Annotated in this window: 55 protein-coding genes and 1 tRNA gene (1 of these 56 only partly in view); 37 read left to right on the plus strand and 19 right to left on the minus strand. The window is 65.3% G+C overall.

Annotation, left to right across the window (positions count from 1 at the left end):
- Both MJ601_RS10785 and MJ601_RS10790 read left to right on the plus strand, forming a co-directional pair.
- Positions 1 to 376 (plus strand): hypothetical protein (locus MJ601_RS10785; protein ID WP_242126203.1); only part of this gene is annotated, 376 nt, incomplete at its 5' end.
- 92 nt (positions 377 to 468) lie between these two features.
- Complete coding sequence (locus tag MJ601_RS10790; RefSeq protein ID WP_242126206.1) at positions 469 to 729, plus strand: hypothetical protein; 261 nt, start codon at positions 469 to 471, stop codon at positions 727 to 729.
- Positions 730 to 960: 231 nt separating this feature from the next.
- On the opposite strand, the gene aroB is transcribed toward MJ601_RS10790, so the two are convergent.
- Positions 961 to 2,091 (minus strand): 3-dehydroquinate synthase, encoded by a 1,131-nt coding sequence (gene aroB / locus MJ601_RS10795; protein ID WP_242126208.1) that lies wholly within the window; start codon positions 2,089 to 2,091, stop codon positions 961 to 963.
- Entirely contained in the window at positions 2,082 to 2,630 is a 549-nt protein-coding gene (locus tag MJ601_RS10800) for a shikimate kinase (protein WP_242126479.1), read from the minus strand. The genes aroB and MJ601_RS10800 overlap by 10 nt, the downstream gene beginning before the upstream one ends.
- 81 nt (positions 2,631 to 2,711) lie before the next feature.
- Between MJ601_RS10800 and MJ601_RS10805 the strand changes: the two genes are divergently transcribed.
- The 5 genes from MJ601_RS10805 to MJ601_RS10825 all read left to right on the plus strand — a co-directional run bounded on the left by MJ601_RS10805 (position 2,712) and on the right by MJ601_RS10825 (position 8,178).
- A complete protein-coding gene (locus tag MJ601_RS10805) occupies positions 2,712 to 2,903 on the plus strand; it encodes a hypothetical protein (protein ID WP_242126210.1) in 192 nt (63 codons plus the stop codon).
- Between the two features lie 3 nt (positions 2,904 to 2,906).
- On the plus strand, positions 2,907 to 4,739 hold the full coding sequence (locus MJ601_RS10810) for a hypothetical protein (RefSeq protein ID WP_242126212.1): 1,833 nt from the start codon (positions 2,907 to 2,909) through the stop codon (positions 4,737 to 4,739).
- Positions 4,739 to 5,656: a tyrosine recombinase gene (locus MJ601_RS10815; RefSeq protein ID WP_242126214.1), complete on the plus strand. Its 918-nt coding sequence runs from the start codon at positions 4,739 to 4,741 to the stop codon at positions 5,654 to 5,656. The genes MJ601_RS10810 and MJ601_RS10815 overlap by 1 nt, the downstream gene beginning before the upstream one ends.
- Positions 5,657 to 5,667: 11 nt before the next feature.
- On the plus strand, positions 5,668 to 6,612 hold the full coding sequence (locus MJ601_RS10820; RefSeq protein WP_242126216.1) for an acetyl-CoA carboxylase carboxyltransferase subunit alpha: 945 nt from the start codon (positions 5,668 to 5,670) through the stop codon (positions 6,610 to 6,612).
- A gap of 81 nt (positions 6,613 to 6,693) precedes the next feature.
- Positions 6,694 to 8,178 carry a M48 family metalloprotease gene (locus tag MJ601_RS10825; protein ID WP_242126218.1) on the plus strand — a complete coding sequence of 495 codons (1,485 nt, stop codon included), beginning with the start codon at positions 6,694 to 6,696 and terminating at the stop codon, positions 8,176 to 8,178.
- Positions 8,179 to 8,295: 117 nt separating this feature from the next.
- Here MJ601_RS10825 and MJ601_RS10830 read toward each other — a convergent pair whose 3' ends face one another.
- Both MJ601_RS10830 and MJ601_RS21930 read right to left on the minus strand, forming a co-directional pair.
- The gene (locus MJ601_RS10830; RefSeq protein ID WP_242126220.1) at positions 8,296 to 8,457 is read right to left on the minus strand and encodes a Flp family type IVb pilin; all 162 of its coding nucleotides are present in this window, start codon (positions 8,455 to 8,457) and stop codon (positions 8,296 to 8,298) included.
- Positions 8,458 to 8,588: 131 nt separating this feature from the next.
- The gene (locus tag MJ601_RS21930) at positions 8,589 to 8,786 is read right to left on the minus strand and encodes a Flp family type IVb pilin (protein WP_348635573.1); all 198 of its coding nucleotides are present in this window, start codon (positions 8,784 to 8,786) and stop codon (positions 8,589 to 8,591) included.
- A 66-nt stretch (positions 8,787 to 8,852) separates the two neighbouring features.
- Between MJ601_RS21930 and MJ601_RS10840 the strand changes: the two genes are divergently transcribed.
- Entirely contained in the window at positions 8,853 to 9,260 is a 408-nt protein-coding gene (locus MJ601_RS10840) for a (deoxy)nucleoside triphosphate pyrophosphohydrolase (RefSeq protein ID WP_242126222.1), read from the plus strand.
- 48 nt (positions 9,261 to 9,308) lie between these two features.
- Here the strand turns inward: MJ601_RS10840 and bfr are convergent, their stop codons facing one another.
- The 3 genes from bfr to MJ601_RS10855 form a co-directional block, all read right to left on the minus strand.
- On the minus strand, positions 9,309 to 9,788 hold the full coding sequence (bfr, locus tag MJ601_RS10845; RefSeq protein ID WP_242126224.1) for a bacterioferritin: 480 nt from the start codon (positions 9,786 to 9,788) through the stop codon (positions 9,309 to 9,311).
- Positions 9,789 to 9,938: 150 nt separating this feature from the next.
- Positions 9,939 to 10,109, minus strand: coding sequence for a (2Fe-2S)-binding protein (locus MJ601_RS10850; RefSeq protein WP_025547882.1), 171 nt, complete (start codon positions 10,107 to 10,109; stop codon positions 9,939 to 9,941).
- A 54-nt stretch (positions 10,110 to 10,163) separates the two neighbouring features.
- Positions 10,164 to 11,405 (minus strand): DUF418 domain-containing protein, encoded by a 1,242-nt coding sequence (locus MJ601_RS10855; protein WP_242126226.1) that lies wholly within the window; start codon positions 11,403 to 11,405, stop codon positions 10,164 to 10,166.
- Positions 11,406 to 11,466: 61 nt separating this feature from the next.
- Between MJ601_RS10855 and MJ601_RS10860 the strand changes: the two genes are divergently transcribed.
- The gene (locus MJ601_RS10860; RefSeq protein WP_242126228.1) at positions 11,467 to 12,234 is read left to right on the plus strand and encodes a methyltransferase domain-containing protein; all 768 of its coding nucleotides are present in this window, start codon (positions 11,467 to 11,469) and stop codon (positions 12,232 to 12,234) included.
- Positions 12,235 to 12,411: 177 nt separating this feature from the next.
- Here the strand turns inward: MJ601_RS10860 and purL are convergent, their stop codons facing one another.
- Positions 12,412 to 14,586: a phosphoribosylformylglycinamidine synthase subunit PurL gene (gene purL, locus MJ601_RS10865; RefSeq protein WP_242126230.1), complete on the minus strand. Its 2,175-nt coding sequence runs from the start codon at positions 14,584 to 14,586 to the stop codon at positions 12,412 to 12,414.
- A gap of 107 nt (positions 14,587 to 14,693) precedes the next feature.
- Between purL and MJ601_RS10870 the strand changes: the two genes are divergently transcribed.
- A complete protein-coding gene (locus tag MJ601_RS10870; RefSeq protein ID WP_242126232.1) occupies positions 14,694 to 15,125 on the plus strand; it encodes a DUF805 domain-containing protein in 432 nt (143 codons plus the stop codon).
- A gap of 62 nt (positions 15,126 to 15,187) precedes the next feature.
- On the opposite strand, the gene MJ601_RS10875 is transcribed toward MJ601_RS10870, so the two are convergent.
- On the minus strand, positions 15,188 to 15,568 hold the full coding sequence (locus MJ601_RS10875) for a hypothetical protein (RefSeq protein ID WP_242126234.1): 381 nt from the start codon (positions 15,566 to 15,568) through the stop codon (positions 15,188 to 15,190).
- Between the two features lie 168 nt (positions 15,569 to 15,736).
- On the opposite strand from MJ601_RS10875, the gene MJ601_RS10880 reads away from it, so the two are divergent.
- From MJ601_RS10880 to queA, 5 genes are all read left to right on the plus strand, one after another.
- On the plus strand, positions 15,737 to 15,997 hold the full coding sequence (locus tag MJ601_RS10880; RefSeq protein ID WP_242126236.1) for an exodeoxyribonuclease VII small subunit: 261 nt from the start codon (positions 15,737 to 15,739) through the stop codon (positions 15,995 to 15,997).
- 5 nt (positions 15,998 to 16,002) lie between these two features.
- Positions 16,003 to 16,917, plus strand: coding sequence for a polyprenyl synthetase family protein (locus tag MJ601_RS10885; protein ID WP_242126238.1), 915 nt, complete (start codon positions 16,003 to 16,005; stop codon positions 16,915 to 16,917).
- Positions 16,918 to 16,921: 4 nt separating this feature from the next.
- Positions 16,922 to 17,434, plus strand: a complete 513-nt coding sequence (gene coaD, locus MJ601_RS10890; RefSeq protein ID WP_242126240.1) for a pantetheine-phosphate adenylyltransferase — start codon at positions 16,922 to 16,924, stop codon at positions 17,432 to 17,434.
- Between the two features lie 95 nt (positions 17,435 to 17,529).
- Positions 17,530 to 18,303 (plus strand): peptidylprolyl isomerase, encoded by a 774-nt coding sequence (locus MJ601_RS10895; RefSeq protein ID WP_242126242.1) that lies wholly within the window; start codon positions 17,530 to 17,532, stop codon positions 18,301 to 18,303.
- 27 nt (positions 18,304 to 18,330) lie between these two features.
- Entirely contained in the window at positions 18,331 to 19,359 is a 1,029-nt protein-coding gene (gene queA / locus MJ601_RS10900; protein ID WP_242126244.1) for a tRNA preQ1(34) S-adenosylmethionine ribosyltransferase-isomerase QueA, read from the plus strand.
- A 71-nt stretch (positions 19,360 to 19,430) separates the two neighbouring features.
- Here the strand turns inward: queA and MJ601_RS10905 are convergent, their stop codons facing one another.
- Entirely contained in the window at positions 19,431 to 20,291 is an 861-nt protein-coding gene (locus MJ601_RS10905; RefSeq protein ID WP_242126246.1) for a LysR family transcriptional regulator, read from the minus strand.
- 87 nt (positions 20,292 to 20,378) lie between these two features.
- Between MJ601_RS10905 and MJ601_RS10910 the strand changes: the two genes are divergently transcribed.
- On the plus strand, positions 20,379 to 21,524 hold the full coding sequence (locus MJ601_RS10910; RefSeq protein WP_242126249.1) for an isovaleryl-CoA dehydrogenase: 1,146 nt from the start codon (positions 20,379 to 20,381) through the stop codon (positions 21,522 to 21,524).
- Between the two features lies 1 nt (position 21,525).
- Here MJ601_RS10910 and MJ601_RS10915 read toward each other — a convergent pair whose 3' ends face one another.
- Positions 21,526 to 21,864, minus strand: coding sequence for a DMT family protein (locus MJ601_RS10915; protein WP_242126250.1), 339 nt, complete (start codon positions 21,862 to 21,864; stop codon positions 21,526 to 21,528).
- 45 nt (positions 21,865 to 21,909) lie between these two features.
- Between MJ601_RS10915 and MJ601_RS10920 the strand changes: the two genes are divergently transcribed.
- Genes MJ601_RS10920 through MJ601_RS10935 form a run of 4 tightly spaced genes read left to right on the plus strand, consistent with a single transcriptional unit; the run spans position 21,910 to position 26,691 of the window.
- Entirely contained in the window at positions 21,910 to 23,511 is a 1,602-nt protein-coding gene (locus MJ601_RS10920; protein ID WP_242126252.1) for a carboxyl transferase domain-containing protein, read from the plus strand.
- Positions 23,508 to 25,406 carry an acetyl/propionyl/methylcrotonyl-CoA carboxylase subunit alpha gene (locus MJ601_RS10925; protein WP_242126254.1) on the plus strand — a complete coding sequence of 633 codons (1,899 nt, stop codon included), beginning with the start codon at positions 23,508 to 23,510 and terminating at the stop codon, positions 25,404 to 25,406. Before MJ601_RS10920 ends, MJ601_RS10925 begins: the two co-directional genes overlap by 4 nt.
- On the plus strand, positions 25,406 to 25,858 hold the full coding sequence (locus MJ601_RS10930; RefSeq protein ID WP_242126256.1) for a MaoC family dehydratase: 453 nt from the start codon (positions 25,406 to 25,408) through the stop codon (positions 25,856 to 25,858). Before MJ601_RS10925 ends, MJ601_RS10930 begins: the two co-directional genes overlap by 1 nt.
- Positions 25,855 to 26,691, plus strand: a complete 837-nt coding sequence (locus tag MJ601_RS10935; protein ID WP_242126258.1) for an HpcH/HpaI aldolase/citrate lyase family protein — start codon at positions 25,855 to 25,857, stop codon at positions 26,689 to 26,691. The genes MJ601_RS10930 and MJ601_RS10935 overlap by 4 nt, the downstream gene beginning before the upstream one ends.
- A 43-nt stretch (positions 26,692 to 26,734) precedes the next feature.
- On the opposite strand, the gene MJ601_RS10940 is transcribed toward MJ601_RS10935, so the two are convergent.
- Positions 26,735 to 27,658: a DUF2171 domain-containing protein gene (locus tag MJ601_RS10940; protein WP_242126260.1), complete on the minus strand. Its 924-nt coding sequence runs from the start codon at positions 27,656 to 27,658 to the stop codon at positions 26,735 to 26,737.
- Positions 27,659 to 27,864: 206 nt separating this feature from the next.
- Here MJ601_RS10940 and MJ601_RS10945 point away from each other — a divergent pair.
- Positions 27,865 to 27,940: transfer RNA gene (locus MJ601_RS10945), tRNA-Ala, on the plus strand.
- A gap of 267 nt (positions 27,941 to 28,207) precedes the next feature.
- Entirely contained in the window at positions 28,208 to 28,867 is a 660-nt protein-coding gene (locus MJ601_RS10950; RefSeq protein ID WP_242126262.1) for an FABP family protein, read from the plus strand.
- A gap of 59 nt (positions 28,868 to 28,926) precedes the next feature.
- Here the strand turns inward: MJ601_RS10950 and MJ601_RS10955 are convergent, their stop codons facing one another.
- The gene (locus tag MJ601_RS10955) at positions 28,927 to 29,826 is read right to left on the minus strand and encodes a LysR substrate-binding domain-containing protein (RefSeq protein ID WP_242126264.1); all 900 of its coding nucleotides are present in this window, start codon (positions 29,824 to 29,826) and stop codon (positions 28,927 to 28,929) included.
- 116 nt (positions 29,827 to 29,942) lie between these two features.
- On the opposite strand from MJ601_RS10955, the gene MJ601_RS10960 reads away from it, so the two are divergent.
- On the plus strand, positions 29,943 to 30,698 hold the full coding sequence (locus MJ601_RS10960) for an SDR family NAD(P)-dependent oxidoreductase (RefSeq protein WP_242126266.1): 756 nt from the start codon (positions 29,943 to 29,945) through the stop codon (positions 30,696 to 30,698).
- Positions 30,699 to 30,810: 112 nt separating this feature from the next.
- Entirely contained in the window at positions 30,811 to 31,737 is a 927-nt protein-coding gene (locus MJ601_RS10965) for a bifunctional helix-turn-helix transcriptional regulator/GNAT family N-acetyltransferase (protein WP_242126268.1), read from the plus strand.
- An 83-nt stretch (positions 31,738 to 31,820) separates the two neighbouring features.
- Here MJ601_RS10965 and MJ601_RS10970 read toward each other — a convergent pair whose 3' ends face one another.
- Positions 31,821 to 32,645 (minus strand): acyl-CoA thioesterase, encoded by an 825-nt coding sequence (locus tag MJ601_RS10970; RefSeq protein ID WP_242126270.1) that lies wholly within the window; start codon positions 32,643 to 32,645, stop codon positions 31,821 to 31,823.
- 329 nt (positions 32,646 to 32,974) lie between these two features.
- Between MJ601_RS10970 and MJ601_RS10975 the strand changes: the two genes are divergently transcribed.
- Together MJ601_RS10975 and MJ601_RS10980 are read left to right on the plus strand one after the other, a co-directional pair.
- Positions 32,975 to 34,717, plus strand: coding sequence for an ABC transporter permease (locus tag MJ601_RS10975; protein ID WP_242126272.1), 1,743 nt, complete (start codon positions 32,975 to 32,977; stop codon positions 34,715 to 34,717).
- A 59-nt stretch (positions 34,718 to 34,776) separates the two neighbouring features.
- Positions 34,777 to 36,081 (plus strand): ABC transporter ATP-binding protein, encoded by a 1,305-nt coding sequence (locus tag MJ601_RS10980; protein WP_242126273.1) that lies wholly within the window; start codon positions 34,777 to 34,779, stop codon positions 36,079 to 36,081.
- Positions 36,082 to 36,174: 93 nt separating this feature from the next.
- On the opposite strand, the gene MJ601_RS10985 is transcribed toward MJ601_RS10980, so the two are convergent.
- From MJ601_RS10985 to MJ601_RS11000, 4 genes are all read right to left on the minus strand, one after another.
- The gene (locus MJ601_RS10985) at positions 36,175 to 38,181 is read right to left on the minus strand and encodes a TonB-dependent receptor (protein ID WP_242126274.1); all 2,007 of its coding nucleotides are present in this window, start codon (positions 38,179 to 38,181) and stop codon (positions 36,175 to 36,177) included.
- Between the two features lie 66 nt (positions 38,182 to 38,247).
- Positions 38,248 to 38,631 carry a hypothetical protein gene (locus tag MJ601_RS10990; protein WP_242126275.1) on the minus strand — a complete coding sequence of 128 codons (384 nt, stop codon included), beginning with the start codon at positions 38,629 to 38,631 and terminating at the stop codon, positions 38,248 to 38,250.
- A gap of 208 nt (positions 38,632 to 38,839) precedes the next feature.
- Entirely contained in the window at positions 38,840 to 40,960 is a 2,121-nt protein-coding gene (locus MJ601_RS10995) for a glycosyltransferase (protein ID WP_242126277.1), read from the minus strand.
- Positions 40,961 to 40,966: 6 nt separating this feature from the next.
- The gene (locus tag MJ601_RS11000) at positions 40,967 to 42,148 is read right to left on the minus strand and encodes an HlyD family secretion protein (RefSeq protein ID WP_242126279.1); all 1,182 of its coding nucleotides are present in this window, start codon (positions 42,146 to 42,148) and stop codon (positions 40,967 to 40,969) included.
- Positions 42,149 to 42,381: 233 nt separating this feature from the next.
- On the opposite strand from MJ601_RS11000, the gene MJ601_RS21935 reads away from it, so the two are divergent.
- From MJ601_RS21935 to MJ601_RS11015, 4 genes are read left to right on the plus strand one after another with little or no spacing between them, the layout of a single operon-like run.
- Complete coding sequence (locus MJ601_RS21935; protein WP_281061261.1) at positions 42,382 to 42,516, plus strand: hypothetical protein; 135 nt, start codon at positions 42,382 to 42,384, stop codon at positions 42,514 to 42,516.
- Positions 42,506 to 43,495: an ABC transporter substrate-binding protein gene (locus MJ601_RS11005; protein WP_242126280.1), complete on the plus strand. Its 990-nt coding sequence runs from the start codon at positions 42,506 to 42,508 to the stop codon at positions 43,493 to 43,495. Before MJ601_RS21935 ends, MJ601_RS11005 begins: the two co-directional genes overlap by 11 nt.
- Positions 43,496 to 43,501: 6 nt before the next feature.
- Positions 43,502 to 44,686, plus strand: coding sequence for an acyl-CoA dehydrogenase family protein (locus tag MJ601_RS11010; protein WP_242126282.1), 1,185 nt, complete (start codon positions 43,502 to 43,504; stop codon positions 44,684 to 44,686).
- Between the two features lie 15 nt (positions 44,687 to 44,701).
- Positions 44,702 to 45,646 carry a D-isomer specific 2-hydroxyacid dehydrogenase family protein gene (locus tag MJ601_RS11015; protein WP_242126284.1) on the plus strand — a complete coding sequence of 315 codons (945 nt, stop codon included), beginning with the start codon at positions 44,702 to 44,704 and terminating at the stop codon, positions 45,644 to 45,646.
- A gap of 4 nt (positions 45,647 to 45,650) precedes the next feature.
- Here the strand turns inward: MJ601_RS11015 and MJ601_RS11020 are convergent, their stop codons facing one another.
- Positions 45,651 to 46,487 carry a LysR substrate-binding domain-containing protein gene (locus MJ601_RS11020; protein WP_242126286.1) on the minus strand — a complete coding sequence of 279 codons (837 nt, stop codon included), beginning with the start codon at positions 46,485 to 46,487 and terminating at the stop codon, positions 45,651 to 45,653.
- Between the two features lie 288 nt (positions 46,488 to 46,775).
- Between MJ601_RS11020 and MJ601_RS11025 the strand changes: the two genes are divergently transcribed.
- From MJ601_RS11025 to MJ601_RS11055, 7 genes are all read left to right on the plus strand, one after another.
- Entirely contained in the window at positions 46,776 to 47,594 is an 819-nt protein-coding gene (locus MJ601_RS11025) for an ABC transporter permease (RefSeq protein WP_242126287.1), read from the plus strand.
- Between the two features lie 2 nt (positions 47,595 to 47,596).
- Positions 47,597 to 48,406, plus strand: a complete 810-nt coding sequence (locus MJ601_RS11030) for an ABC transporter ATP-binding protein (RefSeq protein WP_242126289.1) — start codon at positions 47,597 to 47,599, stop codon at positions 48,404 to 48,406.
- A complete protein-coding gene (locus tag MJ601_RS11035; protein ID WP_242126291.1) occupies positions 48,403 to 49,017 on the plus strand; it encodes a cysteine dioxygenase family protein in 615 nt (204 codons plus the stop codon). The genes MJ601_RS11030 and MJ601_RS11035 overlap by 4 nt, the downstream gene beginning before the upstream one ends.
- Positions 49,014 to 50,276, plus strand: coding sequence for a rhodanese-like domain-containing protein (locus tag MJ601_RS11040; protein ID WP_242126293.1), 1,263 nt, complete (start codon positions 49,014 to 49,016; stop codon positions 50,274 to 50,276). The genes MJ601_RS11035 and MJ601_RS11040 overlap by 4 nt, the downstream gene beginning before the upstream one ends.
- Positions 50,277 to 50,293: 17 nt before the next feature.
- Positions 50,294 to 51,382 carry an LLM class flavin-dependent oxidoreductase gene (locus MJ601_RS11045; RefSeq protein ID WP_242126295.1) on the plus strand — a complete coding sequence of 363 codons (1,089 nt, stop codon included), beginning with the start codon at positions 50,294 to 50,296 and terminating at the stop codon, positions 51,380 to 51,382.
- 3 nt (positions 51,383 to 51,385) lie between these two features.
- Entirely contained in the window at positions 51,386 to 52,345 is a 960-nt protein-coding gene (locus MJ601_RS11050; RefSeq protein ID WP_242126296.1) for an aliphatic sulfonate ABC transporter substrate-binding protein, read from the plus strand.
- Positions 52,346 to 52,501: 156 nt separating this feature from the next.
- Positions 52,502 to 55,053: the 5' portion of a TonB-dependent receptor plug domain-containing protein gene (locus MJ601_RS11055; protein WP_242126298.1), read on the plus strand. The gene runs 34 nt beyond the window's last position; the window shows 2,552 of its 2,586 coding nt (coding positions 1-2,552); its start codon is at positions 52,502 to 52,504; its stop codon lies off the right edge, out of view.

A 55,053-nucleotide genomic window follows, 5' to 3' on the forward strand; every position in this document is an offset into this window, starting at 1 on the left:
AAACCCACCCTTACTGTACGTTGTCGATTACCTGGCCCTCGATAACGTCCTTGCTGGTTCTGGTAAGGCGGCAATGACCGGCATGGATAGATGCACCATCACTGCTCGCATTCAATTTGGTTTCGGCATCTCGGTATTCGCTAACGGTGATGCTGCACTTTTCGGTGATCTCTTCGTCAATGGTCGGATTTTTCAAGCACGCGCTGAGGATGAGCGTGAAGCTAAGAATGAGCATCGCTGGATTTTTCATTGTACAAGAATGCAATGCAGGGACGAGCCATACAACGTCCGGTTTCGTTTCGCGATTCCCGGAAGCCGCAAGTCTGCAACCCCACCCTTGGCAGGCATCAGGCAGGCGAAAAGTCCACTGCTGTAAGCCGCCTAGCCACAGACGACCAATGGCAGTCATTTAACTCATCATTCAGGTGCCTCAGCTACGGACGTTCTTAGCAATGCAGCGAGGGGCGTATGTTAAGAATTGTTGTTGCAATCATCAGCATCTTGCTCGCAGTGCCAATCACTTTTATTGCAGCATTTGCAGCGCAGGGCAACGATCAAGGTTTCGAACACAATATCGCGCTAATCGTCCAAATTGAGGGAGCTTCGTTAATAGCAACTTCCGCTGCTCTTATTTTTCTGCCGAAAATTCAATGGCTACATTTTGCCATTATGGCAATCATGGTGCTGTCGATCGTTGCCATATTGATGTATTATCGTCTTACCGGATGATGAATGAGGTTTCGCTGTTGCATGGCAGACTTGCACCCAAAGGCGCAATTAGCGGTCGGCCTCGAATCCACCCATCCCTGTCATCCCCACGAAGGCGGGAGGCACAGTTCGGCGCGGCCAATCTATTCGTTGCCGTTACCCCAGGCGCGGCGCTGGGGAGATGGATCCCCGCCTTCGCGGAGATGACGAGGGGCTGACGTCCGTCTTCCCCACCTCAAGCCAGCCGCGGTTTCAGCTTGTCCGGGCCGCCGCCCGGTCCTCGTCCAGGAACGCGGCGACATCGTCGAGCAGGACATCCTTCGACAGGAAGGTCCGCCCGATTCCCCGCGCCAGCAGGAAGGGCAGGGTGCCCGCCGCCATCTTCTTGTCGTGGAGCATGCGCGCGACCAGGGCGGCGCCGTCCGCCTTCACATGGGCGCTGGCAAGATCGTAGGGCAGGCCCACGGCCTTGAGGTGCGCGGTCACGCGTTCGGCGTCTTCGGGGGAACACAGCCCCAGCCGGGCCGAATAGCGGAAGGCCAGCGCCATGCCCGCCGCCACGCCCTCGCCATGGAGCAAAATGTCGGAAAAGCCGGTATCGGCCTCCAGCGCATGGCCGAAAGTATGGCCCAGGTTGAGCAATGCGCGGCGGCCAGAGGTTTCGCGCTCGTCCTCGCCCACGATCTTCGCCTTGGCGGCTACGCTGCGTTCGATCGCATATTCGCGTGCCTGCGCGTCGCCCGCGAGCAGGCGATGCCCCTCCGCCTCGCACCAGGCGAAGAAATCGGGATCGTCGATCAGGCCATATTTGACGACCTCGGCATAGCCCGCCCGCGTTTCCCGCACCGGCAGCGTGTCCAGCGTCGAGGGGTCGATCAGGACCAGCGCGGGCTGGTAGAAGCTGCCGATCAGATTCTTGCCTGCCCTGGCGTTGATCGCGGTCTTGCCGCCGACCGAACTGTCCACCTGCGCCAGCAGCGTGGTCGGTATCTGGATGAAATGGCAGCCGCGTTTCAGGATGGAGGCGGCAAAGCCCACCAGATCCCCGATCACCCCGCCGCCCAGCGCCACCACATGATCGCCCCGTTCGATCTCCAGCGCCAGCAGCGCGTCGAGCAACTGCTCCAGATGGCGCCAGCTCTTGGTCTGCTCGCCCGGCGGCAGGATGATCGGCTCGACCGCGATGCCGGCGCTGCGCAGGCTCGCCTCCAGCCGGGGAAGCTGCGCGCTGGCGACATGCGCGTCGGTCACGACGACCAGCCGCCGCCCGTCTGCCCTGCGGCGGGCATAGTCCGCCAGATGGTCGCCTGCCCGGTCCAGCGCGCCTTCCTCGATCAGGATATCATAGCTGCGCGCACCCAGCGCGACGCGGACTAATGCCATTGGGACAAATGCTCCATGATGCTGTCCACCGCCACATCATGCGGCGCGGCGGCGCTTTTCACATGAATGGGGCAGAGCGCGTAGACCGGATTGCGGATCGCGGCCAGTTCGGTCAGCACGGCGCGCGGGTCCTTGCCCTTCAGCAGCGGGCGCCCCTCGCGCCGCGATACTCGGTCGACCAGCGTGTCGATATCGGCGTTCAGCCAGATGGCGAGGGCATGTTCCAGGATCAGCTTGCGCGTCTCCTCCTGCATGAAGGCGCCGCCGCCGGTCGCTATCACCTTGGGCGCGCCATCCATCAGCCGGGCGATGACGCGCCGTTCGCCATCGCGGAAATAGGCCTCGCCATAGCGTTCGAACATTTCCGTGATCGTCATGCCCGCCGCCTTTTCGATCTCCTCATCGGCATCGACGAAATGCAGGCCCAGCCGCGCCGCCAGCCGCCGCCCGACGGTCGATTTGCCGACGCCCATCATCCCCACCAGGACGATGGGACCGCGCTTCACGGGCGCCTGTGCGGATTTGCTGTTTCGCTGCATGGCGAGCGGGGCTATACAACCCCGCGTCAACAAGGCAAATCGCAACTTTCCTCAGCTCTGGCCCAGCCGAAAACAGGATCCATGAAGCGCAATCGTTCCTACAGCAGTTTTGAAGGCAGCTCGCGGCGCCGTCGCGGCCTGTCCCTGCCGATCATTCCCATCGTCGCGGTCGTCCTGCTGGTCGCGATCATCGCGCTGCTCTGGTCGCGTGGCGGTGAAAAGCCGCAGAGCCATGTGGAAAAGGTCATTCCCGCCGAAAAGCTGGGCCATTAAGGCATGGCGCAGCGGCGGGTGAATGCGAAATGGGCACTGGGAACGCTCGCGCTCGCGCTGGCGCTGCCGGTGGTGGCGCAGGAAACGCCCGAATCCCTGCTGCCGCCGGGCTTTGGTGACGCGCCGCAGGCGCCCCAGCCCCGGCAGCCCGCCGGTCCCGCCCCCGGCGCCCCGGCGCCGGGCGCGCCTGCGCCCGGAACGCCGTCAGCCCCGTCGTCCACTCCATCGGTCGTGCCGCCCAGCTTCGCCGTGACCGAAGAGGCCGGGGACAATGCGGCCGAAGCGATGAGCGAGGAGGATATCGCCGCGGAGAAGGCGAAATATGACCTCCCCGAAAATGCGCACCGCTCGCTCGACCGGATCGGGCCGCTGACCCCCGAACGGCGGGGCATGGCGCCCAATGCCTTCGGTTCGCAGTCGGGCCAGTTCCTGGCGACGCTGATGAAGCAGACGCGGGCGCCGATCACCTCGCGCTGGGCGTCGATCCTGCTGCGGCGGGCGCTGCTGTCCGCGACCGATACGCCGCGCGACATCAACGGCGCGGACTGGGTGGCGGAGCGCGCCTGGCTGCTGCTGCGCATGGGCGAGGCGGACAGCGCCCGCCTGCTGGTGCAGAGCGTCGATTCGGACCAGTTCACCCCGCGCCTCTATGCCATCGCCATGCAGACCTATCTGGCGACCGCCGATCCGGCTGGCATGTGCCCGCTCTCGGCCGGGGCGCTGCGTTTCAGCAAGGAGCCCGCCTGGGAGATGACCCGGGCGATCTGTCCCGCGCTGTCGGGCGACCAGGGTTCGGCCAGCGGCGCGCTCAACCAGGCGCAGCGGCGCGGGCAGGTGCGCGGCATCGATTACAAGCTGGCGGAAAAGGTCGTCGGCACCGGATTCAACGCCCGCCGTTCGGTGAAGATCGAATGGGACGCGGTGGATGGGCTGACCGCCTGGCGCTTCGGCCTGGCGACCGCGCTCAACGTTCCCATTCCCGACGATCTTTACGGCACGGTGGGACCGCATGTCCGCGCCTGGGAAGCGCGGGCTCCGGCGCTGTCGGCCGCGCGCCGCCTGCCCGGTGCGGAAGTGGCGGCGCGGCTGGGCGTCTTCTCCAGCCAGGCGCTGGTGGGTTTCTACAGCCAGCTGGGCGCGGACGGCGACGCGCCGGACAAGGCCGCCGACCGGATCGAGGCGCTGCGCAACGCCTATGCCGGATCGAGCGCCGATGACCGGCTGCAGGCGATGCGGACCGTGTGGCAGGATGAGGCGCGGCCCGATTTCGTCGGTCTGATCGCGACGGCGCGGGCGGCGGCGGCGCTGCCCGTTTCGGACCTGCCCGCCCGCGATGCCTCCAATCTGGTCGCGGCGATGTTCACCGCGGGCTATGACCGCAGCGCGGCGCAATGGGCGCGGCTTGCCGGGCAGGTGGACGGCGACGGGGCGGGCGATCTCTGGGCCTTGCTGGCCGTCGGCGCGCCGAGTCCGGTGGTGGAGATCAGTTCGGGCCGTGTCTCTGCCTTTGCCAAGAATGCGGAAGCGCACAAGGCGCAGATGCTGATCGCGGCGCTGGCCGGGCTGTCCCGCCTCGATCCGCAGAACAGCGCTTCGCTGGCGCAGGATAACGGCTTCAGCCTGGGTACCGCCAGCCGCTGGTCGCGCGCGATCGATGCCGCGGCCGGGCGGGGCGAGAAGGCCAGCGTCGCGCTGCTGGCGGCGGTGGGCATGCAGACGGCCGACTGGAACCGGCTGCCCGCCTTCCATCTCTATCATATCGTCGCCGCCCTGCATCGCGTCGGGCTCGATCCCGAAGCGCGGATGATCGCGGCGGAGGCGATGACGCGGGTCTGATGGGCGATGATGCCGCGCTGATCGACCGCTTTCTGGAGATGATGGCGGCCGAAAGGGGGGCGTCGCGCAACACGCTGCTGGCCTATCGGACGGATCTGCAGGGCGCGGCGGAGATAGTCGGCGGCCTTTCCGGCGCGAGCAGGGACGGCCTTGCCGCGCTGGCGCCCGCCTGGGCCGAACTGGCGGCATCGTCGGTCGCGCGCAAATCCTCTGCCTTGCGGGCCTTTTACGCCTTTCTGGAGGAGGAAGGGCTGCGGCCCGACAATCCCTCGGACATCTTGCCGCGCCCGGTCACGCGCCGCCCGCTGCCCCGGATTCTTTCGACGCAGGAAGTCGATTCGCTCTTCGCCCTGATCGCAGCGAAGCTGGAGGGGGATCATCCGGCGCCGCTGGACCTGCGGCTGTCGGCGCTGATCGAGCTGCTCTACGGTTCGGGTCTGCGCGCGACCGAGCTGGTGTCGCTGCCGCGCCGGGCGCTCGCGGCGGACCAGCCGTTCCTGATCCTGAAGGGCAAGGGTGGGCGCGAGCGGCTGGTTCCCATTTCCGACCGCGCCCGTGCCGCCGTGGCGGTCTGGCTGCCGCATGTCCCGGTCGACAGCCTGTGGCTTTTCCCGTCGGGCAAGAGCCATGTCAGCCGGATTCGGCTCTATCAGATGGTGAAGGCGCTGGCGGCGGCGGCCGGAATCGCGCCCGAACGCGTCAGTCCCCATGTGCTGCGCCATGCCTTCGCCACCCATTTGCTGGAGGGCGGCGCGGACCTGCGCGCCTTGCAGTCCATGCTGGGCCATGCGGATATCGCCACCACGCAAATCTATACCCATGTCGACAGCCGCCGGCTGGTCGAACTGGTCAACCGCCGCCATCCTCTGGCGACGATGCATCATCGGCGCGTTGACGGCGAAGCGTCAGCGCCCTAACGCCATGCGCCATGGTTAGCTTTCTGGAATTTGAAAAGCCCATCGCCGAGCTGGAAGCGCGCATCATCGAATTGCGCGCGACGGCCAATGTGGGCGATATCGACATCAGCGGCGAGATCGACAAGCTCGAGCAGCGCGCGGCGAAGATGCTGCTGGACAGCTATTCCAGGCTGTCGCCCTGGCAGAAGACGCAGGTCGCCCGCCATCCCGACCGCCCGCATTTCAAGGATTATGTCGCGGGCATGTTCGACAATTTCATGCCGCTGGCCGGGGATCGCGCCTTTGCCGACGATCAGGCGATCATCGGGGGCTTCGCGACGCTGGGCGACCGGCGCATCATGGTGATCGGCCATGAAAAGGGCGACGATACGGCCAGCCGCGTGCGGCATAATTTCGGCATGGCCAAGCCGGAGGGTTATCGCAAGGCGATCCGCCTGATGCAGCTCGCCGACCGGTTCGGCCTGCCGGTGGTCACGCTGGTGGACACGTCGGGCGCTTTCCCCGGCGTACAGGCGGAAGAACGCGGGCAGGCGGAGGCGATTGCCCGTTCGACCGAACAGTGCCTGGCGCTGGGCGTGCCGATGGTGGCGGCCGTGGTGGGCGAAGGCGGATCGGGCGGGGCGGTGGCGCTGGCGGCGGCCAACCGCGTGCTGATGTTCGAACATGCGGTCTATTCGGTGATCTCGCCCGAAGGTTGCGCCTCGATTCTCTGGCGCACGGCGGACAAGGCGAGCGACGCGGCGACCGCCATGCAGGTGACGGCGCAGCATCTGAAGGCGCTGGGCGTCATCGACCGCATCGTCGCCGAACCGATCGGTGGCGCGCATCGCGAGCCGGTGCAGGCGATCGCCAATCTGGGCGTGGCCATCGGCGAGGAACTGGATGCTCTGTCGGGCATGAGTGCGCAGGATCTGCGCACGGACCGGGCCGACAAGTTCCTCGCCATCGGCGCCTGATCGCGGTCCCCTCTGTCGGCGGGAACATGTGCCTGCTATCGCTCGTTACGTCATGGTAACAGGAGAGGACAGGGAGGCGGCGTGAGGCGAGCGACATCATCGGCATTTCTGGCAAGTGCAGGATTGGGGCTGGCCGTTCTGGCGGCGGCACCTTCGGTTTCCGGCCAGCAGCGGGCGATCCGGACGGTGTCGTCGATCAGTCCGCAGGACAAGGCGGCCGGGGCCAAGCAGCATCCGCAACTGCTCAACGAATTTGGCGGGGCCTATGCCGGGCCTCAGGCCAAATATGTCGAGGGGGTGGGCCGTCGCATTGCGGTGCAGTCGGGCCTGTCCAACGCGCAGGGCGACTTTACCGTCACCCTGCTCAACTCGCCGGTGAACAACGCCTTCGCGATTCCGGGCGGCTATGTCTATGTCACGCGCCAGTTGATGGCGCTGATGAATGACGAGGCGGAACTGGCGGGCGTGCTGGGGCATGAAATCGGCCATGTCGCGGCCCGGCATGGCCAGCGGCGGCAGCAGGCGGCGCAGCGCAACGCGATTGGCGGCACGCTGCTTCAGGTGCTCACAGGGGCCGTGCTGGGCGATTCGGCCCTGGGTGGGTTGTTGCAAAGGGGCATCGGCACCGGCAGCCAGTTGCTGACACTCAAATTCTCCCGCACGCAGGAATATGAGGCCGACGATCTGGGTATCCGCTATCTGGCGTCGGGCGGCTATGATCCGCGCGCGCTGTCGACCATGCTGGCTTCGCTGGCGGCGCAGAGCAGCCTGGACGCCAGAGTGGCCGGCAGTTCGCGTTCCGTGCCGGAATGGGCCAGCACCCATCCCGATCCGGCCTCCCGCGTCGGTCGTGCCGCCCGCAACGCGGCCAGCAGCGGCTCGACCAGCACGGTGCGCAACCGGGATGCTTTCCTGAATGCGCTGGACGGTGTGTTATACGGTGACGATCCCAAGCAGGGCGTGATCGAGGGCAATCGGTTCCGCCATCCCGATCTGCGGCTGAGCTTCGTCGCGCCAACCGGCTTCGGCATGGAAAATGGCGCCGATGCGGTGACCGTGGCGGGATCGGGCGGGCAGGCGCAGTTCGGGGCCACATCCTTCAGCGGCGATCTTTCCGCCTACATCGATTCGGTGTTCTCCAAGCTGGGAGGGGGCGGCAATGTCCCGCCCGGCGAGATCAGCCGCACAACGGTCAACGGGATTCCCGCAGCATGGCGCACCATAAGGGCCAGCACCCAATCGAGCCAGGTCGACGCGACCGTGTTCGCCTATGATTTCGGTGGCGGCAAGGCCTATCATTTCCTGCTGCTGACGGCGGCGGGACAGGGGATCGGTCCCTTTTCGACCATGGTGCAGTCGGTGCAGCGCCTTTCCGCCCAGGAAGCCGCAGCGATCAAGCCGCGCCGCGTGGACGTCGTCACCGTCAAGGCGGGCGACACGGTTCAGTCGCTCGCCCGGCGAATGGCCTATCCGGACTATCAGCTCGACCGCTTCCTGACGATCAACGCGCTGACCGCCCAAAGCGTGCTTCGCCCGGGTCAGCGGGTGAAGGTCGTGATCTGGTAAGGCCGGTGGAGCCGGGCCTTGGCCCAGCTTGCCCCGCATGGGCGCGAAGGCAGACGGACAGCAAAAAGGGCGGCGGAAATGGCTTCCGTCGCCCTTTTTCTTCCAATCGGATCGAGCTTACTTCAGGTTGCCCGAAACGTTGTTGAAGGTGTTCTTCAGACCACCACCAATGCTGGTCATGGCACCGATGGCAGCAACGGCGATCAGAGCGGCGATCAGACCGTATTCGATCGCGGTCGCGCCCTTTTCGTTCTTCAGCATCTTACGGATGAACTGCATTGAATGTCTCCTTGAATGAGTTCCTACTTAATTACCCGGCCGCCCCGCTAGAATAAGGTCAGCAGAGACACCTCTAGAGGGGATCAGTTGATAAAGATTTAATGGGAGATCGGGTTGTCAGATATTGATGGTTAATGATTGCTAACTTCTGCGGCGATATTGTTTAACTGATTTACCGTCTTGATGCCGAGATTCGACACGCCTACGACCATCGCCAGGAAGATAAGCCCTAGAATGAGCCCATATTCTACTACGGTGGCGCCACGCTGACAGCGAGCCAGCGCCCTCATGCGGCAGGTTTTCATCAACGCCCGCATAGCACACCCCATTTACACCCAGCCCCGAATGGCCTTGTAAGAGAGGCAGAGTTAACAAATCTTTCCAGCCGGACCCTTATGACGACAATTTCTCCCTTGATGGTGGTGGCGGCCGCGCTGGTGGATGCGGATGGCCGTGTTCTGTTGCAGCAGCGTCCGCCCGGAAAGCCGATGGCGGACCTGTGGGAATTTCCGGGCGGGAAGGTGGAGCCGGGCGAGGCACCTGAAGCGGCGCTGATTCGCGAACTGGAGGAGGAGTTGGGAATCCGCACCCACGCAAGCTGCCTGGCGCCCGCCACCTTCGCGAGCGAGCCGCTGGGCGACCGGCACCTGCTGCTGCTGCTTTATGTCTGCCGGAAATGGCAGGGCCTGCCCGAAGCGCGGCATGCCACCGCGCTGCAATGGGTCAGGCCCGCGCAAATGTACGCGCTGGAGATGCCGCCCGCGGACTTGCCGCTGATCGGCCTGCTCGATTCGCTGATCTGAGGGAATGGCCGGGGCGGCGCGCCGGAAGGGCCGCCCCACGCCCGAGCCTTATTCTTCGGCTGCCTTGCTTTGGAGCTGGATGTAATTCTGGATTCCCATGCGGTCGATCATCTCGAACTGGGTTTCCAGCGTGTCGATATGCTCTTCCTCGCTTTCGAGGATGTGCTGGAACAGGTCGCGGCTGACGAAGTCGCGGATCGATTCGCAATAGGCGATGGCGTCCTTCAGCACCGGCAGCGCCTCATATTCCAGCTCCAGGTCGGCCTTCAATATCTCTTCCACCGTTTCGCCGATCTTCAGGCGGCCAAGCAGCTGGAAATTGGGCAGGCCGTCGAGGAAGAGAATGCGCTCCGCCAGCTTGTCGGCATGCTTCATCTCGTCGATAGATTCCTCATATTCGAACTTGGCCAGCTTCTCGACGCCCCAATGGCCCAGCATCCGGTAATGGAGGAAATATTGGTTGATCGCGGTCAGCTCATTCTTGAGGACCTCGTTCAGATATTCGATGACCTTGGCGTCGCCCTTCATGGCGCTATACTCCGGCTGAATGGGAAAGTGCCGGAATGATAGTCGTTTCTCTTCCGTTTGTTAATCCGGAAAGCCTTGGAAATCCGCCATTTTTCCCCACGCTATTGCGTCGAGTTCGCGCCTTTCGGCTGCGGCTGATTTGCAGTGGCGTCAGATGGAGGCGCGTTCCGCCGCGATGATCGTCCGGGCGAAGGGCACGCATTGCCCGCATTTCGGGCGGCGGCCCAGACGCGCATAGGCACTGCAGGGGGTGGCACAGCCTTCACGCGCGACCTCTTTCAGATCCTTTTCGCGAATGGCATTGCAGACACAGACAACCATGCAAATCTCCTGTCAGCGGAGATAGTGCAGATGATAATAGATCGCAATAGTGATTCAATCGCTGTTGCGAATCTTTTGCGTCTGGCCGTGGCTGAGGCTGCGCCAGAGCCATTCCGCCGGTCCCAGCGCGAATCGTCTTTGCCAGAGGGGCGACCAGATCAGCATCACGGCCCAGGCGGCGATCACGAACAGCGGAAGCGATTTATGCGGCACATGGCCGAACAGGCCAAGCCCCCAGCCATAGAAGATCGCGCACATGACGAGGCTGGTTCCCAGATAATTGCTGAGGGCCATCCGTCCCACCGCGGCGATTCGGGCCATGAAGGCGCTGCCGGAGAAGCGGGTGAACGGCCAGAGGATGAGAGCGGCCCAGCCCACCGCCAGCGGTATGCGGAAGGGGAATGACCAGGCCAGCACCGTGCCGAGCGTGGCAAGCGCGGCAAAGCCGCTCGCGATCACCCACCAGGCCAGGGCCGCCATCGGAATGAGGCCAATGAGGAAGCAGTGGCGGGCCGTCCGCCTATATTGGTCGCTCGGCCAGCGGCCGGTCAGAAAGCCGCCCTTCAGCATCGCCATGCCCAGCAGCATGAAGCCGAGCGTGTCGAACGTGGCGAAGGGAAGGGTGGTCGGCCATTGACCGCCGAACAAGGCGATGTGGTGGACCAGGATCGCCCCATAGCCGCCGCGATAGGTTGTGATCTCGCTGCGGACGGCGGGGTGGGCGGGACCGGAGAGCGAGGCGATGAAATCGGCGAAGCCCGCGCTGACATGGGGTGCTGCGCCGTTCCCCGCCGCATGGCCCCAGGCGCACAACATGCCGATGAACGAAGCGCAGATCAGGAAATGCAGCAGGAAAAAGAGGAACGCCCATTTGACCAGGGAGAGAGGTTCCCTCCGGATGAACAGCAGGGCGGCAAGGCCGACCAGCGCATAGATCATCAATATGTCGCCCCACCAGAGCAGCAGATAATGGGCCAGCCCGAAGATGAAGAGCCAGGCGGCGCGGATCATCTGTGTCCGGCGCCCGTCACGCCCGGCCATCTCCTCCTTGTCGATCAGCAGCAGCATCGACGCGCCGAACAGCATGGAGAAGAGCGCCCGCATCTTGCCGTCCGCGAACAGGAAGCCGACCGTCCAGAAGGCGACATCGCCCTCCGACAGCGGACCCACGGCCGCCGGGCTGAAATAGGCCTGCTCCGGCAGGGCGAAGGCCGCGATGTTCATCCAGAGGATTCCCATGACCGCGCAACCGCGCAGCACATCCATGGCGGGAATCCTGGAAGAAAAGGCGGTCATGGGTGGAACTGTCCTTGAAGAAGCTGGAAAAGCGGCTGTGGCTCTGCCAATGCGACTAGCCATGAACGGGCACCGCAAGCAACGAATAAGCGACGCTTTCGGCGCGGCGGCGGGGCATTATGACGATCATGCCGGACCGCAGCGGATCGCCGCCGCGCTGGTTGCGGATTTGGCCCAGCGGCAGAAGCCCGATGGGGTGGAGCGCGTTCTGGAGATTGGCTGCGGCACCGGCTTTCTGACGCGGGACATTCAGGCGCGCTGGCCGGGCGCGGAACTGGTGGTGACGGATCTGTCCCCCGACATGCTGGCGCGGGCGGCAAAGGGCGGGCTGGTCGCGGGCACTTTCCTCACCATGGATGGCGAGGCGCCGATCTTCGAGGGAGAATGGTTCGACCTCATCCTTTCCAGCCTGGCCTTTCAGTGGTTCGACGATCTGGAGGCGGCCATCGCCCGGCTGACGGCGTTGCTGCGGCCGGGGGGAAGCCTCATTTTCTCGACCATGGGGCAGGGGAGCTTCGCCCGTTGGCGGACGGCGCATGAGGCCTGCGCCCTGAGCGCGGGCATTCCCGCCTATCCCTCGCTCGCAACCTTGCGCGCGATGCTGGCGCGGTTCGAGGATGCCTTCGCCTTCGACGAGGATTATGCCCTCGGCTGCGGCGGCGCCAAGGGGCTGATCGCCCATCTCAAGGGCATTGGCGCGGTGGTGCCGAGCGAGGGGCGCAAGCCGCTGGCGCCCAGGGATCTGCGCCGGGTCATGGCCGCCTTCGAGGAGAATGGCGGCGATGATGTCTACCAGATTCTGTTCGGCCGCGTGACGCGGGCGGTCTGATGAGCGCTTGTCGCTGATCCGTACCTTCTTCGCGGCGCCGTGTGCGAAGGCTCGCGCGTCATGCGCGTTTTCGGCCGGGCCGAGGAGAAGAATCTTCGTCTCGCTGCCGTCCTCAAGACAACGGGATCCCGGCTCAAGACAGGGGGAGCCCGGCTCAAGGCCGGGATGACGGTGGAATTAAAGTTCAGCGTCCATCAGTGCCGGGAAGAAGCCCTCATGCGCGCCGCGCAGGTCAGTGAGCGCCACGCCGGCAACCTTGTCGCCGCCCGTGGTGCCGATCTTCACGGCGCCCGGAATTTCCACGCCCTGCGGTGCCGCGACGATGTAGCGGCCCTGATCCTCGCCAAAGGCGCTGGCGGTCGTCAGCGCGATGCCGAGGTCTGCGCCGATGCCGCCTGCGAGAGCCATTTCGGTGATCGCCACCAACAGCCCGCCGTCGGAAATATCATGCACCGCATTGACCTTGCCCTCCGCGATCAGCGCGCGGACGGCTTCAGCATTGGCGCGCTCTGCGGCAAGGTCGACCCTGGGCGGGTCGCCCGCTTCGCGCCCTGCAATTTCGCGCAGCCAGATCGACTGGCCCAGATGCGTGCCTTCCCCGCCGATCAGCCAGATCGCGTCGCCTTCCTTCTTGAAGGCGACGGTCGCCATCACGTCGATATCCTTGAGCAGGCCGATGCCGCCGATCGCCGGGGTAGGCAGGATCGCCGAGCCGCCGCCGGTCGCCTTGGACTCATTGTAGAGGCTGACATTGCCCGACACGATCGGGAAGTCGAGCGCCCGGCAGGCGTCGCCCATCCCTTCGAGGCAGCCGGTGAACTGCGCCATGATTTCCGGCCGCTGCGGATTGGCGAAGTTGAGGCAGTTGGTGACGGCGAGCGGCGTCGCGCCGACCGCCGAGATGTTGCGATAGCATTCCGCGATCGCCTGCTTGCCTCCCTCATAGGGGTCCGCATAGCAATAGCGCGGCGTGCAGTCGGTGCTGATCGCAATGCCCTTCTGCGAGCCGTGGACGCGCACGACGGCCGCGTCGCCGCCGGGACGCTGCACCGTGTCGGCGCCGACCATATGGTCATATTGCTCCCAGATCCAGCGGCGGCTGGCGATGTCGGGCGAGCCCATCAGCCTGACCAGATCCGCGCCGATGTCCGAAGCCGGAATGTCGCCCAGCGGCTGGACGCCCGACCATGCCCTATATTCGTCCTTCGGCATCGACGGACGGTCGTAGAGCGGCGCATCGTCGGCCAGCGGGGCGAGCGGAATGTCGCACACCGTCTCGCCCTTGTGGACCAGCACCATGCGGCCCGTATCGGTCACATGGCCGATCACCGCGAAGTCCAGTTCCCATTTGCGGAAAATGGCTTCGGCAAAATCTTCCTTGCCCGGCTGGAGGACCATCAGCATGCGCTCCTGGCTTTCCGACAGCATCATTTCATAGGCCGTCATGCCGGTTTCGCGCTGCGGCACCTTGTCCATGTCGAGCTGGATGCCGACGCCGCCCTTGGACGCCATTTCCACCGAGGAGGAGGTGAGGCCCGCCGCGCCCATGTCCTGGATGGCGACGATCGCGTCCGACGCCATCAGCTCCAGGCAGGCTTCGATCAGCAGCTTTTCGGTGAACGGATCGCCGACCTGCACGGTCGGGCGCTTCTCTTCCGAATCCTCGCCGAAATCGGCCGAGGCCATGGTGGCGCCATGGATGCCGTCGCGGCCGGTCTTCGAACCCACATAGACGATCGGATTGCCGACGCCGGACGCGGCCGAATAGAAGATCTTGTCGGTCTCCGCCACGCCCACGGTCATCGCATTGACCAGGATATTGCCGTCATAGGCCGGGTGGAAATTCACCTCGCCCCCCACGGTCGGCACGCCCACGCAATTGCCGTAGCCGCCAATGCCATGCACCACGCCGCTGATGAGATGCTTCATCTTGGGGTGGTCGGGACGGCCGAAGCGCAGCGCGTTCATGTTCGCCACCGGTCGCGCGCCCATGGTGAACACGTCGCGCAGGATGCCGCCCACACCCGTCGCCGCGCCCTGATAGGGTTCGATATAGGATGGGTGGTTGTGGCTCTCCATCTTGAAGATCGCGGCCTGGCCGTCGCCGATGTCGACCACGCCCGCATTCTCGCCGGGGCCGCAAATGACCTGCGGCCCTTCGGTCGGCAGTTTCTTCAGGTGGATGCGCGAGCTTTTATAGGAGCAATGCTCCGACCACATCACCGAGAAGATGCCGAGTTCGGTCAGATTCGGCTCCCGGCCGAGCGCGTGCAGGACGCGATCATATTCTTCCGGGGAAAGCCCATGTTCGGCGACGAGCTGGGGCGTGATCTGGGATGCGGTGCTGGACATGAGCGCGCCTTTAGCGGCGGCGGGCAGGATAGACAATGCCGAGGCTCACCCGCGCCATGAAAACATGATAGCTTTCGTGCGTTCACGATGGGAAAGGGGTTTTGCCCATGGACTGGATGCTGTTGCCGCTTCGCCGCTATGCCCGCTTTTACGGCCGGGCGCGGCCGAAGGAATATTGGATGTTCGTCCTGTTCCTGCTGCTTTGCTTCATCGGCATCGGCATCGTGGAAGGCGCGCTGGGCCTCGGCACGACCGAGCACTGGTTTCATCGCGGGCCGTGGTGGGCGAGCGCGGGATATGGCACGCGCGGCGGGCCGCTGACCGGCCTTTTCGCGCTGGCCGTGCTGATCCCCCATCTCGCGGTGTCGGTGCGAAGGCTGCATGATACGGATCGCAGCGGCTGGTGGCTGCTGATCGTCTTCTTCCCGATCATCGGCAGCATCGTGCTGCTGATCTTCCTGATCATGAGCGGCACGCGCGGACCGAACCGTTTTGGGCCGGACCCGGTGGAGGTGGGAGAGCCGGAGCTTCGCCGGTAAGGAAAGGGCCGGCCTCCACGAAGGAGGACCGGCCCGAATGTGCAGGAAAAATTGGAAAGCGGTCAGGCCTTGCAGGACAGCGCGCCCTTGCCCGGCAGGGTGGCGGTGATCTGCTTGCCCGAGCCTTCGACCTTGTAGCCCTCGGCTTCGAACGGCTTGCCCGCTTCGGCGGCGGTCAGCTTGGTCGGCGAACCGGTCTTCTCGGTGCGCAGCTGCACGGTCTTGCCGTCGCTCATGAAGTCGACGAACAGCAGGCTGTTGTCCTTGCAGCGATATTGACGGCTGGCCTGCACCGAAGGCGGCAGCTCGACCGGCGCGGCGTTGGCCAGCTTTTCAGCCATCGGATCGGCGGGGCCGCCGACGACTTCGGGTTCATCGCTTTTGTTGCATGCCGAGAGCAGCGAGAGCGCCGCCACGGAGATCAGGGGGAGATAATATTTCATAGCGGTCCTTCTATGTGCACTGGCTACGCCTAGCGTCAACGCAAAACTGCCATATTTCCTCCAGCCCCCTGATATGATGTCGTGACAATTTCATGACCCGGGCGCTCATTTGGAAGCTGCGGGCCATGTGGGCTTGACCGGGCGGCAAGGGGCGGCCAATGCAGGGAAATGGCCGAAGAAAGCATGATGCAGCAGGGTGAGCCGTCGCAAATGTCGTTCGAAGACGCCTTGCGGGCGCTCGAATCGATCGTGCGGCGGCTGGAAAGCGGCGATGTGCCGCTCGATGAATCCATTTCGCTTTATTCGCAGGGGGAGGAGTTGCGGAAGCGCTGCATGGAGCGGTTGCAGGCCGCGGAGGCGCGCATCGCCAAGCTCACCCTGGATGCGGGCGGCGCCGTGACGGGCGCTACGCCCTTCGGTACGGACTGAGCCGGATGGGCAAGAGCGGAGTGGCTTCCGCCGCGTCGTTGGTCGCCAACCGCGCCGCTGCCGTGGCGGTGGAGGTCGACCGGCTGTTCGACGCGCTGCTCGCCATTCCCGACGATCCGCGCAGGCGCCTGTATGAAGCGATGCGCCACGCGGCCATGGATGGCGGCAAGCGGCTGCGGCCGTTGCTGGTGCAGGCGACCAGCGAACTCTTCAACATTTCCCATGTGTCGGCGCTGCGCGTCGGTGTCGCGGTCGAGTGCATCCATGTCTATTCGCTGGTGCATGACGATCTGCCGGCGATGGACGATGACGATCTGCGCCGGGGCAAGCCCACCGTGCACAAGGCCTTTGATGAGGCAACCGCGATCCTCGCTGGCGATTGCCTGCACGACCTGGCCTTCGAGGTGCTGGCCGACGAGGAGACCCATCCCGATCCCTTCGTCCGGGTGGAACTGGTGAAGGCGCTGGCCATCGCCAGCGGCACCAACGGCATGGCGGGCGGCCAGATGATGGATCTGGAGGCGGAGGCGGCGAGCTTCGACCTGCAGACCGTCACCCGGCTGCAGCAGCTCAAGACCGGTGCGCTGATCGGTTTCTCCGTCGATGCCGCCGCGATCATGGCGCGCATCCCGGCGGACGCGCGCACAAGATTGCACGGCTATGCGCGCGACATCGGTCTTGCCTTCCAGATCGCCGACGATCTGCTGGATGTGGAAGGCGATGCGCAGGTCGCGGGCAAGGCGCTGGGCAAGGATGCGGCGGCGGGCAAGGAAACATTCGTCTCGCTGCTGGGCGTGGACCGGGCGCGGGAACAGGCCCGGCTGCTGGTCGAACAAGCAAAGGCGCATCTGCACGGTTACGGTCCGGAAGCCGACCTGCTGCGCGCCATTGCCGACTATATCGTGGAAAGGGATCGATAGGGACATGAGCAAGCAGAGGGTGGGGGTTTATCCCGGCACATTCGATCCGATCACCTTGGGTCATATGGACATCATCCGGCGCGGCGCGAAGCTGGTCGACAAGCTGGTGATCGGCGTCACGACCAATATTTCCAAGTCGCCCATGTTCTCCGACGAGGAACGGCTGGAGATGGTTCGCCGCGAATGCGCGGGGATCGACACGGAAATCGTCGTCACCGGCTTCAATTCGCTGCTGATGGACTTTGCCGAATCGCAGGGGGCCAGCGTCATCGTCCGGGGGCTGCGCGCCGTTGCCGACTTCGAATATGAATATCAGATGGCGGGCATGAACCAGCAGATCAATTGCCGGGTCGAGACGGTGTTCCTGATGGCGGACGTCTCGCTCCAGCCGATCGCCTCGCGCCTGGTCAAGGAAATCGCGCTTTATGGCGGGCCGATTCACAAATTCGTCAGCCCCGCGGTGCGCGACGAGGTGGAGGCGCGGGTGGCGAAGCTGGGCCTCAAGGGGCAGGGATAAGGTTCGACTCAGCCTTCGTTCAGTTGCCAATCGCGATGAGGACGCTATCAGAGGCAACTTCGCATCTGGCCCAGACATATAGGAAAGCTTCATTCATGCGGTTCACGTCGGCGCTCAAGACCGTGGCGATCGGTTTCGCCCTCTATGCATCGAGCGGCGCGGCTTTGGCCCAGGGCGGCGGGCGCAACGCCGAGGAAATGAAGAAGGAAGAGGCGGCCGTTCGCGCGGAGCAGACCGCCAAGCAGCTCGGCCTTGATCCGGCGAGCAAGCTGCCGCCCGCGACGGTGCCGGTCGATCCGCAGAATGTCTGGGATCTCGACCTGTCCAGCGGGGGCCGCGTGCGCATCCAGCTGCGCCCCGACATTGCCCCGCAACATGTGGAGCGGATCAAGGAACTGACGCGGCAGGGCTTCTACAACGGCCTCAAATTCCATCGCGTCATTCCCGGCTTCATGGCGCAGGGCGGCGACCCCAAGGGCGACGGGACCGGCGGTTCGACGCTGCCGGACCTGAAGGCGGAATTCAACCCGATGCCGCATCTGCGCGGCACCGTCTCCATGGCCCGCGCGCAGAGCGAGGACAGCGCCAACAGCCAGTTCTTCATCGTCTTCCTGCCGCGCATGCAGCTCGACAAGAAATATACGGTGTTCGGCCGCGTGATCGACGGCATGCAATATGTCGATGCCATCCATCAGGGCGAGCCGCCCGCGGACCCCACCATCATTCTGCAGGCGTCGATCGAAAGTGACGGCAAGCCGCCCGTGACCGCGCTGCCGACGCCGCCCGCTCCGGCGCCGTCGATCGTTCCGCCGCTGCCGGTCAAGAAGCCCGCGCCCGCGAAGAAGCCGGTCGCGCCCAGGAAGAAGTAAGCCACCCCGTTCGCGGGGGCGAAAGCCATGCGGGTAGACCTGTTCGATTTCGACCTGCCGCCAGAGAGCATCGCGCTCCGGCCCGCGTCGCCGCGCGATTCGGCCCGCCTGCTGTCCGTGTCCGGCGACAGGCCGTTCGAAGACCATATCGTACGCGACCTGCCGGGCCTGCTGCGTGCGGGCGACGTGCTGGTGTTCAACGATACCAAGGTCATCCCCGCCCAATTGGAGGGGATGCGTGGGCAGGCGAGGATCGGCGCCACGCTCCACAAGCGGCTCGGCCTGCGCCAATGGCAGGCCTTCCTGCGCAATGCCAAGCGGGTGCGCGACGGCGACCGGATCGATTTCGGCGCGGGAGTCACGGCCATTGCAGGCCCGCGCGATGAGGATGGCGGCGTCACGTTGAGCTTCGAGGGCGAGGAGCCGGTGGAACTGCTGCTGGAGCGGGCGGGGCGGATGCCGCTGCCGCCTTATATCGCCAGCAAGCGCCCCACCGACGAGCGCGACCGCAGCGATTACCAGACCATGTTCGCGCGGGAGGATGGCGCCGTCGCGGCACCTACGGCAGCGCTGCATTTCACGCCCGAACTGATGGCGGCGCTGGGGGCGGCGGGCGTGGCGACGGAAACGCTGACCCTGCATGTCGGGGCCGGGACGTTCCTGCCGGTCAAGGCGGACGATACCGACGACCACCGGATGCATGCCGAATGGGGGCGGATCGATCAGGCGACGGCGGACCGGCTGAATGCGGTGCGGCAGGCCGGAGGGCGCCTGATCGCGGTCGGCACGACCAGTCTGCGCCTGCTGGAAAGCGCGACCGGAGAGGATGGCATCATCCGTCCCTTCGCCGATGAGACGCGGATTTTCATCACGCCGGGCTATCGGTTCAGGGCGGTCGATGGGCTGATGACCAATTTCCATCTGCCCAAATCGACCTTGTTCATGCTGGTGAGCGCCCTGATGGGGCGGGAACGGATGCAGGCTGTCTATGCCCATGCGATTGCGCGGGGGTATCGCTTTTACAGCTACGGGGACAGCTCGCTCCTGATCCCATGAGCGGGATGAGGGGGGGATTCTCTCCTCCCTGAAGGGACGGGGACTTTGGCGATTGATGGCCGAAATCCGCCCTATTCCGCCAGCGCCGCCGCCAAAGCCTTCAGCACGGGCGTGTCCCGCAACCCTGCCGCCCGCGCGCCATAGAGGAAGCCCACCGAGCGCCGCTCCCCGAAATCCCTGAGCGCCACCCGCGTCATCCCCGGCCAGCGATAGCTGTCCGGCATGACCGTGATGCCCAGCCCCGCCGCGACCATCTGCATCACTCGCTCGTCATTGGTCGAACGCAAGGTGAAATGCGGGCGAACCCCACGATCGACGAAATGGCGGCTGGTGGCGGACAGCGCCTCGCAATGGCGCCGCACGATCATGGTTTCGGCCGCCAGTTCCTCCGCCGTCACCATCTGCCGCTCGGCCAGGCGATGATCGCTGGCCATGGCGATGCCATAGCCCTCCTCTATGACCGGCTGCGTCGCGAAACGGTCCACGCCCGGCCGGATGAGGCTGAACGCCACGTCGATGCGTTCCGCGTCCAGCCGGCCCAATAATTCGCGTTCGCTGCCGGGGATGAATTCGATCCGGCCCTGCTGCGCGGGCGGGCAGCTTGCCAAGGCGCGGGCCACGGCTTCTCCCGGAATGCTGAGGAGCAGGCCGATGCGCAGCACTGGGGCCTGTTCCGTTCTTTCTCCCGCCAGTTCGGCGAGGTTGAACTCGCGCTCGATCCGCCGGGCATGGGTGAGCAGCCGGGCGCCCGCTTCGGTCAGTTCGACCCGCTGGTTGCTGCGCAGGAACAAAGGCGCGCCGACGGCCTGTTCCAGCTTGGCGATACCGACCGACAGCGTCGGTTGCGATACCAGGCAATGAGCGGCGGCGCGGGAGAAATTGCCTTGGTCGACGACCGCGAGAAAATAGCGCAGCAGATAGCGTTCGATCATAGACAGAAACTATACACTATCCTGCGTGGTTTCAATTTTTCCTGGCGTTCGTTGAACGATAGGATGCGCGCCAAGGAGAGCCTTGCCATGACCGATTTCGATTTTGCCCTCGGCGAGAATGCGGAGATGATCCGCGAAACCACGGCGCGCTTCGCCGCTGATCGCATTGCTCCGCTGGCGGCGGAGATCGATGCGAAGGACTGGTTTCCGCGCGACTTGTGGCCGGAAATGGGAGCGCTGGGCCTGCATGGCATCACCGTCGATGAGGCGGATGGCGGGCTGGGTCTGGGCTATCTGGAGCATGTGGTCGCGCAGGAAGAGGTGGCGCGGGCCTCGGCATCCATAGGCCTGAGCTACGGTGCGCACTCCAATCTCTGCGTCAACCAGATCCGCCGCTGGGCCAATGCGGAGCAGAAGGCACGCTATCTGCCCAGGCTGATTTCGGGCGAGCATGTCGGCTCGCTCGCCATGTCGGAAGCCGGGGCAGGATCGGACGTCGTGTCGATGAAGCTGCGCGCCGAGAAAAAGGGCGACCGCTACATACTGAACGGCACGAAATTCTGGATCACCAACGCGCCGGAAGCCGATACGCTGGTCGTCTATGCCAAGACGGGCGAGGGATCGCGCGGCATCACCGCTTTCCTGATCGAGAAGGATTTTGCGGGCTTTTCCATCGGTCAGAAGATCGACAAGGTGGGAATGCGCGGTTCCCCCACCGCCGAACTGGTGTTCGACGATTGCGACGTGCCGGAAGAGAATGTGATGGGGCCGCTGAATGGCGGCGTCGGCGTGCTGATGTCGGGGCTGGATTATGAGCGGGCGGTGCTGGCGGGCATCCAGCTTGGCATCATGCAGGCCTGCCTCGACGTGGTGCTGCCCTATGTGCGCGAGCGCAGGCAGTTCGGCCAGCCCATCGGCGCCTTTCAGCTGATGCAGGCCAAGATCGCGGACATGTATGTCGCGCTCAACTCGGCGCGCGCCTATGTCTATGCGGTGGCGCGGGCCTGCGACATGGGCAAGACCACCCGCTTCGACGCGGCGGGGGCCATCCTGCTGGCCAGCGAGAATGCGATGAAGGTCGCGCTGGAGGCGGTGCAGGCGCTGGGCGGGGCTGGCTATACGAAGGACTGGCCGGTCGAGCGTTACATGCGCGACGCGAAGCTGCTGGATATCGGGGCGGGGACCAATGAAATCCGCCGCATGTTGATCGGCCGCGAGCTGATCGGCGCGTGAGCTATGGCCGTCCCACGAACAGGAAGCCGACCGCTGCCATGATGCAGAGGAAGGCGGCCAGATGGCGCCAGTGCAGCGGTTCGCCCAGCACGGTCACCATGAATCCGCCGAAGATCAGCAGGGCGATGGCTTCCTGCGCAACCTTGAGCTGGCCCGCGCTCCAGCCGCTGGCGAAGCCGAAGCGGTTGGCGGGCACGGCGAAGCAATATTCGACGAAGGCGATCCCCCAGCTGATCAGGATGACCGCGAAAAGGGGTTTGTTCATCCCGCCCTTCAGGTGCCAATACCAGGCGGTGGTCATGAACAGGTTGGAAATGGTGAGGAGCAGGATGGTCGGCATGGATAGCCCCGCATATGCAACCGCAGGGCAGGGGAGCGCAAGAGCGTGACTGCGCCGCTTCTCGATACCAAGCTTTCGCCGGAGAGCGAGACCTTCCGCGCCAATGCCGCGCATAACCGCGCCTTGCGCGACGAACTGCGCGAGAAGGTGGCTCAGGCGGCGCTCGGCGGCAGCGAGGCGGCGCGGGCGAAGCATGTGGCACGCGGCAAGCTGCTCCCCCGCGACCGGGTGGAGCGGTTGCTGGACCCCGGCAGCCCTTTTCTGGAAATCGGCCAGCTGACCGCCAACGACATGTATCAGGGCGAGGTGCCCGGCGCGGGCATGATCGCGGGGATCGGCCGGGTGTCGGGGCGGCAGGTGATGATCGTCTGCAACGACGCGACGGTGAAGGGCGGAACCTATTATCCGATGACCGTGAAGAAGCATCTCCGCGCGCAGGAGATTGCTTTGGAGAACCGGCTCCCTTGCGTCTATCTGGTCGACAGCGGCGGCGCGAACCTGCCCAACCAGGCGGAGGTCTTTCCCGACCGCGAGCATTTCGGCCGCATCTTCTACAATCAGGCGCAGATGTCCGCGCGGGGCATCCCGCAGATCGCCTGCGTCATGGGCAGCTGCACGGCGGGCGGCGCCTATGTGCCCGCCATGTCGGACGAGACGGTGATCGTGCGCCATCAGGGGACGATCTTCCTTGCTGGGCCGCCGCTGGTGCAGGCCGCAACGGGCGAGGTCATCAGCGCGGAGGATTTGGGCGGGGCGGAGGTGCATGGCCGCCGATCCGGCGTGGTTGATCATGTCGCGGAGAATGACGAACATGCGCTGACCATCGTGCGGGACATCGTCTCGACCTTGCAGCCTGCGCCTGACATCGATCTCAACCTGCGCGAGCCCAAGGCGCCGAAATATGATCCGGAGGAGCTTTACGGCATCGTGCCCCAGGATGTGCGGGCGCCCTATGATGTGCGTGAAGTCATTGCGCGGATCGTCGACGGCAGCGAATTTCATGAGTTCAAGGCGCTCTACGGCACGACCCTCGTTTGCGGCTTTGCCCATATCTGGGGGATGCCGGTGGCGATCCTGGCCAATAATGGCGTGCTGTTCAGCGAGAGCGCGCAGAAGGGCGCGCATTTCATCGAACTCGCCTGCCAGCGGCGCATCCCCTTGCTGTTCCTCCAGAATATCTCCGGCTTCATGGTCGGCGGCAAATATGAGGCGGAGGGGATCGCCAAGCATGGCGCCAAGCTGGTGACGGCGGTGGCGACGGCCAGCGTGCCCAAGATCACCGTGCTGATCGGCGGCAGCTTCGGCGCGGGCAATTATGGCATGTGCGGCCGGGCCTATAGCCCGCGCTTCCTCTTTACCTGGCCCAACAGCCGAATCTCCGTGATGGGCGGCGAGCAGGCGGCGAGCGTGCTGGCGACCGTCCATCGCGATGCGGCGAAGTGGACGCCGGAAGAAGCCGAAGCCTTCAAGGCGCCGATCCGCCGGAAATATGAGGATGAAGGCAATCCCTATCACGCCACCGCGCGGCTGTGGGACGATGGGGTGATCGACCCCGCCCAGACCCGCGACGTGCTGGGCCTCGCCTTCGCCGCCACGCTCAACGCTCCAGTCGAGGAGGCGCCCCGCTTCGGGGTGTTCCGCATGTGATCCAGTCCCTACTCATAGCCAATCGCGGCGAGATTGCCTGCCGCATCATCCGCACCGCGCGCCGTCTCGGCATCCGGACGGTGGCGGTCTATTCCGACGCCGACGCGAAGGCGCTCCATGTCCGGCAAGCAGATGAGGCCGTGCATATCGGCGCGTCGCCCGCGCGCGAATCCTATCTTGTGGGCGATCGGATCATCGCTGCCGCCAGGGCGAGCGGGGCGGAGGCGATCCATCCAGGTTACGGTTTCCTCTCGGAAAATGCGAATTTCGCACAGGCCGTGATCGATGCGGGCCTGATATGGGTCGGCCCGAATCCTGCCAGCATCACCGCCATGGGGCTGAAGGACGCCGCCAAGACGCTGATGGCCGACGCGGGCGTGCCGGTCACGCCCGGTTATCAGGGCGCGGATCAGGGCGCGGAGCGGCTGAAGGCCGAAGCCGACGCCATCGGCTATCCCGTCCTCATCAAGGCGGTCGCGGGCGGCGGCGGCAAGGGGATGCGGCGGGTGGACGCTGCGGCGGATTTTGCCGATGCATTGCTTTCCTGCCAGCGGGAGGCGGCGTCCTCCTTCGGCAACGATCAGGTGCTGATCGAAAAATATATCCTCTCGCCCCGCCATATCGAGGTGCAAGTGTTCGGGGACAGCCATGGACAGGTCGTCCATCTGTTCGAGCGCGACTGCTCGCTCCAGCGCCGCCACCAGAAGGTGATCGAGGAAGCCCCGGCGCCCGGCATGGACGAAGCGACGCGGCAGGCGATCTGCGGCGCGGCGGTGCGGGCGGCGCAGGCGGTGGACTATGTGGGTGCGGGCACCATCGAGTTCATTGCCGATGCGAGCGAGGGCCTGCGCGCCGACCGCATCTGGTTCATGGAGATGAACACCCGGCTCCAGGTCGAGCATCCGGTGACGGAGGAGATTACCGGCGTCGATCTGGTCGAATGGCAGCTCCGCGTGGCGAGCGGCGAACCGCTGCCGAAAAGGCAGGAGCAACTGTCGATCAACGGCCACGCCATCGAGGCGCGGCTCTATGCCGAAGATCCTGCCAGGGGATTTCTGCCCAGCCCTGGCCGAATCGACCGGCTGCTGTTCGACTATCGCGCCCGCGTGGAAACGGGCGTGGAAGAGGGGGATAGCGTCAGTTCCTTCTACGACCCCATGATCGCCAAGGTCATTTGCCATGGCAAGGATCGGGAGGTCGCGCGCCTTGATCTGCTCCGCTGGCTGGACAGCAGCTTTGTTGGGCCGCTGCACACGAACAAGCCCTTCCTCCATGCCTGTCTCGCCATGCCGGATTTTGCCGAGGCTCGTCTCGACACTGGCCTGATTGAACGACAGGGAGAGGCGCTGACGACGATTGAGGGTCCTTCCGATCGCGTCCTTGCAGCGGCTGGCCAGCGTTTTCGCAGGGACTGGCTCGATCATAGCCGATGGGAAGACCGCCCCTTTCGGGAAGGGCTGTTCGGCTTCCGGCTTAACCGGCCGTCGAAAACGAAGGTCGACTTGTTCGTGGACGGCCGCCATGTCATCGCGGAAGCGAAATCCAGCGACCTGCGAACGGGCCTTTGCTCCGATATGGAGCGTGACGGCACGATCATCGTGACGGAGGCAGGCCAGAGCTGGTTCTTTGCGCTGAGCGCGCCGGTCACGGCGGGCGGCACGGCTGCATCGGACGGCGCGATCCTTTCCCCGATGCCGGGACGGATCATTGCCGTCGCCGTGGCCAAGGGCGAGAGGGTCGCCAAGGGCCAGAAGCTGGTCACATTGGAGGCGATGAAGATGGAACACAGCCTTGTCGCGCCCTTCGATGGCGTGGTGGCGGAACTGGACGCAGCCGAAGGCGAGCAGGTCAGCGAAGGCACGCAACTGGTGCTGGTCGAGCGGGGAGAGGATTGATGGCAGGCCGCTATTATGACGAATGGCAGATCGGCGACCGGATCGCCCACGATATCCACCGCACGGTGACGGAAACCGACAATCTTCTGTTCAGCACGATGACCCACAATCCCCAGCCGCTGCATCTGGATATTGAGGCGGCCAAGGCGTCGGAATTCGGCCAGATCCTCGTCAACGGCACCTTCACCTTCGCGCTGATGGTCGGGCTGTCGGTAGGAGACACGACCTTGGGCACGCTGGTCGCCAATCTGGGCTATGACAAGCTGGTCATGCCCAAGCCCGTCTTCATCGGCGACACCATGCGGGCGGACAGCGAAGTCATCGACCTCAAGGAAAGCCGGTCGCGTCCCGAAGCTGGCATCGTGACATTCGCGCACCACCTCTATAACCAGCGGGACGAAATGGTCTGCCAGTGCACGCGGACGGCATTGTTGAGGAAGAGGCCCGCATGAAGCTCCGTTCGCTGTTGTTCGTTCCCGGTGATCGTCCCGAACGCTTTGGCAAGGCGGCGGCCAGCGGCGCCGATGCCATCATCCTCGACCTGGAGGATTCGGTCGCGCCGGAACGCAAGGCTTTCGGACGCGACGCAATCGTGGAATGGCTGGCCTCTCCGCGCGACTGCATCGCCTTCGTCCGGGTGAACCCGCTGGATGGCGATCATACCCGCGCCGATCTTGCCGCCATATTGCCCGCGGCGCCCGACGGCATCATGCTGCCCAAGGCAGAGGGCGCGGCCAGCATCCATGCGCTGATCAGCCTTGCCGATGGCGCGAAGGTGCCATCGATCCTGCCGATCGCGACCGAAACGCCTTCGGCCATTTTCGAGCTGGGCACGTTCCGGCAGGTCAAGGATCGGCTGGCGGGCCTGACCTGGGGGGCGGAAGATCTGCCAGCTTCGGTTGGCGCCATCACCGCGCGCGAGGAGGATGGCCGCTATACCGCTCCCTTCGAGCTGGCGCGTAGCCTGACCCTGTTCGCCGCCCATGCCGCTGGCGTCCCGGCGATCGATACGGTCTTCCCCCGGATCGATGCGACGCACGAGTTCAGCGCCCATGTCGGGCGGGCGCGGCGCGACGGCTTTACCGGCATGATGGCGATCCATCCGGTCCAGGTCGGGACGATCAACGAAGGCTTCACTCCGACGGTGGAAGAGATCGCGCGGGCGAGGGCCGTGATCGAGGCCTTCGAGACCAATCCCGGCGCGGGCGTGCTGAAGCTCGACGGCAAGATGATCGACCGCCCGCATCTCGTCCAGGCGCAAAGGGTCATGGCCGCCGCCGAATGAAGGAAGGCCCGGCCTGGCGGCCGGGCCTTTCGATTCGTGCCGGTCAGCGATACCGGCCCTTTTCATGCGTCGAGCCACCGATGCCGCTGCCATCCTCTTCATCGTCGCGCGATCCGAACAGCGCCTGCTGCTCGCGTTCCGTGCGCCAGGCCGACTGCGCCTGATCGGCGGTGCGTTCCAGCGTCACTTTCTGCGCATCGACCGACTGGATCCAGGACGACGGGATCGAATGATGCACGCCGCCGGCCTCCTGGTCGCTCTTGGTCAGGATGATGCGGTCGCCCCGCACCTTGTCCACCGTGCCGATATGTTCGCCGTCGCTGCCGACCACCTCCATATGCTCGCGCACCTGCTGCACCGCGCGCCGCTGTTCGCCGCGCCGGTTGCGCCAGCTGCCGAATTCGCTGTTGAAGCGATCGCGATTTTCCCGCTGATATTCGGCATAGTCGCGATCCAGCTCGTTGATGCGCTGTTGCCGCCAGGCATAATAGTTGGCGTCATGATGCTCGCCATAATCATGGTTGGGGCCATAGGCGCGGACCCGATAGCCATGATCCTCGCTGCCATAGCCGCTGCGCTCGCCGGTATAGGGCGCATAGCCCCGATTGGGCAGATATCGGTTGCTGCTGGAAGCCGATGCATAGCCGACGCGGCTGCTCTGGTCGCGCGGATCGCCATAGGGGCGGTTGTAATAATCGTCATATTCGCGGCGGCGTTCGGCCTCTTCATCGCCGAACCAGCTGCGAATCTCATCCCCCGCGCGGTCGAAAAAGCCCCGGTCGTCGGGGTTGTAGTCGTCGGGCGATTGCCTGTCCCTGGACCCGCCATAGGCCGATCCGCCGAACTGGCCACGCGTGCCATAGCGATAGCCGCGATCGTCCTGCCAGCCGCGCTGCCCGCGATAACGACCCGTCTCGCCATAGTCGCGGTCGCTGTCACCATAGCGCCGTCCGCCTTGGTAACCCATAGTCCGTCTCCTTGTCTGCTTTCCGACGGCCCCCGATAGCGGAACCGTCACCGCACCAATGTGCATGCCCGCGCATCGTTCCGGGCGTTACGCAGGGGTAATGTCCCGCCTTTGCCCCGGCAGATCGACCGGCGCGGCGGGTTGCATTTTTGCGCAAAAAGACCGTTGCAAGGGGGAAAGGGCTCGCCTATAGGCAGCGCTCCTTTGGGGCCGTAGCTCAGCTGGGAGAGCGCGTCGTTCGCAATGACGAGGTCAGGGGTTCGATCCCCCTCGGCTCCACCATTTCTCTTTGATTTCATGGGAAATCAAAGAGGATCGGGAATCCCCTCGATGGGGCATATGATCCAGCATTTGCAGATGGGAACGGGTGTTTGCGCCTGTTCGATCGCTCAGTCAGAGCGTGCAGCTGTTTTGCCGCCGGCCCAATCTCCCGACAGCGGATTTTGAACGGTGAACGGCCATCATAAATTCGATCCCGGCGGGATTGCCTTGGGGGGAACGGGATCAAGCCCTATGCTCTCCCTCTCAACCGTTTCGAAGGGAGAGCCCATGAACCCCTTTCCTCAGGATATTTTTACCGAGCCGACCGGTGTCGACCCTGACACGCTCGCCAATCTGGGGCCGCTTGCGAGGCTTGCTGGCCGCTGGGAGGCGCACAAGGGCGTGGATATCAATCCCAAGGCAGACGCCCCGGAGCGGCGCGTGTTCATTGAGCGCGTTTCGTTCGACGCGATCGATCCTCAAACCAATGGCCCGCAGCTTTTCTACGGCCTGCGTTATCACACCCATATCACGACCGGGGAGGAGGACATCACCTTCCACGACCAAGTCGGCTACTGGCTATGGGAACCGGCGACCGGACTGATCCTGCAGACATTGGCGATTCCGCGCGGCCAGGTGGCGCTGGCGGCAGGCCATGCCCAGGCCGGCGACGACAGCCTGTCGCTGGCCGCGACACGCGGGCAGACGCAGGATGGGATATGCTCGACCGCCTTTCTGGAATATGGCTTTCGAACGGACGCGTACCGGATCGACATCCGCTTCGATGGCAATGACAGCTGGAGCTATGATATCCACACCACGCTCACCGTCCACGGCCGGCCCGACCCGTTCGACCATCATGACAGGAATATCCTGAGGCGTGTGGCGCCGGGCAAACCCAACCCCCTCAAACAGATTCTGGACCGGCGGGCGAGATCGAACGGATAGAGCGGGTGTTCAGGTTCGCGTCCGGGAAGCGGAGGCTTGAACGAACCCGTCAAGGGCCGTCAGCTATCCGTCACCAGCCGCAGATTGACGGCCAGATGATCGATGAAGGCGCGCACCGCAGGGGGCAGGCCACGCCTCGTCGTGAAGACGACATGCACGATGCCCAGGCTGGTCTGCCATTCGGGAAAGACATGGACCAGCCGTCCGTCGGCCATTTCCGGCTGGCAGATATGGTCGGGCAGCAGGGCGATGCCCATTCCCGCGATCGCCGCGGTCTTCAATGCCGGAAAATCGCCGCATGTCATTCTCGGTTCATGCCTGATGCGGACTGCGGCACCGCCGGGGCCGGTGAGTTCCCATTCTATCGCGCCCGGATCATCCGATGAACTGAGCGTAGGCAGTTGGGCAAGGCGATCGACGGGCGATCCGGTGCAAGGACTGGAAAAATGCGGTGCCGCCACCAGAATGCGCCTCGAATATCCCAGCGTCCGCATGGTGAGGGCTGCATCCGTCACAAGGTCTGTCCGCACCCGCAGCGCGACGTCAATTCGTTCCCCGATCAGGTCCACCGGCCGGTCCACCGCCAGCAGTTGAAGCCGAACCTTGGGATAGCGCGCCAGGAAGATCGGCAGGCTGTCGGACAGGGAAGCGAGCAGGCCCGTGGGGCAACTGAACCTGACGAGGCCATGCGGTTCCGCCTTCGCCTCCGCGACGACCGCTTCGGCCTGTTCGGCGTCAAGGACGATGGCGCGGCAGCGCTCGTAAAAGGATTGCCCCACTTCCGTCACCCGGAAACGGCGCGTGGACCGCTCGATCAGCCGCACACCAAGCCGCTCTTCCAGCAGGGCGATGCGGCGGCTGACGGTGGACTTGGGCATGCGCAGAGCGCGCCCGGCCGCCGCGAAATTGCCGCACCTCACCACCTCGACATAGAGGGCATAGTCGTTGAGATCGCGCATTGTTCCATTCATGGGACGATGAATGCCAGAATGACCGTCTACTGCAAAGATAGTCCCGAATCCATTTCTCCTGGCGTGGCGAGATCGCCGTGAAACATGGACACAGGAGATAGAAGATGAGCAGGAAATTCGAAGGGAAAGTGGTGGTCGTCACCGGCGGCACCAGCGGCATCGGCCTCGCTTCGGCACGGCATTTCGCGGAAGAAGGCGCGACGGTCTATATTTCCGGACGGCGCGAAACCGAACTGGCAGAGGCGGTGAGGAGCATCGGCGGCGACGTGACGGGCGTTCAGGCCGACATGTCGAAGCTGGCCGACATCGACCGGCTCTATGACAGGGTTCAGCAAAAGCACGGCCAGATCGACATCCTCTTCGCCAATGCGGGCGGCGGCTCGATGCTGCCGCTGGGCGCGATCACGGAGGACCATTATGAGGATATTTTCGGTCGCAATGTGAAGGGCCTGATCTTCACCGTGCAGAAGGCGCTGCCGCTGCTGCGGGACGGCGCGGCGGTGGTGCTGACCGGGTCGACCGTCTCCATTCAGGGAACGGCGGCCTTCAGCATCTATAGCGCGTCCAAGGCGGCGGTGCGCAACCTGGCCCGCAGTTGGACCGTCGACCTCAAGGATCGCGGCATCCGCGTGAACGTCATCAGCCCTGGCCCGGTCCGCACCCCTGGCCTTGTCGAACTGGCTGGTCCCGATGCCGCCGCGCAGCAGGGCCTTGTGGACCATATGGCTGCGCAGGTTCCGCTTGGCCGCGTGGCCGAGCCGGAGGAAATCGCCAGGGCGGTGGCCTTCCTCGCGTCCGACGACGCCAGTTTCATTGCCGGGGCCGAATTGTTCGCGGATGGCGGAATGGCTCAGATCTGAAAAAGGCAAGCGCATTGGCGGAGCGGCGAGGGATCGCCGCCCCGTCGTGCCGGCTATTGTTGATTGTATCAACAATCTATAATGTTGATGAAATCAACATTGGAATCAGGCGATGGCACAGGAAGATCGGGCAAAGGAGATTGCGGCGCTGCGCGCCTTCAACCGGGTCTATACAAACCGGCTGGGCCTGCTCAATCCGCATCTCGACGGCAGTCCCTTCACCTTGAGCGAAGCCCGCATTCTCTACGAACTCGCGCATCGCTCCGCCCCGACCGCCGCCGAAATCGCGCGGGCGCTTCACCTCGATCCCGGCCAGCTCAGCCGGACGCTGAAGCGCTTTTCCGATCGCGGGCTTGTCGAGACCCGCGACGATCCCGGCCATGGGCGTCATCAATTGCTGTTCCTGACCCCCGCCGGACAGGCGGCTTTCGATGCGCTGGAGGCGAACACGCGCCAGGCCGTGGACCGCCTGCTCACGGCCTTGCCGATGTTCCGGCGGAAACGTCTCCTCGCCGCGGCCGGGGCGATCGCGACGATCTTCCAGGCCGAAGAAGGGCCAAGCGTGACGCTGCGTGGTCTCAGGCCAGGCGACCTTGGCCGGGTGGTGGAGCGGCAGGCGATCCTCTATGCCGAGGAATATGGCTGGAACCAGGATTATGAAGCGCTCGCCGCCCGCATCGTTGCTGATTTCCACCAATCGTTCGATCCGCTCCGGGAAGCTGCCTGGATTGCGGAAATGGACGGTCGAATGGTGGGCTCGATCTTTCTTGTGCAGGGCGAGGATCGCAAGATCGCCAGGTTGCGGCTCTTATATGTCGAGCCGGACGCGCGCGGCGCGGGCGTAGGGAAGATGCTGGTCGATACCTGCGTCCATCGGGCGCGCGAAACGGGACATGAGCGGCTCGACCTATGGACCAACAGCGTCCTGGTGGCCGCGCGCGGCCTTTATCTGCGTGCCGGGTTCAAGCTGGTGAGCGAAGCGCCCCACCATTCCTTCGGTCACGACCTGACCGGACAAAACTGGTCGCTGGAGCTGTGACCTAGCTTGACGGGGACGTGCGACCGGACCGCATGGATTTGACGCCCATCCGCCATCGGCCGCTCCCCGCTTCACGGCATGGTCTATTGGCGCATTCGCAGCATGCCTTCCTGCGCGACGGACGCGACCAGCGTCCCGTCCTGCGCGTAGATCGTCCCGCGTCCCAGGCCTCGGCCGCCCGATGTGGAAGGCGTGTCCATCGCACACAGGTGCCAGCGCGTGAAGTCGAACGGCCGGTGAAACCACAGGCTGTGGTCAAGGCTGGCGAACTGGAAACCCGGCGTCTTCCAGGTGACGGGATGCGGCTGGACCATCACGGGCAGCATCGGATAATCCGACGCATAGGCCAGGGCCGCCTGATGGTGGCGGATCTCCGGCCCCAGCGGCCAGGCACTGCGAAACCACATCTGGTGATAGGGAGGGCGCTCCTCCGCCACCATGCCGGGGCGGGGAACCGATATGTTTCGCAGTTGCAGGCCCATATGCTCGCCGCGCAAATCGTCGTCGATCAACATTTCGGGCATCGGAATGGCCGGGTCGAAAGCCATTTGATGCTCGAAGCCGTCGGCCGGCTTCTGGAAGGACGCGGCGAGATTGAGGATCTGCCGTCCGTCCTGCAACGCGATCACGCGGCGGGTCGCGAAGCTGCCGCCGTCGCGGGCCCGGTCCACTTCGAAGAGGACGGGTTTTTGCGGATCGCCGGGATGAATGAAATAGCTGTGCAGCGAGTGGCACACCTGCTCGTCCACGGTATCGTAAGCGGCCAGCAGCGCCTGGGCGACGACGCATCCGCCGAACAGACGGGAAAAGCCGTCGGCGGGTGCGTGCCCGCGGTAAATATTATGCTCTATCCGTTCCAGCGCGAGCATTTCAGCCAGGTTGGTGATGATCTTTCTTCCCTGCGACATACCTCATTTCGTCCCGCATAGGGGCGAAGTGCGCGCTGGTCAAAGCATCGGGTCACCGAGCGGTCGAGGGGCAGGCCAGCCATCGCTCCGGCTTCATGAAGGCGAAACATAGGCGCGGCAAAGCCCGCGCCCATCCGTCGCTTGACAAGGGAGCATCATGGGGGCAATCGCGCCCTTGCCGGCACAACGCGCCGACGATCAGGAAAGCCAACCGAACAATGCCAAGCGACAGTAGTCGATTGCCTGTGCCGCTGAGGGCCTTCGGCCGAGCCTGATCCTGCGTCAGTCTCGCCCCGGATGCCGGATGCGGCGTCCGAATGAGGTGAGACATGAGTAAAGTGATCCCCGTCCGGGGCCTGCGTCCCTTCTCGCGCATGTTGCGCGTCAGTGCGCCGAACCGGGCCGATATCATCGCCTTTCTGCTGCTGGCGGGCCTTTCGGTGCTCGTCATCCGGGGTGCGGAAGGCATGGCCGAGCCGCTCTCGCACCTGCGTGCCGCGCCGGTCAGCCTCGACCCATGGAACCTGCCCGCCTATGCGCTGCGCACGACCCTGCGCATGTTCGCCGCGCTGGGCGCCAGCCTTGCCTTCACGCTGGTGATCGCGACCCTCGCTGCCCGCAGCCGCCGGGCGGAACAGGTCATCGTGCCCGCGCTCGACATCCTCCAGTCGGTGCCGATCCTGGGCTTCCTCACCTTCACCGTCACCTTCTTCATGGGCCTGTTCCCCGGCCAGCAACTGGGGGTCGAACTGGCGGCGATCTTCGCGATCTTCACCAGCCAGGCCTGGAACATGGCCTTCAGCTTCTATCAGTCGCTGCGGTCCATCCCCTCCGACCTGGAGGAGGTGGCGCGCGGCTTCGGCCTCTCGCCGCTGCGCCGCTTCCTGCGGCTCGAACTGCCGTTCGCGACGCCCGCCCTCGTCTGGAACGCGATGATGTCGATGTCGGGCGGCTGGTTCTTCGTGGTAGCCTCCGAAGCCATCACCGTGGGCAAGACGACGGTCGCCCTGCCGGGCATCGGATCCTGGCTGGCGCTGGCCATCGAACGGCGCGACTTTGCCGCCGTCGCCTGGGCGGTAGGGGCGATGGCCGTCGTGATCCTGCTCTACGACCAGCTTGTGTTCCGCCCGGTCGTCGCCTGGGCCGACCGTTTCCGCTTCGAACAGACGGCGAGTGCGGAACGGCCGCGCTCCTGGGCCTATGACCTGTTCCGCCGCACCCGGCTGCTGCCGATCCTGCTCGCGCCGCTCAAGGGCGTGGGGCAGTTGCTTCTGATGCTCGATCCGGGCGCCCGGCATGTCCGCGTCGCCGCACATTCCCCCCGTAACCGCATCGGCGACCTGCTGTGGCACGGCCTGACCGGCGTGGCGATGCTGTTCGCGATCGGGTTGATCGTCCATTATTTGACCCATTCCCTCAGCGTCGGGGACGCGGTGACGATCTTCGGGCTGGCTTGCCTCACCATGGTCCGGGTGCTGGCGCTGATCGCCATCGCCAGCCTGATCTGGGTGCCCGTCGGCGTCTGGATCGGCCTGCGCCCGATCTGGTCGGAACGGCTCCAGCCGGTCGCGCAGTTCCTGGCTGCCTTCCCGGCCAATGTGCTGTTTCCCTTCGCGGTGATCGCCATCGTCCATTGGCATCTCAACCCCGGCATCTGGCTGTCGCCGTTGATGGTGCTCGGCACGCAATGGTACATATTGTTCAACGTCATCGCGGGCGCCAGCGCCATTCCCAACGACCTGCGCGAAGCGGCGGGCATGTTCGGCGTCCGGGGCTGGCAATGGTGGCGGCAGGTCGCGCTGCCGGGGATTTTCCCCTTCTATGTGACGGGCGCGCTGACTGCATCGGGTGGATCATGGAATGCCAGCATCGTCGCGGAATCCGTCTCCTGGGGCCAGGACAGGCTCCATGCCGCGGGGCTGGGGTCGTTCATCGCCGATGCGACCGCCGCGGGCGATTATCCCGGCGTGGCGCTGGGCATCGCGATGATGTCGATCTTCGTCATCGCCTTCAACCGGCTGCTCTGGCGGCCGCTCTACAGCTTTGCCGAGCGCCGCCTGCGCCTGGCGTGATGCCGCGCGGACATCACGGAAAGACACGAACCCTGCCGACCGACAAAGGAAGCCCCGTCATGGCCACCCTCCTGGAAACCCGCCCGCTCGTTCAACTCTCCGGCGTCCGCCACTTCTACGGCAAGGGCCATGGGCAGATGCTGGTGCTCGACAATGTCGACCTGACCCTCGACGAGAATGAGATCGTCGGCCTGCTCGGCCGGTCTGGGTCCGGCAAGTCCACCCTGCTGCGTTCGATCGCCGGGCTGATCCGCCCCAGCGAGGGCGAGGTCCGCTTCGTGCCCGACGAAGAGGGGCGCGACCCCAGCGTCAGCATGGTGTTTCAGACCTTCGCGCTCTTCCCCTGGCTCACCGTCCTTCAGAATGTCGAACTGGGGCTGGAGGCGCGGAAAGTGCCTGCGGAGGAACGGCGCAGGCGGGCGCTGGCCGCCATCGACCTGATCGGCCTCGACGGGTTCGAAAATGCCTATCCCAAGGAGCTGTCCGGCGGCATGCGCCAGCGCGTCGGGCTGGCCCGCGCGATCGTGGTCGATCCGTCCCTGCTGCTGATGGACGAACCCTTTTCGGCGCTCGACGTGCTGACGGCCGAAACGCTGCGGACCGACCTGCTCGATCTCTGGTCGGAAGGGCGGATGCCGATCAAGTCGATCCTCATCGTCACCCACAATATCGAGGAAGCGGTGCTGATGTGCGACCGCATCCTGGTCTTTTCGTCCAATCCCGGCCGGGTGGCGGCGGAGATCCGGGTGGACCTGCCCCAGCCGCGCGACCGGCTCGATCCGGCCTTCCGGGCGCTGGTCGACGCCATCTATGCGCGGATGACGGCGCGGACCCCGGCCGAACCGGTGAATGACGGCCTGTTCCCCGGAACCGGTATCGCAATGGTGCTGCCGCTGGTGTCGACCAATGCGCTGGCCGGCCTGATCGAGGAGGTCCACGGCGCCCCCTTCGACGGCCGCGCCAGCATGGCCGACCTGGCCGACCAGCTTCAACTGGAGGTCGATCAGCTCTTCCCGATGGCCGAGACGCTGCAACTGATGCGCTTCGCCGAGCTGACCGGTGCGGACATCAGCCTGACACCCGCCGCGCGCCGCTATGCCGAGGGCGATGTCGACGCGCGCAAGGCCCTGTTCGCGCAGGCGCTGCTGGCCCATGTTCCGCTGGCCGCGCATATCCGCCGCATCCTCGACGAACGCGCGAACCATGTCGCGCCCGCGCGCCGCTTCCGTGACGAGCTGGAGGATCAGATGTCCCCCGATTATGCCGCGGAAACGCTGAACGCGGTGACCCACTGGGCACGCTATGCGGAAATCTTCGCCTATGATGAGCAGGCCGACCGGTTCAGCCTGGACGATCCAGGCTGACGCGGCGCGTCTGGGGGATCGTCCTGTTGCCGGCGTTGCGGGCGGCGCGCAATCCTGATGGATCGACGCCGCCACGAACCGGCTGCCGGCCGATCAGAATGTCGACAGTTTCAGCGTCGCCATGATCCTGCGGCCGGGCATCACGACATCGTCCTTGTTGAACGCCGTAGCCAGCCGCTGCACGTCGTTGGTGAGATTCTGGCCGGTGATCCCCAGTTCGATGCCCGGATAGCGGGTGAAGGGCCTGAAGGCGATCTGGCCGTCCAGCGAGACATAGGATGGCGTCGGCGTGTCGAACTGGCCGGCCTTGTCCTGCCGCCCGGCATAAATGAGGTTGAAACCCGTATCCAGGCGATCGCCCGACCAGTTCAATCCGCCGCCGATGCGATAGGGCGGGATGCGCGGCACATTGTTGCCGTCGTCCAGCGTCGCGCGCGTATAGTCCCCCAGCATGTCGAAGCGGAAGGTGCCGTGATCGGTCTTGACCAGATCATAGCTCGCCTCCGTCTCGAAACCGCGGAAATGGGCGCCCTGCTGCCGATAGTTCAACTCGCGCAGATCGCCGTCCCCGCCGACCGAGCAGAGACCGTCGTCATCGCAGGTCCGGCCCGTCAGGTCGCCATAGATATAGTTGCGGAACCAGCTGCTGTAGACGCTGCCGTCCAGGCGGAAACCGCCGCTCCGGATGCGCAGCGTGCCCTCCAGCGAATTGGCCCGCTCCATCTTCAGCAAGGGATCGCCGGTTTCGAACGTGTTGGGCCCGTCATGCCCGCCGCGCGCGAACAGCTCGGCCATGGCGGGAGCCCGTCCCGTGCTGGAGAAGGTGAGGCCGAGCTTGATCGCCGGGCTGACCGTGTAAAGCGCGCCGATCGCGCCGCTGATCGGGGTGAACTCCCGCTTCGTGAACAGGTCGGATGCCGGCGTGCCGCTGATCTTCACATTCTCGATGCGGCCGCTGGTCTCCAGGTGCAGTCGGTCGCTCAGCCGGGTGTCTGCGAAGAGATAGCCTGCGACGCTTTCCATGGTGGAAGGGAAGAGATAGCTGCTGTCGTTGCCCACCGCCGAATAGTCGCGATGCTGATATTCGAAGCCCAGCGCGGAATTGTCGACAAAGCCGATCCGGTTGAGCAGCAGTTCGGCCCGGCCATTATATTCCTTGTTCCTGAAGGTGGTCAGAATGCTGCCGTCAGGGGCCTTCTCGTCATGCTTGTAGTTGGAATAGCTGCCGTCCAGGCTGAGCGACTTGAAGAGGCCGTTGCCCAGGCTGAAGGACGATTTGGTCATGACCTTGGTCTGCCGCATGTCGATATAGCTGCTGTCGCTGGGTATGCCGTAGCGGGCATCATATTGCGTCACCGCCACGCCGGCATGGCTGCCATTGTTCGGACCAAAGAAATAGGAACCGCCCAGCGATCCGCCATGGCCGCGGAAAAAGCTGTTCTGCTGGACGCCCAGCGGCGTGTCGTAATCGCCCGCGTCCCTGACGAAGCCGTCGGCATGAAGGGCGAACTGGCCGAGCGACGCGTCGAGCATCCCCGCACCCTGCCAAAGGTCCGACACGCTGCCATAGCTTCCTTCCACCTGCCCGGAAATGGGGTGTTCGGACAGGGCATTCGGCACGCGGTTGTTGATCACGTTGACGACGCCGCCAATGGCCTGGCTGCCATAGCGCAGCGTCCCGGCGCCGCGCACGACTTCGATGCTCTGCGCCGCCAGCGGGTCGATGGGAATGCCATGGTCCGGGCCGATGTCGGACACGTCGGACACGCTCGTCCCATCCTCCAATATGCGGACGCGGTTGGCGTCCAGGCCGCGGATGATGGGGCGGCTGGCACCCGTCGCGAAGCCGCTGGCGGCGATGCCCGGCACGCGTGCCAGCGCGTCGGATATGGTGGCCCCGCCCTGGTGCCTTATCTGGTCCGCGCCGACCGTGGCGACGATGGACGGCGTGTCGTCGCGGTCATGCGCGATCGGAGAGGCGGTGACGACAATATTGGCGCCGCCATTGGGACCGGCGGAAGAGGACGGCGCGTCATCAGCGAGCGCCGGGAAGGTGGTGAACGCAGCAGCCGCTGCGCTCGCGAAAAGCATGGCACGCATGGGAATACTCCAGGAAAACGGTTCGCTTCCCCGGTGGGCGCGGACTCGTCGTCCGCACTGGGGAAATCAGGCGATGGAGGTGCGGATTCCCGGCGGCGCGCGGCTGCGCCATATATGCCCGGCGGATGCGATCCTGAGAAAGCCGGGCGGAACATCGTCATGCCGCACGCGAACGGTCGTTCGATCCACGGGCAGGGGGAAGGGCAGCGATGGCGCCGATTCCGGCTGGAACCCGAAGTCGCAAAGCTGGCAATGCCCGGCGAGGACGGGCGTCTGCCCCGACGCGCGTGCGGACTGCGCCGCATTGGTCGACGCGATGGGGGCGGCATGGCCGATCTCGCGATGGACCTGGACCGCCAGCATGTTGAAGATGCACAGGGCCAGCGCGGCAAGCATCATCAGGATGCTGGCGCGGCTTCTTTCGGAACGGGATCGGCCCGACAGGTTCAAATCGCTGGTTCCAAACGGTAAGGCACGGCTCCGTCCCCCCTAGGGAGGTGGACGACCGGGCACAAATTACGAAAATGTAATGTTATGTCGTAACGTCCTTCGATCCCTCCATGGCAGGATCCTGGCTTTTTAACGGCTTGCGAAGCCGCAACCGGGATGATGCATATCGGCGCCAGGCAGGCTCAGGCGCAAGCCTCCGGTATCGGGATCAGGCCGCCAGTTCGCTCCGCTTCGCGCCGCCGATCCGGTTCTCGCTGGGCGCTTTCCGTTCGGCGCCCGGCACCGGCGCAAGCACGCGGGTCGCCGCGCTCAGTTTTTCCGCAACCGGTCTCTGTTCGGGAATGCGGGAAGGGGCATCGGCGATCCGCAGGTCCGCCGACCAGATGCGTTTTGCCACGGCCACCGCAACCGCCAACGCCGAAGGACGCAGGCTGTTGATCTCGATTTCATCGGTGAACAGCGACACGATCAGCCGGTCGCGAAGCTCCTCCGAATGGAAGTCGAACTCGACGCCGATGCGCCTTCCCGAGCGCCGCACGAACCCGCGCAGCAGGCCCACGTCGGGCAGCATGACCTCGATACGGTCGCCGACGCGCAGATCCGCAGGCTCCGCGACTTCGAGGCCGAGGCCGGAAATGGAAATATCGCCCTTGTCGGACCGGATCATCTGCCCCTGCGCGCCGAGCAGGGTAACGCTCTGCCGCAGGGCAAAGCGTTCCTCCCCACGGACACGCGGCTTTTCCAGGCACATCATGGCGACCAGGATCAGCATGAACATGTTCAATATGGTCCAGAAGGTGACCATGGGCAGAAGCCCGACCTGCGAAACGATGCGATAATCCGCGCTGGCATTGATCATGAGGCCCGTGAAGCTCAATGCGATCAGCGTGAGCGACGCCGACAATATGGTGCTTTCCCATGGGTTTCCGCCCGCATCGCTGCCCTTGGGCGTGACCTTGAAGACCAGCCCCTTGGGACGAAACAGCGTCTGCAGCGCGACCGGCAGGATGCGGAAGGTCTGGAACAGCGACAATATCTGGGCGGCGAGCGGATAATAGCGGCCGGGCGCCAGCAGAGTGATGCCGCTCAACATCGCCACGATGAGCGGCAAGACGTAATGAACGACCGCATTCAGATCGATGCCGACCATCGGCGCCAGATTGAACAGCAGGAAGAGGATGGGCGCGAGGACGGTGAAGACCGACTGCAGGCCCTGGGTGATCCATGCGCTGGGCAGGAACAGCAGCCGGTAGCGCAGCTTCAGTCCCGGTCCCAGCGGGCCTTGCTTCAGATATAATATCTGGATCGCGCCCTGTGCCCAGCGCTGGCGCTGGACGAAGAAGGCGGCGGTGCTTTCCGGCGCCAGGCCATGGGCCAGCGGCTCGTTCAGATAGCGGGTGACATAGCCCTGCCGCAGGCTGGCCAGCGTCAGCAGCATGTCTTCGGTGATCGATCCTTCGGGCAGCCCGCCGCCGATCGATTCGAACAGCGTCCGGCGCGTGACCGAATTCGACCCGCAGCAAAAGGCCGCGTCCCAGCCGTCGCGGCCCGGCATGATCGCTTCGAAGAAGAAGCGCTGGTCGTCGGGCATGGCCTGTTGCAGGCCCAGATTGGTCTGCATGGGATCGTGATTGTAGAAGCTGTGCGGGACCTGGACGATGCCGATCCGCTTGGAATCGAAAAAGCCCATGGTGCGCAGCAGGAAGTCGCGCCGTGGCACGAAATCGGCGTCGAACACGGCGACGAAAGGCGCATCGGTGACGGTCAGGCCATGATTGATGTTGCCCGCCTTCGCGCCCTTGTTGTCCGGCCGGTTGACATAGCCCGCGCCCTTGGCGAGGCACAGGTCGCGGACCCAGGGCCGCCGCCCGTCGTCCAGCACCCAGACCCGCGCGTCCGGCCAGTCGAGCGCCAGACAGCCCAGAATGGTCTTCTCCAGCACCTCGCGCGGTTCGTTGTAGGTGGCGATGAAGACGTCGACGGCGGGCAGGCCGGCGGCATCCTCGGCCCAGGCCGCGCGCAGCCGCGCCTCACCGGCGTCGGCCTCGACCGACCGGTTGCGCGGCCGGGCCAGGATCGCCAGCAGGATGGCGCCGTCGAACAGCGCCGCCGATTCGACGAACAGGCAGGTGAGCGGCCACCACAGCTTGCCCCACCCCTGCCCCCAGGGGATGGTCTGGGTGATCCGCCACTGCAGATAATAGAGGATGGTGCATCCGATGGTCGCGATCAGGCCGCGTCGCGAGGGCCATATCTTGCCGAACAGCAACAGCAGCCCGGCCAGCAACAGGAGCGGCGCGAACGGTGCTGTGGTGGCGATGCTGGACATGCGTCCTCAGAGCCTGCGGCTGAACCGCACCTCCGCCAGGCGTCCGACATCGCATTTCCGGGCCGCGTCGATCTGCCGGGGTTCCGGCGCGGGGAGCGCGACGTCGACGATGATCTGGCGATCCTCCGGCAGGGAATAGGTCGATGCGGCAAGCAGTTCTTCCTTGCGGCGGCCGGCCGCGCCGGTGATGTTGACCACCTGGCCCTTCATCCACTGGCCGGAACCGATCATGCGGACATCGGCCGGCGTACCCGGACCGACGACCTCGGCCTTGCGTTCGGGCAGCGCGACCTGAACGAAGCGGCGGCGGCAATCGAGCAGGTCGAGCACCGGTTCGCCCGCGCGGATGGCGGCGCCGGGGCTGGCCGTCGCGGCCCACACCAGTGTGCCCGCAGGCGCGCGATAGCCCGCCCTGGCCAGCGCATCCTTCAACCGGATGCTGGCCTGCCTGTACCGCGCCGTCGCGTCGCTCAACGTCTTTTCGATGGCCTGCTTCTGCAGCAGGAGGCGGTCGCTCTGCTGCACCGCATAGGGCGCGTCATTATAGCTGTCGCCGATGAACACGTTCGACTGCGCGGCGTTCCGCGTGACCTGGATGGCCCGCAGCCTGGCCGCCGCGCTGGAGCAGTTGCTGCTCTGCAGCGATGCCGCCGCTTCCGCCTTCTGCACCCCTGCGGGCGAGATGAAGCCCTGCGCCGCCAGCTTGCGCGTGCGGGCAAGGTTGGCGGCCTGCTCGGCGCGTTCGGCCTGACAGCCGGAAAGGTCGGCCTCCGCCGAATCCCGGTCGGCGGAAAGCCGCGCCGACATCGCCGTGGAAAAGAGTGCGGCGCGCTGCGTCAGTCGTTGATTCTGCCCCTCCAGTTCGGCCAGTTGCCGCTGGCTGAGGGCCATTTCCGCCTGCGCCATCTCCGCCTCGGCCTTCAGGTCCGCGACCTGGCCGGTATCCTGCGACAGGTTCAGCAGATGCACCTCGGTGCTCCTGTCGAAAAAGCGGCCATTGGCGGGCAGGTCGGCGACCGTGCCGTCGGCCGCCGCCGTCAGCCGGATCAGCGGCGCGTTGATCGCCGCCTGGGTGGAAACATCGTTCAACATATAGGGGGCGAACCCCATGGCGCCGCCGCCGATCAGGACGGCCGCGAACAGGATGCGCATCTTGCGTGCGCGCAGGAGATATTGAACGTCGATCATGGCACTCGCCCAGCTTCATTCCGGCAATGCTGGCGGTTTACCTTCAGTGGGTTATCATCCTGTTAACGATGTCCGATTGGAATCAGGCCGATTTCCATCGCCCCGCAGGCGTCGTCGCGGTTCGGCGTCGCCGGCGCGGATCAAGCATTTCTAATGCTTGGTTCAGCATTGCTTGTGAGACTTATCTCTACTCATAAAATAGATAAAGGTTCAATCACTCCGAAAGGACATTCATGAGCCTGTTGCATTCCCTCATCCACGGCTGGCGCCGCCTGCGCGACGCGGCGCGGCGGGAATTTCTGCGCGATCCCGAAGTCATCCTGTTCGAACGCACCCTGCCCCATCAGGAAGGCACCGGTGGCCGCTGAAATCTGGTCACGCCGGGGCCTTCTGGCCGGGGGCGCCGCGTCCTGCCTGCTGCTGGCCGGATGCGGGCGCGACAGCGGCGGCCGGCCTCGCTTGCGCGTTTCCGTGACGGGCAAGGGGGAGGGCGACACGCGGCTGCTGTTCAAATCGGCGGGGATCAAGCCGGAGGGCTTCGATATCGTCTACAGCGATTTCCAATCGGGCCATCTGGTCGTCGAGGCGCTGAACGGCGGCTCGCTCGACTATGGCGGGATGAGCGAGATCCCGCCGATCTTCGCCGCCGCCTCCACCATCCAGAGCTTCCGCCAGATCGCCGTGGCCCATGGCGACGTCAACAATCAGGTCGTGCTGGTGCCCAAGGGATCGAAGGCGCGCAGCATCGCCGATCTGAAGGGCAAGCGGGTCGGCTATGTGCGGGCCACCACCTCGCAATATTTCCTGATCCGCATGCTGGAGGAGGTGGGCCTCGGCTGGGACGACATCACGCCCGTCGCCATGGGCGTGTCCGACGGCGCCGCCGCCTTCTCGCAGGGGGCGCTGGACGGCTGGGCGATCTACGGCTTTCCCATCCAGCGCGCCATCGCGACGGAGGGCGCCCGCATCCTGCGCACCGCCTATGGCATATTGTCGGGCAACTATCTGGTCGCCGCCCATGTCGACGCGCTGGCCGATCCGGAAAAGGCCAAGATCATAGCCGAATATCTGGGACTGGTGCAGCGCGCCTTCGGCTGGGCGGCGAAGAACCGGGACCAATGGGCATCGATCATCGCCCAGGACATCGGCGTGCCGCTCGCCTATGTGGCCGACCAGTTCCGGCGCCAGAGCGCCAGTTACGAACTGCGCCCGGTGACCGACCAGGCCATCGCGTCGCAGCAGCAGGTGGCCGACCTGTTCTTCCGGCAGAAGTTGCTGCCCAAGGCCGTCGACGTGCGCCCGCTGTGGGACGCGCGGTTCAATGATTCCATTCCCAAGAGAGGCTGAAACATCATGGCCAGCCAGGCTGTCGCTCCCGAAGCTTTCCCGTCGTCTCCCACGCCGATCGGCCCGGACCTTCTGGACCGGATCACCCGGACGCTGGCGGAAACGGCGGAACATTATGACCGCACGGCGGAATTTCCCCGCGCCGGTTTCGACCTGCTGGGGCGGGAGGGGCTGATCGGCCTCACCGTTCCGCGCCATCTGGGCGGGCATGGCGCCGGTCTGTCCGAAGCCTTGCGCGTGCTGGGCGCCGTGGCGAAGGGCGAGCCGTCCACCGCCCTCATCCTCTTCATGACCTACCACTATCATTCGACGCCGGAGCGGGCGCGGGCCTGGCCGCAGACCATCTATGAAAAGCTGGCGCGCCAGGCGGTGGAGGGGCGTGGGCTGATCGGCGGCCTGCGCGTCGAGCCCGAACTGGGCACGCCGGTGCGCGGCGGCCTGCCCGCCACGATCGCCCGGCGGACGGCGGACGGCTGGGCGATCAGCGGCACCAAAATCTACTCGACCGGATCGACCGGGCTGGACTGGTTCTCGGTCTGGGCGAAGACCGACGATGACAATCCCCGCGTCGGCAATTTCCTGGTCCGCGCCGACAGCCCCGGCATCGACATCGAACCGGCCTGGGACCATCTGGGGATGCGCGCCACCGTCAGCCATGCGGTGCATTTCGCCGACACGCCGGTCCCGCTGGATCATGCCGTCGATATCCGTCCGCCGGAACAATGGGCGACCGGAGCGGCCGATCCCGGCCCTGCGATCTGGAACGCGCTGTCCATCTCGACCATCTATGACGGCGTGGCGCGGGCGGCGCGCGACTGGCTGAGGGCCTATCTCAACGAACGGGTGCCCACCAATCTGGGCGCATCGCTGGCCACCCTGCCGCGCGTGCAGGAGAAATTCGGCGAGATCGAGGCCTTGTTGCAGGTCAACCGCACGCTGATCCGCGATGCGGCGGCCCGGCATGAGGCGGGCGACACGCCGGGCGCGACGGAGGCCAACACCATCAAATATGTCGCCACGGCCAATGCGATCCGCGCGGTGGAGATCGGGCTGGAACTGACCGGCAATCCCGGCATCAGCCGCAAGAATCCGCTGGAACGCCACTATCGCGACGTGCTGTGCAGCCGCATCCATTCGCCCCAGACCGACACCATCCTGGTCGCGGCGGGACGGGCGGCGCTCGGAAACTGAGGGGCGGGACCTGAGATGTCATTGATCATCGCCAGCCAGCTGGAACCGGATTTCAACCACAGTCTCAGCCTCCATCCCTCCGGCCCGACCCTGATCGGCGTGCCGGAAGATGAGCCTTGGACCGCCGCTGGCGAGGCGGACATATTGCTGGTCCGCCCGTCGCTGGCATGGCGTCAGTCCGCTCCCGTGCGGCCGCGAAACTGGCCGGGGCGCCTGAAATGGGTCTACAGCGCGTCGGCCGGGATCGATTTCTACCCCGGCTGGCTGCTGGAGGCGCCGCTGGTCACTTGCGGCCGGGGCGTCGCCTCTGACGAGATCGCCGATTATGTGATCGCCGCCATCTACGCCCATGCCAAGGATCTGGAGTCGGTGACGGTCCGCTCGCGCGACCAGTGGGTGCAGGTTCCGCTGGGACGGGTGTCGGGCACCACCATCGGCATCGTCGGGCTGGGCGCCATCGGCACCGCGGTGGCGCGGCGCGGGCTCGCGCTGGGCGCGCAGGTCATCGGTGTGCGCCGCAGCGGCGCCCAGTCGGGCATCAGCGGCGTGGAGCATGTCCGCGACCTCGAAACGCTGGTGGCGGCGGCCGACCATATCGTCGTCGCCGTCCCCGGCACGGCGGAAACGCGGCATTTGTTCGACGATGCGCTGCTGGCGCGGGTGAAGCCGGGCGCGCATATCATCAATGTCGCGCGCGGTTCGGTGATCGACCAGGATGCGTTGATCCGCGCGCTCGATCGCGGCGCGCCGGGCTTCGCGACGCTGGACGTCACCGAACCGGAGCCGCTGCCGGAGGGGCATCCGCTCTACAGCCATCCGCGCGTGCGGCTGACCCCGCATATCTCCAGCAACTACAGCCTGGTCCGGCATCGCCTGCTGGAAAAGGTGAATGCCGACCTGTCCCGCTTCGTCCGGGGCGAAAGGCCGAGCGACGTCGTCGACCCGGTGCGGGGCTATTGACGGTTCACAGTGTCTGGACCGTCTCTCGCGCCAGTTCGGTGAGCCGCTGGGCCGCCTTGTCCAGCTTGTCGCCCGCGCGCAATATCGCTGCGACGCGGGGCAGGGCGGGCAGGCGCCCATGATCCAGCGCCGCGCTGTCCTCCAGGAACAGATGGGTGCGGCAGGTGATGCCAAGGCCGGCGCTGACGGCCGCCTTCAGCGTCGCCAGATTGGGCGTCTCGACCGTGATCCGCCATTGCAGCCCGGCATCCTCCAGCGCGCGGATCGCCGCCTCGCGGAACCGGCACGGCTCCTCCAGCACGGCGAGCGGGATCACCTCGCGCTCCGCCAGCAGGCTCTCGCCATACCAGCTCATCGGCGCGACCGTCACGGCATGGGGGTCGTTGGGCGCGGCAAAGCCCAGCACGATGTCCAGCTCCCGCCGCTCCAGCAGATTCTGCAATTCCGCCGTTCCCGCCACCCGCGCATAGATTTGCGCGTCGGGATGCAGTTCGGAAAAGCGCGAAAGAAGCCCGCTGAGCAGGGTGTCGGCGAAATCCTGGACCATCCCGATCCGCGCCGGTCCCGCGAAGCGCCCGGCGCTGACCGCCGCCACCGCCTCGTCATGCAGCAGCAGCACGCGCCGCGCATAGTCGAGCAGCACCTCGCCCGCCGCCGTCAGGTTCAGCCGCCGCCCTTCGCGCAGGAACAGCGTCTGCTGCACCAGCTCCTCCAGCCGCTTGATCTGGAGACTGAGCGCCGATTGCGTCACGAAAACCTGTTCCGACGCGTTCAGCATCGACCCGGTGTCGACGATGGCAACGAAGCTGCGCAGCAGGTTGGTGGGCAGGTTGACCGGCATGAAGATCCTCGATGGCAGAAACGGCGCCGATCCGGTGCCGGGTTCGATATGATCCTCTTATCGCCGATGTTTATATGTCAATCAAAATAGTTGAGATTTAGCCGGGGCAGAAAAATCTTCGCCGCTCTCGCCATGGCACCGAAATCCGCGGATTTGCGCGCTGGCATGGGCGTTTTTCGCGACCGGATGCCGCTTATCAGAATCCCTCATAGGTCGAGCAAAAAAAACTTAATTGAATTGGTAGACAATACATGTTGGGCTTGCGCCATCACAAACAGGGCGATGGACATGACGGCATTGACGATCGACAGGCGCGGATCGGCGCGAACGGCAGCGGGCGGTTTTTCCCTGCTGCGGCTGGGCGGGCGCTGGCTTTCGCCGGTCGTCCTGCTGCTGCTCTGGGAACTGGGTTCGCGCACTGGGCTGATTCCCGAACGTACCCTGGCCGCGCCGTCGGCGGTCATCGGCACGCTGGTGCAAATGCTGCTGTCCGGCGAATTGCCCTCCAACCTGCTCGTGTCCTTCGCCCGGGTCGCCACCGGATTGCTGATCGGCGTCGGGCTTGGGGTGGTGCTGGCCCTTGTCGCGGGGCTTTCCCGGGGCGGTGAACTGGCCGTCGATCCGTTGATGCAGATCAAGCGGACCATCCCTCCGCTGGCCTTGACGCCCCTGTTCATCGTCTGGTTCGGCATTGGCGAAACGCCGAAGGTCGCGCTGATTGCCTTCGCTTCGGTGTTTCCGATCTATCTCAACCTCTACAGCGGCATCCGCAGCGCCGACGTGCGCCTGCTGGATGCGGCGAAGAGCTTCGGCCTCAGCCGCTGGGACCAGATCTGGCATGTTATCCTGCCGTCTGCGCTTCCCTCGTTGCTGGTGGGGCTGCGTTACTCGCTCTCCATCTCGATCCTCATCCTCGTCGTGTCGGAACAGATCAATGCGTCGGCGGGCCTGGGCTATCTCATCAACAATGCCCGCGATTTCATGCGGACCGACATCATCGTCGTCTGCCTCATGGTCTACGCCATTCTCGGCCTGGGCGCCGACTGGCTGGTCCGCACCGTCGAAGCCCGCGCCCTCGTCTGGCGCCCCAGCATAGTGGAGCAATAAGCATGGACGCTCGCCTTGGATTTTCGGTCGCGCCTTTTGCCGACCATCGCCCCCATAACCAACCCCATCCCGAACCTGTCGTCAGGCTCCGCGATTTCGTCCGCCGCTTCGGCGCCAACACGATCATCGACGGGCTTGATCTCGACATCGCGCCGGGCGAGTTCATCGCCCTGCTGGGCCGCTCCGGCTCCGGCAAGACGACGCTGCTGCGCACGCTCGCCGGGCTGGACGAGGTGCGCGGGCAGGATGTGGAAGTGCCCGATTCCCGCGCCGTCGTCTTCCAGGACGCCCGGCTGCTGCCCTGGAAGCCGGTGTGGAAGAATGTCGCGCTCGGCCTCAAGGGCGACAGGGTCCGCGACCGCAGCGAAGCCGCGCTGCGGGAAGTGGGCCTCGGCCATCGCCTCGACGCCTGGCCGCTGACCCTCTCGGGTGGCGAGGCGCAGCGCGTGGCGCTGGCCCGCGCGCTGGTGCGCGAACCCCAGTTGCTGCTGCTCGACGAACCCTTTGCCGCGCTCGATGCGCTGACCCGATACCGGATGCACGATCTGGTCCTGTCGCTCTGGCGCGCGCACCGCCCTGCGGTGCTGATCGTGACCCATGATGTGGAGGAGGCGATCGCGCTCGCCGACCGGGTGCTGGTGCTCGACAAGGGACGCATCGTCGCGCAGGAACATATCGCCGCGCCGCGCGGCGAGCGGTCCGCCATTTCGGGCCGCCTGCGCGAAAAGCTGCTCTCCTATCTGGGGGGCGACGATCATGGCGAGGGCGTGCTGCCCTTCGCGTCCCCCACCTTGGCCGAGGCGGCGGAATGACTGCCCTCGCGGCGCTTGACCGGCCGGTCGATACGGGCCGCCTGCGCGGTTTCGTCACCGCCTTTGCCGATCTGCTGGCGGCGACGCGGGACGAAGGCGCGATCCTGGAAAGCGGCCGCGCGCTGCTGACCCGCTTGATCGCGAAGGACGACTGGCTGCCGGAGCCGTTCACCCGGCCCCATCCCGCCCGCTACCAGCAATATCTGCTCCACTGCGACAGCCGCGAACGGTTCAGCGTCGTCAGCTTCGTCTGGGGACCGGGCCAGGCCACGCCGATCCACGACCATACCGTCTGGGGCCTGGTCGGCGTGCTGCGCGGCGCGGAGAAGGTGGAACGCTTCCGCCGACTGCCGTCCGGCGGACTGGCTGCCGATGGCGAGGCAGTGCTGCGGGAGGGTGAGGTCGACGCCGTGTCCCCCCGCATCGGCGACATCCATCGCGTGACCAACGGCCTCAAGGACCGGCCCTCCATCAGCATCCATGTCTATGGCGCCAATATCGGCGCGGTCGAGCGGGCGACCTATGCGCCCGACGGCGCGCCCAAGACCTTCATATCGGGTTACGCGAACGGCGTGATCCCCAACCTATGGGACAGATCGGGAAACCTATGACCACCGACACGCTTGACCGCGTCCAGACTTCCACGCCACAGGACATCCGCAGCGCTCTGCTCGTCGGCAGCGAGATCGCCATCATCGACGTGCGGGAGGAACATGAATTCGCGCAGGGCCATCCGCTCTTCGCCGCACAGATACCGCTGCGCCGCATCGATGAGGAGGCACGCTGGCGCATCCCGCGCCTCGCCACGCCGATCGTCGTCTACGATAATGGCGAAGGACTGGCGCGCAAGGCCGCCATCCGCCTGGAAGCGCTGGGCTATACCGATGTCCGCGAGCTGGACGGCGGCCTCGCCGCCTGGCGGGACGCGGGCTATGAACTGTTCGAGGACGTCAACAGCTATTCCAAGGCGTTCGGCGAACTGGTCGAACATCGCCGCCACACGCCCAGCCTCGCCGCGGAGGAAGTGCAGGCGCTGATCCGCGAAAAGGCCGACATCGCCATCCTCGATGCCCGCCGCTACGACGAATATAACACGATGAGCATCCCCACTGGCACCAGCGTGCCCGGCGCCGAACTGGTGCTGCGCGCCCAGGCCATCGCGCCCGATCCCGACACGACGATCATCGTCAACTGCGCGGGCCGCACCCGGTCCATCATCGGCACCCAGTCGCTGGTGAATGCCGGGCTGCCCAACAGGATCTTCGCCCTGCGCAACGGCACCATCGGCTGGACGCTGGCCGGGCAGGAGCTGGAAACCGGCCAGACCCGCGTTGCGCCGGAAGTCGACAACCGCACCGCGTCCGAAGCCCGCGCCCATGCCCGCGACGTCGCCTACCGCGCCGGGGTGAAGCATATCGGCTGGGCGGAACTCGACGCGTTCAAGGCCGATACGGCCCGCACCCTCTATCTCTATGACGTGCGCCAGCCCCGCGAATATGAAAGCGGCCATCTGCCCGGCTTCCGCAATGCGCAGGGCGGCCAGCTCGTGCAGGAAACCGATCACAACGCCCCGGTGCGCGGCGCCCGGATCGTCCTGGCCGACGATATCGGCCCGCGCGCGGACATGACCGCATCCTGGCTCGCCCAGCTCGGCTGGGAAGTCCATGTGCTCGATGTCGACTGGTCCGCCGTGGTGCTGGAACGGGGGCCGGACGGCGCTCCGCCCCCGCGCGGGCCGGAGGGCCGCTACAAGCGCCCCTATGAGGGCACGGACAACAAGGCAGCCGCCATGCAGGCCTATCTCGACTGGGAATATGGCCTCGTCGCCCAGCTGGAGCGCGACGGCACGCACGGCTTCTACGTCATCTGAATTTCGGGAGCAGCATCATGACCGTCAGGTTCATCGGCTATATCGGCTTCAACAACGGATCGGAAACGCAGGCCGCGGTGCGCAGCCGCGTGCTGGACAAACATTATGTCGAGGCGGCGGCGAAGGCGCAGGAGGAGGGCGGTTTCGACCGTGTCCTCATCCCCTTCGGCTCCAACAGCCCGGAAAGCCAGATCGTCGCGGCCCATGCGGCGGCGATCACGACGAAGCTCGGCTTCCTGGTCGCGCACCGGCCCGGCTTCACCCAGCCGACCGTTGCGGCACGCCAGCTCGCCACGCTGGACCAGCTTTCGGGCGGCCGCGTCGCGGTCCACATCATCACCGGCGGCGCGGACGAGGAAATGGCGCGCGACGGCGACACCGGCACGGTGAAGGCGGAACGCTACGCCCGCACCGACGAATATCTGACCGTGCTGCGGCAGGAATGGACCGCGTCCCAGCCCTTCGACCATCAGGGCAAATATTATGACATCCGCCAGGCGTTCAGCGCGATCAAGCCTGATCATCTGCCCGTCTTCTTCGGGGGATCGTCGGAAGAGGCGATCGAGGTCGCGGGCCGCCATGCCGATGTCTATGCGCTGTGGGGCGAAACGCTCGAAGCGGTGCGCGACACGGTGCGCGCCGTCCGCAAGTCGGCGGCGCGCCATGGCCGCGACCCCGGCTTCTCGCTTTCGCTGCGCCCGGTGATCGCCGATACGGAGGAAGCCGCCTGGAAACGCGCGGCGGAGATCGAGGAACAGGTACGCGAAAACCGCCTTGCCGCCGGGCTGCCCATCACCGGCCACCGCCCGCCCAATGCCGGGTCGCTGCGCCTGCTCGACACCGCCAGCAGCAACCGCCGCGACACGCGCCTGTGGACCGGGGTCGCCGCGCTGACCGGGGCGCAAGGCAACAGCACCGGCCTTGTCGGCACGCCGGAACAGGTCGCCGACGCGATGCTCGATTATTATGATATCGGCATCGATCATTTCCTGATCCGTGGCTTCGACCCGCTGGGCGATTCCATCCTCTATGGCCGGGAACTGCTCCCCGTCGTCCGGCGCAAGGTCGCGGAACGGGAGAAGACCGGGCTGGCGCTGGCGGGCTGATTCATGTCGAAACGGAAAGTCGCCCTCCTGTCGGCGACCCTTGTCGCGGTGGCGGGCATCGGCTTCGCCGCCGCGAACTTTAGGGGCAAGGACGACAAGATTTTGCGCGTCGCCAACCAGAAGGGGCAGGTCAAGGCGATGATGCTCGCTTCGGGCGTGCTGAAGGGCGCGCCCTACAGCGTGGAATGGTCCGAATTTCCCGCCGCCCAGCCCTTGCTGGAGGCGGTGGGCGGCGGCGCGGCCGACCTCGGCCTTGCCGCCGACGCGCCCTTCATCTTCGCCTATCAGAGCGGCAGCCCGGTCAAGGCCATCGCCGTGCAGGCGCCCGCCGCGCAGGCCGCCGAAGCGCTGGCGATATTGGTGAAGAAGGGATCGCCGATCCGTTCGGCGGCCGATCTGGCCGGACGCTCGGTCGCGACCACGCGCGGCTCGATCGGCCATCACCTGCTGCTCCAGGCGCTGGAGCGGGCGCAGATCCCGGTGGACAAGGTGCGCGTCACCTTCCTGACGCCGGGCGATGCCAAGGCGGCGTTCGACAGCGGCGCGATCGATGCCTGGGCGACATGGACGCCCTATACCAACGTCGCGATCAAGGAAGGCGCGCGGACGGTCGCCGATGCGAAGGATTACGGCCTGCCGCTCTATATCGACATCGCCCACGCCGATTCGATCGAACCCAAGCGCGCGCTGATGGCGGATTTCCTCCAGCGGGAGGCAAGGGCCGTCGCCTGGGCCCGCACCCATCCCGGCGAATTTTCGCAGGTGCTGGCGAAGGAAACCGGCCTGCCGCTCGACATCGCCCGCGCCAGTTTCGACCGCAACAACCGCGTGTCGCAACCGATCGACGGCAAGGTGATAGCGCATGAGCAGGAGATTACGGACCGGTTCCGCAAGGCCGGCCTGATCGCCGGCAATCGCGATGTCGCGCAGGCCTTCGACACCAGTTTCGGCAAGCGCGAATAGAGCGGCGGATCGATCGGATCATGATCCAAGAAAATCTTCGACTTTGAAAAGATAATCCATGATTTAATTTTAATCATGGATCGATGATCGAAGTCATTTCTCAATAGCGATGATAGAAAATAGACGACCCCCATCTAAAAAAAGGGGGATATATTCATGAAATATACCGGGTCATATCTTCATTCCACCGCCCTTGCGGCGGCGCTGCTTTTCTCGACGCCGCTGGCCGCGCAGACGGTCGCGACGCCGGATACGTCGGCGGATGCAGCGGGGGACAGTGGCACCATCATCGTGACCGGCGTGCGCGGCGCGCCCCGCACGGTGGCGGAAAGCCCCGCGCCGATCGACGTGGTCGGTGCGGAGAAGCTGCAGGGCACGGGTTCGGCGGAGTTTGGCGAGGCGCTGTCGAAACTGCTGCCGTCGCTGAACTTCGGCTCCACCAATGCGGGCGTCTTCTCGATCGGCCGCCCCGTCACCAACCGGGGTCTCTCGCCCGCCTACACGCTGGTGCTGGTCAACGGCAAGCGGCGGCACAATGGCGCCTTCCTCAACAACAGCCCGACCGACACGTCGGGCGTCAACCCGGTCGACCTCGATCTCATCCCGACGAGCGCGATCGACCGCATCGAAGTGCTGAAGGACAGCGCCGCCGCCCAATATGGTACCGACGCCATCGCCGGGGTCATCAACATCCAGCTCGCGAAGAAGGAGGGGCTGAGCGGCGATTTCACCTATGGCACGCTCTACAGCGCCAACGGCAGTCCCGACAGCTGGAAGGGCACCATCCGCTACGGCACGAAGATCGGCGACAATGGCGGCTTCCTGACGATCAGCGGCGATATCCGCAAGCGCGGCGGGGCGTGGTGGAACCTGCCCGCGACCGACACCAACCTCTATGGCCTGCCGTCCGGCCGTACCGTGGACCAGGTGGTGGCGTCCAGCGGCCTCACCCGCGCCCAGGTGCTCGCCAATGTCGCGGCGGCCAACGCCCGCAACGCGCAGTGGAACCGCGACGGCGCGCATAATGGCGATCCCCAGATCAAGGCGTTCAACCTTGGCTACAATGCAGAACTGCCGGTGACGGACAATGTCACCCTCTACAGCTTCGGCACCTATGGCGAACGCGACGCGCAGATCGGCAATAATTTCCGCCGCCCGAACGGCACCGCCAATTTCACCGCCCTTTTTCCCGACGGCTATTATCCGCTCAACAATATCGCTGAGGATGATTTCCAGTTCGTGGGCGGGCTGAAAGGCGTGCTCTGGGGCTGGGACTATGATGTCAGTTCGTCCTTTGGTCGCAACTACAGCCACCAATATTCGAAACTTTCGATCCGCCCTTCGCTGGGACCGGACAGCCCGACCTATTGGCCCAATCTCGCCAATTTCGAATTCCGCCAATGGACCCATAATGTCGACCTGCACCGCAGCGTCGACATCGGCCTTGCGAAGCCGCTCGAAATCTCGGTCGGCGGCGAATATCGGCTGGACCGGTTCCGCACCTTCGCGGGCGATCCGCTCGCCTATCAGCCCGCGACCTACACGTTCAAGCCCGGCGACCAGCAATATGACTGGAATGTCGGCCTCGCCGCCTCGCCCGTGGTGCAGGGGGCCATCGTCCTGTCCCCCGCCGACCAGGCCGATATCAGCCGCAAGGTCTATGCCGGCTATGTCGATCTCGGCATCTATCCGCTCGACGCCTGGTATATCGGCGCCGCGATCCGCGCCGAACATTATAGCGACGGGTCGGGCAGCCCGATCGGGCTGAAGCTCAACAGCCGCTATGAATTCAGCCCCGCGCTCGCCATTCGCGGCACGGTGGGCACCGGCTTCCGCGCGCCGTCGCTGACCCAGATCGGCTATGCCCAGACCGACGGGCGCACCGCGCTGGTCTTCAATCCGGCCACCGGCGTCACGGAACTGCGCCCGACCGTCGCGAAGCTGGTGACGGCGGATTCGACCGTGGGCCAGTTGCTGGGGGCAAAGCCGCTCAAGGCGGAAAAGACCTGGAATGCCGGGCTGGGCCTCGTCTTCACGCCCGCGCCGTCGCTCTCGGTCACGCTCGATGGCTATTATATCCGCATCAGGAACCGGATCGAGCGCACCGGCCGCCTCTTCGGCACCGGTATTTCCAGTATCCTCGCCGCCAACGGCCTGTCGGACATCCAGCAGGTCGAATATTTCATCAACGCCGCCGATACCAGCACGCGCGGTTTCGACCTGGTGGCGGACTATTCGACCGGCCTTGGCGATCTCGGCAAGCTGGGCGTGACGCTGGCCTTCAACTATTCCAGGACGAAGGTCACGAACGTCATCGACACGCCGTCGCAGCTTTTCGCCGCCAACGGCACGTCGCTGCTGGGCGCGGGATCGGTCTTCTTCGGCGGCGACAAGATCGGCGAGCTGGAGGTGCTGCAGCCGCACACCAAGCTGGTCAGCACGTTCAACTGGTCGAAGGGTATTTTCGGCATCAACGTCACCGCCACCCGCTACGGCAAATATACGCAGCGCACGGCGGCGGGCGACGACCGCCATTTCGGCGCGAAGATCATCACCGACGCCAGCATCAGCGCGAAGGTGACCCGGTTCGCGACCCTTTCGGTCGGGGCGACCAACCTGTTCGACGTGCGGCCCGAAACCAACGGGCCGGGCAGTCCGCAAACCGGGCAGGGCTATTATGGCCCGTCGCCCTTCAACCCGGCAGGGGG

Source organism: Sphingobium trunci (assembly GCF_022664535.1).
Lineage (GTDB): Bacteria > Pseudomonadota > Alphaproteobacteria > Sphingomonadales > Sphingomonadaceae > Sphingobium.

Excerpts from the sequence above, each read along its gene's own strand:
- aroB (WP_242126208.1), bottom strand. The coding sequence starts at position 2,091 with ATGGCATTAGTCCGCGTCGCGCTGGGTGCGCGCAGCTATGATATCCTG.
- MJ601_RS11020 (WP_242126286.1), bottom strand. The coding sequence starts at position 46,487 with ATGCCGGTCAACCTGCCCACCAACCTGCTGCGCAGCTTCGTTGCCATC.
- MJ601_RS10860 (WP_242126228.1), top strand. The coding sequence starts at position 11,467 with ATGAACGGGCACCGCAAGCAACGAATAAGCGACGCTTTCGGCGCGGCG.
- MJ601_RS11050 (WP_242126296.1), top strand. The coding sequence starts at position 51,386 with ATGTCGAAACGGAAAGTCGCCCTCCTGTCGGCGACCCTTGTCGCGGTG.
- MJ601_RS11025 (WP_242126287.1), top strand. The coding sequence starts at position 46,776 with ATGACGGCATTGACGATCGACAGGCGCGGATCGGCGCGAACGGCAGCG.
- MJ601_RS11015 (WP_242126284.1), top strand. The coding sequence starts at position 44,702 with ATGTCATTGATCATCGCCAGCCAGCTGGAACCGGATTTCAACCACAGT.
- MJ601_RS10810 (WP_242126212.1), top strand. The coding sequence starts at position 2,907 with ATGGCGCAGCGGCGGGTGAATGCGAAATGGGCACTGGGAACGCTCGCG.
- MJ601_RS10995 (WP_242126277.1), bottom strand. The coding sequence starts at position 40,960 with ATGTCCAGCATCGCCACCACAGCACCGTTCGCGCCGCTCCTGTTGCTG.
- MJ601_RS10850 (WP_025547882.1), bottom strand. The coding sequence starts at position 10,109 with ATGGTTGTCTGTGTCTGCAATGCCATTCGCGAAAAGGATCTGAAAGAG.
- MJ601_RS10885 (WP_242126238.1), top strand. The coding sequence starts at position 16,003 with ATGGGCAAGAGCGGAGTGGCTTCCGCCGCGTCGTTGGTCGCCAACCGC.
- MJ601_RS10950 (WP_242126262.1), top strand. The coding sequence starts at position 28,208 with ATGAACCCCTTTCCTCAGGATATTTTTACCGAGCCGACCGGTGTCGAC.
- MJ601_RS11035 (WP_242126291.1), top strand. The coding sequence starts at position 48,403 with ATGACTGCCCTCGCGGCGCTTGACCGGCCGGTCGATACGGGCCGCCTG.
- MJ601_RS10970 (WP_242126270.1), bottom strand. The coding sequence starts at position 32,645 with ATGTCGCAGGGAAGAAAGATCATCACCAACCTGGCTGAAATGCTCGCG.
- MJ601_RS10805 (WP_242126210.1), top strand. The coding sequence starts at position 2,712 with ATGAAGCGCAATCGTTCCTACAGCAGTTTTGAAGGCAGCTCGCGGCGC.
- MJ601_RS10790 (WP_242126206.1), top strand. The coding sequence starts at position 469 with ATGTTAAGAATTGTTGTTGCAATCATCAGCATCTTGCTCGCAGTGCCA.
- MJ601_RS10830 (WP_242126220.1), bottom strand. The coding sequence starts at position 8,457 with ATGCAGTTCATCCGTAAGATGCTGAAGAACGAAAAGGGCGCGACCGCG.
- MJ601_RS10815 (WP_242126214.1), top strand. The coding sequence starts at position 4,739 with ATGGGCGATGATGCCGCGCTGATCGACCGCTTTCTGGAGATGATGGCG.
- MJ601_RS10935 (WP_242126258.1), top strand. The coding sequence starts at position 25,855 with ATGAAGCTCCGTTCGCTGTTGTTCGTTCCCGGTGATCGTCCCGAACGC.
- MJ601_RS11030 (WP_242126289.1), top strand. The coding sequence starts at position 47,597 with ATGGACGCTCGCCTTGGATTTTCGGTCGCGCCTTTTGCCGACCATCGC.
- MJ601_RS10840 (WP_242126222.1), top strand. The coding sequence starts at position 8,853 with ATGACGACAATTTCTCCCTTGATGGTGGTGGCGGCCGCGCTGGTGGAT.
- MJ601_RS10940 (WP_242126260.1), bottom strand. The coding sequence starts at position 27,658 with ATGGGTTACCAAGGCGGACGGCGCTATGGTGACAGCGACCGCGACTAT.
- MJ601_RS10895 (WP_242126242.1), top strand. The coding sequence starts at position 17,530 with ATGCGGTTCACGTCGGCGCTCAAGACCGTGGCGATCGGTTTCGCCCTC.
- purL (WP_242126230.1), bottom strand. The coding sequence starts at position 14,586 with ATGTCCAGCACCGCATCCCAGATCACGCCCCAGCTCGTCGCCGAACAT.
- MJ601_RS11045 (WP_242126295.1), top strand. The coding sequence starts at position 50,294 with ATGACCGTCAGGTTCATCGGCTATATCGGCTTCAACAACGGATCGGAA.
- MJ601_RS11010 (WP_242126282.1), top strand. The coding sequence starts at position 43,502 with ATGGCCAGCCAGGCTGTCGCTCCCGAAGCTTTCCCGTCGTCTCCCACG.
- MJ601_RS10905 (WP_242126246.1), bottom strand. The coding sequence starts at position 20,291 with ATGATCGAACGCTATCTGCTGCGCTATTTTCTCGCGGTCGTCGACCAA.
- MJ601_RS10800 (WP_242126479.1), bottom strand. The coding sequence starts at position 2,630 with ATGCAGCGAAACAGCAAATCCGCACAGGCGCCCGTGAAGCGCGGTCCC.
- MJ601_RS10870 (WP_242126232.1), top strand. The coding sequence starts at position 14,694 with ATGGACTGGATGCTGTTGCCGCTTCGCCGCTATGCCCGCTTTTACGGC.
- MJ601_RS10930 (WP_242126256.1), top strand. The coding sequence starts at position 25,406 with ATGGCAGGCCGCTATTATGACGAATGGCAGATCGGCGACCGGATCGCC.
- MJ601_RS11000 (WP_242126279.1), bottom strand. The coding sequence starts at position 42,148 with ATGATCGACGTTCAATATCTCCTGCGCGCACGCAAGATGCGCATCCTG.
- MJ601_RS10875 (WP_242126234.1), bottom strand. The coding sequence starts at position 15,568 with ATGAAATATTATCTCCCCCTGATCTCCGTGGCGGCGCTCTCGCTGCTC.
- coaD (WP_242126240.1), top strand. The coding sequence starts at position 16,922 with ATGAGCAAGCAGAGGGTGGGGGTTTATCCCGGCACATTCGATCCGATC.
- MJ601_RS10980 (WP_242126273.1), top strand. The coding sequence starts at position 34,777 with ATGGCCACCCTCCTGGAAACCCGCCCGCTCGTTCAACTCTCCGGCGTC.
- MJ601_RS10820 (WP_242126216.1), top strand. The coding sequence starts at position 5,668 with ATGGTTAGCTTTCTGGAATTTGAAAAGCCCATCGCCGAGCTGGAAGCG.
- MJ601_RS10855 (WP_242126226.1), bottom strand. The coding sequence starts at position 11,405 with ATGACCGCCTTTTCTTCCAGGATTCCCGCCATGGATGTGCTGCGCGGT.
- MJ601_RS10910 (WP_242126249.1), top strand. The coding sequence starts at position 20,379 with ATGACCGATTTCGATTTTGCCCTCGGCGAGAATGCGGAGATGATCCGC.
- MJ601_RS10975 (WP_242126272.1), top strand. The coding sequence starts at position 32,975 with ATGAGTAAAGTGATCCCCGTCCGGGGCCTGCGTCCCTTCTCGCGCATG.
- MJ601_RS10955 (WP_242126264.1), bottom strand. The coding sequence starts at position 29,826 with ATGCGCGATCTCAACGACTATGCCCTCTATGTCGAGGTGGTGAGGTGC.
- MJ601_RS10965 (WP_242126268.1), top strand. The coding sequence starts at position 30,811 with ATGGCACAGGAAGATCGGGCAAAGGAGATTGCGGCGCTGCGCGCCTTC.
- MJ601_RS21930 (WP_348635573.1), bottom strand. The coding sequence starts at position 8,786 with ATGGGGTGTGCTATGCGGGCGTTGATGAAAACCTGCCGCATGAGGGCG.
- bfr (WP_242126224.1), bottom strand. The coding sequence starts at position 9,788 with ATGAAGGGCGACGCCAAGGTCATCGAATATCTGAACGAGGTCCTCAAG.
- MJ601_RS11040 (WP_242126293.1), top strand. The coding sequence starts at position 49,014 with ATGACCACCGACACGCTTGACCGCGTCCAGACTTCCACGCCACAGGAC.
- MJ601_RS10915 (WP_242126250.1), bottom strand. The coding sequence starts at position 21,864 with ATGCCGACCATCCTGCTCCTCACCATTTCCAACCTGTTCATGACCACC.
- queA (WP_242126244.1), top strand. The coding sequence starts at position 18,331 with ATGCGGGTAGACCTGTTCGATTTCGACCTGCCGCCAGAGAGCATCGCG.
- MJ601_RS10985 (WP_242126274.1), bottom strand. The coding sequence starts at position 38,181 with ATGCGTGCCATGCTTTTCGCGAGCGCAGCGGCTGCTGCGTTCACCACC.
- MJ601_RS10880 (WP_242126236.1), top strand. The coding sequence starts at position 15,737 with ATGGCCGAAGAAAGCATGATGCAGCAGGGTGAGCCGTCGCAAATGTCG.
- MJ601_RS10960 (WP_242126266.1), top strand. The coding sequence starts at position 29,943 with ATGAGCAGGAAATTCGAAGGGAAAGTGGTGGTCGTCACCGGCGGCACC.
- MJ601_RS21935 (WP_281061261.1), top strand. The coding sequence starts at position 42,382 with ATGAGCCTGTTGCATTCCCTCATCCACGGCTGGCGCCGCCTGCGCGAC.